A 57,671-nucleotide genomic window follows, 5' to 3' on the forward strand; every position below is an offset into this window, starting at 1 on the left:
GTGGCGTATTGTGAGTCGTTTGGGTACATCCTATTTGAGGTTTTTTGTCAACCTCTTTTACTGGACTGGCGCTCTAGAGTAGCCATGCGAGCAATAAAGACAACTTCGATTAGGAAATGGCTCATTGCCTCTAAAGTGACGATTGCCCAAGGTTATCCCACTGGAGTTTGAATGCCATAGCCAATTCGGAAAAATGTTTCGACACTGAAATACAAGAAGGGCAGAAATCCAGCAACACGTTCCCCATTCCGCTCCTGAAGTCCTTCCAAATCCAGTGCATCCAGACTGCAATAAGCAAGAGCAAAAATGAGAACCACGCTGAGGGAAACGATCGTTAATTGCAAAAGGGTGAAAAGCCAGCGAGATTTTGTGGTGCGATCGGTTGTCGTAACTCTTTCCCAAAAGTGAATAAACTGATTACTGTGTGACAGTCAATCTATTATAGTAGGAAACTAGCTTCTAGAGCAGTGTGAGGTTTTACGCTCAGTATCAAATTGTTGCTTTTGTAAGGCAGTTTGGGCTCAACAGGAGGTAATGACGATCGCAGCGATATCAGATTGTTGTCTTTGTGAGGTAGTTTGGGATCGAGCAAGAGCTCAGAACGATCGCCCCGATCGCCCAACCCACCCAGAAATCCTGTTTCAGCTTCATCGGCATTCATCCAAATACACCACATAAATTGCAGTTACGCCTACAACAGAGTGAACCGTCTCCTGTAGACTAAAACCGTAGTTAATCTGTCAATTTCTTTGAGGAAAACGAGTTTATGAGAGGAGTATCGGTGATGGAATCGATTGTAGCGCAACCACCTCCCTTGGGCAGCAATCCTGCTACAAATAGCCAAACGGCAGGAGTTATTCCTGAATTGGTCATCATCTTGATCATTCTGCTGCTGATTGCAACTGTTGTGGCACTCGTAACCCAACGGTTGCGAATTCCCTATGTGACGGGCTTAGTGTTGGCAGGTCTGCCCATTACGGAGCTCTTGTCGCGTCGAATTGGTTTAGACCCCTCTTTAGTATTAAATCTTTTCCTACCAATTCTGATTTTTGAAGCCTCGATCAATACTGATATCAGCCGTCTCCGCAGCACCTTTAAGCCGATCGCCCTGCTGGCGGGTCCAGGCTCTATCTTTTCCTCAGCAATTATCGCTGTTCTGGTTAAATTTGGGCTGGGGCTAGACTGGATTCCAGCGTTGCTGATCGGAGTCATTCTGGCAAACACTGATACAGTCTCAATGATCGCGGTTTTTAAGGAGATCCGTGTGCCTTCTCGATTGTCCACCATTGTTGAGGGAGAAACTCTGTTCAATGATGCGGCTGCTCTAATTTCATTTAATTTGGTTTTGGTCATTTATGCCACAGGCTCTCTCACCCCTATACAAGGCGTGAAGGAACTGCTCGTGGTTGCCTTAGGTGGGGCAGTGGTCGGGGGTGTTTTAGGTTATTTGAGCGTGCCGATATTTGTTCGCTTAAACGATCGGTTGAGTAGCCTTTTGCTAACCGTCGCTCTCGCATTGGGAACCTTCCAAATCGGACAATTTTTAGGCGTATCGGGCGCGGTGGCGGTGGTCATCGCCGGACTTGTTTTTGGCAACCTTGGGCTGCCTCGCAGTTCGTCTGCCTCGGATCGGATTACCTTGCTGAGTTTCTGGGAATACGCTGGTTTTGGCGTCAATACGTTTATTTTCCTGCTGATTGGAATTGAAATTAACCCGCTGACGCTGTGGAGAATTTTGCCATCCATTTTATTCGTCATTCTGGCCTATCAACTGGGACGGATTCTCTCGGTCTATTTGTTATTAGCGGGGCTGCGCTGGTTCGATCGTCCCATTCCGCTACGCTGGCAGCACGTTTTGGTTTTAGGGAATATTAAAGGGTCTCTATCAATGGCCTTAGCTGTTACGATTCCCTTGACCCTACCAGGACGGGATAACATCATTGCCCTAGTTTTCGGTGCAGTTTTATTCTCCTTGGTCGGACAGGGATTAAGTTTACCCTGGCTGGTAAAACGACTAAAAATTAGCCGTGTTTCTGATGTAATGCAGGAAGCTGGACAGTTACAGATTCAGTTGATCGCTTCCAAAGCGGCTCAAGATGAGCTAGATAGTTTGCTGAAATCTGGCGTGTTGCCGAAGGCAGTTTACGAGGAGTTATGGGCATCGTATCAAGCACGAGTAGCACACTCTGAGCGAGTGCTGCGCGATCTCTACAATAAACATCGGGCAGGTCAAATAGAGGGCGATCGCAGCGGGCTAGATACGATTCGACGGCGATTGCTCCTAGCAGAAAAAGGAGCCGTTAGCGATGCCCTCCGCAAGCGAATTGTTCCAGAGGATCTGGTTGAGCCTTACATCAAAGATTTGGATGAGAAACTTCTAACGTTGGCAGATGACTAGCGCGAATGCCGAGGTAATCAATCATCTGGTGAACTAGCTCTGGACGGGTGACGACCAAGATGGTAGAACCTGCTTCTAGAACAGTATTGCCGTTCGGAATCTCCAGATTGGCGCAGGCATGGCATTGATAACCAATAATCAGCGAACCTGTTGGAAAACGAGGGTCTTGAGCAATTTGAGCAACGGTGCGACCTGCCACATTGCAATCGCCTGGAACGGGCAGCTTTAGCACCTCAACTTGTCCTTGTTCAAAGTGCATCATCGATTCGATTTGAGGGTATTCAATCGCATTGGCCATTGTTGCGACTGCCAAATCAATCGTGCTGATGATGTGACTGGCTCCGGCAAGTCGATACGCTTCCATGAATTCGCGATCGCGCATTCGCACCACAATATGGGAAATGCCATAGCTCCTGGATAGGGTGATCAGCGCTAAATTCAGTGCATCGTCCCTGAGTGCTGTAATGACTGCGCTTGCTTGTTTAATTCCGGCTTCCAGAAGAACCGTTGTGCTCACCGCACTGCCTTCAAATGCCATCACTCCGATTTTTTCACGAGCAAAGCGACAGGCAAGCGGGTCGAGATCGATGATTGCAACCGTATGACCGAGTTTTAATAGCTGCTGGGCTAAACCCAGCCCCATCATTCCTGCTCCACCAATTAATACGTACATGACTGACTGTCATCCCAAGAATGAACATTACAGATTTATAACTATAAAGCTACATAATCTTAGGAACTTTAAAAAACTCCCCATCGCGATCGGGTGCTCCCTCCAAAATACTTTCTCCGTTAGCAAAAGGTTGCAAATCGTCCGATCGCATCACATTACTAACATCGATCGCCCGCGTTGTCGGCTGTACCTTGCTCGTATCCAGTTCGCTCAACTGCTCGAAATAATCCAAAATACCGTTGAGTTGACCAGTAAACTGCTCTTCTTCTTCCGGCGTTAATTCCAATCTCGCTAAATTCGCTACTTTCCGAATTTCTTCTCTGTCAATCATAAAAATCTGTAGTTGGGAATTGGTGATTAGTTTTTAGTTGTGATTTGTGAGTTTTAAGTGAAAGAGTTTTCAATTTACCACTCAACACTTAAAACCACAACTTTCTGTTTACCCAATCAGGCTTGTTCTCGCTAACAACCGAGGTTAAAAATACACATCAATCTGCGATCTGCCTGTCGTCTTCAGCCAATTTTGCACCTCAATGTAATTGTTCGGCGCCAAGCGAATAGCCTCTTTCCAATAATCCGCAGCTTTATCAAACAGCCCTTCCGCCCCTTCAATATTGCCCGCTTCCTTTTCCTTTTCGCCTTGATAGTGGTAAATCACAGCAATATTATTCAGCGCTTGTGGCATTCTCGGATTGAGCTCCAGGGCTTCGCTGTAATACTCCAAAGCTTTATCGTGTTCGCCGTTGCTAGTATGGATCAGCCCCATATTGTACAAGACATAACTGCGATCGTAAGGATCTTCCTCCAGCTTCAGCGCCTCATGATAATTGTCCAGCGCTTCAGCATATTCGCCATCTGCTTGAGCTGACATACCATCCCGGTAATAAGCAAAAGCTTCCTTCGCCTGCTTTTTTGCCGGCATAATCTTCAGGATGATATCAGCCATTACCGTGAAACTTTTGTCAATAAAGTTATCGTTGCGTTGAGTTCTTGGCATATGCGATTCTTTGGTTAGCGACTAATCAGAAAAATTAGCCTGTAAAGTTTTCCTATTAATAATTGCGCAACTGTTTTAGTTGGCAGTTGTGTTGAGAGCGCTAAAAAGCCTACTCGATCGCAAGTGCGAACCTTAAAACACGCCCTTGGGTTTAACACTCGCGCAAGCTCTATCCATTTTATAGAACTCTTGCAAGACTTGCAAAAAAACTAGATTTCTTTAACATATCTCTGGCACTCTACACAAAACTTACAAAAACCCGCGCAGAAGCGAAAAGTTCTGCTGTAGGGTGCAGGGGCGATCCTCTTCGAGGGCTTTCCTTCGGCTCGCTTCGCTAACGCCAACGGGCGATCGCACACCGCACCCTACTAACTTTACTCACAATCCCCCGCTGTTATCCTTTTGGCAAAAAAGCAAATAGCCTGCTGAGGAGAAATTCGATCGCAAAGTTTTATTAAGCTATCCGGGTTTAGCCAACACTTAAAAGTTATTCGGCAAAACACTAGCAATATTTTGCCCCAAAGTCAAGGGCAGCCTCAAAAAAAATCAGAAACCAGGATGCCAAAACCAGCTCGAATTCCCGCAATATATAATAAAAATAACCGGGTAATTTTCACAGAGAGAAACCTATGGCTCCGAATCCCACCATTATGCAAGCCGTCGAACAACTTGGCTACCGCGTTACGGTTGGAGACGTGGCGGCAAAAGCTGGATTAGATGTCAATTTTGCGCAGCGAGAACTGTTAACCCTCGCCTCCGAAGCAGGCGGCAACCTGCAAGTAGCAGAATCCGGCGACATTGCCTACCTATTTCCCAAAAACTTTCGAGATATTTTGCGAAACAAATTCTTGCGCTTGCAGTTGCAGGAATGGTGGCAAAAAATCTGGCGCATTCTATTTTATCTGATTCGGATATCTTTCGGTGTTGTGCTGGTAGCTTCTATCCTCTTAATTTTTGTTGCTATCACGCTTTTACTCTCCAGCAGCAGCGACAATAACGGGGGAGGAGGAGGAGGAGATGGTGGGGGCGGCAACAGAGGCGGTGGCTTTTTCTTTTTTCCCTACTTCTGGAACGACTTACTCTGGATATTTTACTGGAACCATGACGAACCTTACTACCAGCAGCGATCGCGCTTAACTGGCCAAAAACCCCAGATGAGTTTTCTGGAAGCAGTTTTCTCCTTTATATTTGGAGACGGCAATCCCAATCACAATCTAGAAGAGCGCAAGTGGAGCGATATTGCCACGGCAATTCGCAACAACCGAGGCGCCGTCGCCGCCGAACAAATTGCCCCGTATCTCGACAATCTCGGACAGGGATACGCCCGAGAATACGAAGAATATATGTTACCTGCTCTCGCCCGTTTTGACGGCAGACCCGAAGTCAGTCCCGAAGGGCAAATAGTCTACCATTTCCCGCAATTGCAAACCACAGCCGTCCAGAAAAATCCTCAACCCGTAGCAGCTTATTTGCGAGAAATGCTGTGGCGTTTCAGTCACGCCAGTTCAGGACAAATCATGCTCGCAGCAGGCTTAGGAGCCGTCAATCTGGTTGGTGCATTAGTTTTAGGAAATTTATTAGCTAAAAGTGCGATCGCAGGTGGATTTATCGGTTTCGTCAGCGCTGTTTATCCAATGCTCCTGATTTACGGCGTCGGATTTCTCACAATTCCTTTAATTCGCTACTTCTGGATTCAGTGGAAAAATAGCCGGATAGAAGCCCGCAATCAAGAGCGTCAGCAGCGAGCGAGGTTATTAAACGAACCCGATGCCAATTTGCTCCAAAAACTGGCTTACGCTCGGGAATTTGCAGGAGAAAACCTTCTGACTGAAGAAGACTTAGCTTATACAACAGAAACCGAATTAACCCAACAAGAACTAGAACAGTCAGCAAAAATAGATGCCGAATGGCAGCGCAGAATCGAACGCTCGGAAAACTTGTAATACTAATGACAAAAAACTGTTGTTTGTTGTTAAGTTAGGTTTAACTCAAATCTTGCACATTTTTCAAGAATAGGCAGGAAGCCTGTTCCACAATAAAATATATTGGTTGCGGAACGGGCTTTTAGCTCGTTGCTAAGAAGGGTGGAAAATGTCAATCTTTATTGATGTCATAATTTTTTAGACTCAGATTTTTTTTAAATAACCTTAGGGCGTTTAAAAATTAAACAATTTTGGTCATACTTCGAGTCGTGATACAAAGTCACAAGTTCCCACCCCTCCTCCCCCAACTGGTTGACAAATAGATGCAGCGAGCCTTGTTTCCAATCTCGCTGTTCTTCACCGTTTACATATAAACTAATAAGCTTGTTTCCAAAAGGATACATATTCGCATCCACAAATAAATACTCCCACTTTTGCATAGCAATCCTTAATGTAGTTAGCCATCAGTCATTAGTCATCAGTCAGTCGATTTGAGATTTGAGATTTTAGACTTCGGTGCGATCGCTCAGTCGAACGATTTAAGATTTACTCCACAGATGAATCTGGGAGCTTGAACAAGAGTCTAAAATTTTCATCTATCCAGGACCGGAGTCGTTGGCAAGTATCGGTTTTTGGGCGGGGTCACGAGTCGTTAGTCATGCCCAATTCCCCATGCCCAATTCCCAATTCCCAATTCCCAATTCCCTGTATTCATGACACGGAAGTGACGGATACAGGAATAGCTGTTTTTCTCTTCTGCCTTCTGCCTTCTTCCTTGCCCATTCCCAGCAGTTACTGCACTGCAATTCTAGCCAAAGTAGTACCCCGGTAATAGTGCAACAAAATCTGCTGGTAGCCGTATCCCTGCCGGGCCAAATTGTACGCCCCCCACTGACTCATTCCTACAGCGTGACCGAAACCTTTGCCAGCAACTTGAAAACCGGTAGGAGCTTGGCTGCTGTTTCTTGGGTTCCCACCGCCCGCGTACTGAGGAATCACGGTAAAGCGGGTACTCCTCAAACTTAGAACCCGGCGTAAATCGGCGCCGGTCATGACCCTAGAACCGCCATCTCCGACTACTTTCATCTTCAAAACGCTGCCGTAAGCCGTAGTCCGTTCTGGCTTCATCGAGATCACATTGCCCACGCCAGAAATCTTGCTGCTGATTTGGGCGCGAGAAAAATTTTCTTTCCACTGGTAAACCGGCGCCCCTTGGTCGAAGTCAGGAACAGCACGCAGGTAAGGCAGGGGTTCCGTCCAAACATCCTCGACATTTTCAGTATGTCCCCCAGAGGCAGAGTGGAAAACGGCTAAAATAATCTGACCGTTGTAAGCCAGAACTTGACCGGCGGTTGCATCGACTGCGGAATAAGTGCCAGAAGATTCTGTTTGCAGTCCTTTGTAAACCTGCGAAGACTGAGTATTGTCCACGTCGTAAAGCTCGGTTTCGCTTTTGAGGCGCTGGTGGATAGCGTAGGAGCGGGCGGCGACTGCTTGGGCTTTCAAAGCTTCAATAGGCCAATTGGCACTCATTTCGGCGCCGAGAACGCTGTAGAGATACTGTTCGATATCGACGTAGTTGACGGCAGTCAAGCCTCCTTTTTCGGGAACTAGAAGCGTGCGTCCCCGATACCAGCGATCGCCAATCCAGACATAACCGTTTCCCGTCGGCTCGATCCAAACTTGGTTGGCCGCCCAGCGACCGATCGCCACTGTTCCCGATCGAAATTGAGCTGACTGAGAACTGTTTGCCGGCAGTTCGCCCAAATTGCGCCCGCTACCGTCGCGGATTGCAGCCTTAGTAGAACTGCCGACTTTTACCTGACTTGCCCCGTCTTGTACCGCCACTCGCAAGATCAGCGCGGCCTGGGCTGGGGCTACCATTACCAGCCAAAACAACAACGAAATCCAAAAGTAGCGTTTTTTTAATGTCGAAAGAACGGAAGCAAAAAATACTCCTGACTGCATTTGAAAATTTTCCTTTTATGCTGTATATGTTTGACAAGTTTTCAGGGGAAGCTGCGGTTCGGGAAAAAGAAAGAGGAACGAAACAAAGAAAACGTTAGAATTGGGTTTGGCACTCTGTGCCCTTGTCGAAAATGATTTTAGCAACTAGATGTTGGCAGGAACAGCGATTTATCCCGGTTCCTGGGTGCGATTATTTCCTGTATGTCGGATTTGCCGCACTCTGGATATATGTAACATATTTTTTAAGACTTAATTGAGGTGATTTGACTCTTGCAGATTACATTTCTCGGAACTAGCTCCGGCGTCCCCACGCGATCGCGCAACGTTTCCAGCATCGCCCTCCGCTTGCCCCAGCGAGCCGAACTTTGGCTGTTTGACTGCGGCGAAGGAACTCAGCACCAGTTTCTCCGCAGCGACCTAAAAGTCAGCCAACTGAGCCGCATTTTCATCACTCACCTGCACGGCGACCACATTTTCGGCTTAATGGGTTTGCTGGCTAGCTGCGGTTTGGCGGGGAATGTCAAGCGCATCGATCTTTACGGGCCTCCGGGACTTGAAGAATATTTGCAAGCTGGCGTTCGCTATTCTCAAACTCACTTTTCTTACCCGGTGAAGGTGCACAAAAGTCACGAGGGTGTCATCTATGAAGATGACGAATATATTGTTAGCTGCGGTCTTTTGAAACACCGAGTTACTGCTTTTGGTTATCGAGTAACTGAGAAAGACCGTCCGGGACATTTTGATGTAGAAAAAGCTCAGGCTGTGGGTATTCCTTCGGGGCCGCTTTACGGTCAATTAAAACAAGGAAAGACGGTAAAGTTATCGGACGGGCGACTGTTTAAAGGTACGGATTTTTGCGGCCCGGATCAAGTCGGGCGCAAGTTTGTGTATTGTACTGACACGGTTTTTTGTGACGGGGCGGTGGAATTGGCGAAGGATGCTGATTTGTTGGTGCATGAAGCTACTTTTGCTCATCAAGATGCTCAAATGGCCTTCGATCGCCTGCATTCAACTTCGACTATGGCGGCTCAAGTGGCTTCGATCGCTGGGGCGAAACAGCTAATTATGACGCATTTTAGCCCGCGTTACGCTCCGGGGAATGCGATCGTCCTGGATGATTTGCTCAAGGAAGCGCAGGCTATTTTTCCGAATACGAAAATGGCCTATGACTTTTTGACTTACGAAGTGCCCAGACCTGTTTAAAACTAGGGTTTATCTTACCTGAGATGTGACAGCTTTTTCAATAAGGGCGATCGGGGCGGGCTCTTCGGCCCGTTCAAAATTTACGCATTGGCTGTGCTGTTTTGGAGTGGTTGAAATCTCAAGGTCATGGTAAAATGTAAAAACTAATTCTATGGCGTTTTATGTCAAATCTTGAATTGTTAGCCCAACTTCGGCAATTGTCTCGTGCTGAAAAGTTTCAAATGATGCTGTTTTTAATAGCAGAATTGGCGAAAGAAGAAGGAATTGTAATGGGTAATGAATCTGCTGAAATTATATATTCAGTGCATACTTCTAATAGTGCAGCAGAGCAATTGACGCAGTTACTAGAAATAGAGCAGAAACAAACTCAAAATGTTTAATAGTAGACGATATCCTTTTCAACATAAACGAGATGGAATTGGTGTTTTAGCTGATGTTCCGTATTTGCCTTTAACACTAACTTATCAAAATCGTTCTGTTGAGGTTATGGGTTTACTGGATACAGGAGCTAGTGTAAATGTTTTGCCCTATAATGTTGGGGTGCAGTTAGGGGCAATTTGGGAAGAGCAAAGATTTTCAGTTACTTTAGCGGGAAATTTAGCGAGTGCTGAAACGAAAGGGTTATTAGTCTTGGCAAAAGTAGGGGACTTTGATCCAGTTCAGTTAGTTTTTGCCTGGACTAGGGTGAATAATATTCCGATTCTTTTAGGGCGAACTAATTTTTTTACTGAGTTTGATGTTGGTTTTTATGGGTCACAATTAGCGTTTGAAGTGTGTCCTAAATTTAGAGATAGTTGAGATTATCAATGTTGGTGGACATAAACGCAATTATGTCCACCCACTTAAACACAAATATTTAAAATTACCATGATAAGTGAATTTGGAGCAGCCGCCTTAAAAATAGCACCAGGAATTGGCGCAAAACTTGCAGAAATAGGATTCAAAGAAGCTATGAAAAAATTTAATCCTAGCGATTTTGAAAAAGCTTGTACTTGGGGCATCAAAGCTGCCCAGAAAACTCATGAATTATTCTATGCTTGCGAACAGGGTGTAGTCGAAGATTTTCTTAAAAGTTTTTTGACGGGTGCTGCACTTCCAGAACTCATGAAACCTTTCAACGACCAAGAAAAGCCTCAAGTTGAGTTTTTAGTTGAAGCCTTTAATGCGACAGTCCCAGAACACAAGAAGATTCAAGACCGATTCGCTCCCGAAAGACTGCATGATTGGTTGGAGGTTTTTGCTGAAACCTATTTCCATAAAACAAGTAGTTATTTAAGGTTTAAAGTTGCCAAAGCAGACTATTTGAAGCAACTGGCTAACTGGTTTGATGATGTTAAGTTTGCTGGCATTGCAGTCGAAGGTCAGGAAATAGAAAAATCGGAAAAGTTGGCTCAGATTTTTGTAATGCCCGATGTCTTGGAAGAGGAAAAGGTAAATATTTATAGTCTCGTTCAAGAATTGGTAGAAGGCAAAAACCTGCAACAGATGCAGATAGAAACTCGCTCTGCTAGAAAGTTTTTAGCATCACAATTATTGAATCAAAATCAATCAAATAAATTTGTATTGCTGGGCGCTCCTGGTTCTGGAAAAACAACTTTACTGAGCTTTTTTGCTGTGATGTTGGCTCAGAATTATCCAGAAAAAATCGGCTGGGATTCTGGGATAGATTGCTTGCCTATTTTGATTAATATCCGTGACTTTGCTAGGCTTTCAGATATCAATATCCTCGACTATGCCCGCCAGTTTGCGGAGAAAACTATGTCCGTGAAACCGCTGCCCGAAGGCTTTTTTGAGTATTGGCTGGCAGACGGTAGGGCGATGATTTTGTTGGATGGATTGGATGAGGTTGTTGAAGAATCCAAGCGCTATGCGGTGGTGCAGCAAATTGAGAATTTTTTGGGGCAGTATCATCAAAATTTGGCAATTATTACTTCTCGCCCTGCTGGTTACAAACGCGATTTTTTTAATACTTCGGAGTTTGAACACTATCAGTTACAACTGTTTGATGATGCTAAGGTTGATGAGTTTATTAATCGCTGGTACGACAGCCGCGTTCCAGATGCGGCGGAAGCTCAACGCCGCAAAGATAGCATTAAAAAAGCTCTGGATGAAAACGATCGAATTAAATTGTTGGCGAGAAATCCGCTATTGCTGACAATCATTGCTTTGATTCACCGCTATCAAGCGGAACTGCCGAGGGCACGCCACAAGCTTTATGAAAAAGCTGTGGAGACACTGTTAAAGAATTGGGATGCTCACAAAAACATTACAGAGAAGTCAATATTCAAATATTTAGATGCAGAGGATTTACGGCGGCAGATGGAAATTCTCGCCTATTGGATTCACACTCAGGGTAGTACGGATAAGCCTGAAGGCGGGACGCTGATTGCTAAGGAGGATTTGTTATATCAGTTAACTCAGAATATTAAAACCAAAAAACAGATTGAACGGTTCCAGGCAAAAGAGGAAGCTAAACGATTTGTTGATTTTATTAAACAGCGGACGGGATTGCTCAACGAACAAGGACAAGATTTGTACGCTTTTGTACACAAGACTTTTCAAGAATATTTGTGCGCTCAGGAAATCGGCTATCAGGCAGATGATGACAATGATTTTGAGATTGTTATCAAGCATATTCGAGAGCATTTGCATGACCCCCACTGGCGGGAAGTGTTGCTGCTGTTAATTGCTCAACAAAAACCGAAGAAAGCGGCGAAAGCGATGCGGGCAATTTTGGCAGCGAATAGCGAGCATGAGAAATGGTTGCACCGCGATTTGTTTTTTGCTGGCAGTTGCCTTGCTGAAAATATTAAAGAGTTAAAGGTGGCAGATTCCAGTCTAACTGTGAAGATTTTGGAGAAGTTGGTTGAGTTGGAGGTAAGGGATGAGCAACAGGTTGGTCGCAGAGTTCGCTCTCAGGTTTTTCAAATCCTTTGCAGTATGAATGAGACTGAGTTTGAGGCGCAAACTTTGCAACTTTTGAAAGCAAGGGGTGTTGATGGAAATCGCTTGCAGGAATATCAAGCAGCATTAGGGGAAAAAGAAGCTGTCATCAGTGTCATCCTACTACGCCTCGAAGATGGGAATGAGGATATGCGTTATAAGACAGCACAAGCCTTGGGATCGTTGGGAAATGTTTCAGAAACCGTCATCCATGCTCTGCTGTTATGTCTCAAAGATAAGAATCCTAGCCTGCGTTGTGAGGCAGCATCTGTCTTGGGCCAGTTGGGAAATGCTTCAGAAGCCGTCATCCATGCTCTGCTACGAAGTCTGGAAGATGAGGATAACTCAGTGCGTGCCTTGGCAGCATCTGTCTTGGGCCAGTTGGGAAATGCTTCAGAAGCCGTCATCAATGCTCTGCTACGAGGTCTAGAAAATGGGCCTAAATCAGTGCGTAGTGAGGCAGCATCTGCCTTGGGCAGCTTGGGAAATGCTTCAGAAGCCGCCATCAATGCTCTGCTACGAGGTTTGGAAAATGGGCCTAACTCAGTGCGTGGCTCGGCAGCATATGCCTTGGGCAGCTTGGGAAATGCTTCAGAAGCCGTCATCAATGCTCTGCTACGAGGTCTGGAAGATGAGGATAACTCAGTGCGTCGTGCAGCAGCATCTGCCTTGGGCAAGTTGGGAAATGCTTCAGAAGCCGCCATCAATGCTCTGCTACGAGGTCTGGAAAATGGGCCTAACTCAGTGCGTGGCTCGGCAGCATATGCCTTGGGCAGCTTGGAAAATGCTTCAGAAGCCGTCATCAATGCTCTGCTACGAGGTCTGGAAAATGGGCCTAACTCAGTGCATCGTGAGGCAGCATATGCCTTGGCCAACTTGGGAAATGCTTCAGAAGCTGTCATCAATGCTCTGCTACGAGGTCTGGAAGATGAGGATAACTCAGTGCGTTGTGCAGCAGCATCTGCCCTGGCCAACTTGGGAAATGCTTCAGAAGCCGTCATCAATGCTCTGCTACGAAGTCTGGAAAATGGGCCTAACTCAGTGCGTCGTGAGGCAGCATCTGCCTTGGGCAGGTTAGGAAATGCTTCAGAAGCCGTCATCAATGCTCTGCTAGGAGGTCTGGAAGATGAGGGTGACTTCGTGCGTTGCTCGGCAGCATCTGCCTTGGGCAACTTGGGAAATGCTTCACAAGCCGTGATCGGTGCCCTGCTGTTACGTCTCGAAGATGGAAGTTCCTTACTGCGTTACTGTGCAGCATTAGCCTTGGGTAAGTTGGGTCTGAAATCAAGCGAGGTTTTGCCTGCTGTCGTGCAATGGATCGATCGCCATCAGGATGCAAAATATGTCGGCTCAGGTATTGATGTGTTGTGGGATTTGGTGGCGGGTGAGGGAAATCGATCGCCCGTGGGTTTTTAGAAGTATGTAGCTTTTGGGCGAGTAAAACCCGATCGCACTTCCGGACTTTTCACCAAAAATGCGATCGGTCTGCTGTTTGACGATTAGGCCCCTCCATCCCCTTAATAACCCGGAACAGAGGTCAACTATTCAATCGAAAATCCAAAGTCGATCGATTATTCAATCTAAAATCGAAAATCGAAAATCCAAAATCGGTCGCTCGCCCCCAGCGACGGCCCAGGAGAGCCAATGGTTGCTACAATCGGGGAGGGTATATGTTGTGGCTAACACTACAGCCCGTAACCCTGAAAGCTAATAGCTAAATTATTAAAAATCTGCCTCTCCTGCCATGTTTAAAAATCTGCTAGGCGATCCCAACGCGCGCAAACTTAGAAAATTTCAGCCTTGGGTAGCTGATATCAATATCCTGGAAGAAGACTTCCGCGCACTCTCAGACGACGGCCTCAGAGGGAAAACGGCGGAGTTTCAAGAACGTCTGGCAAAAGCTAAATCTCTCAACGAGGAGAAAGAGATACTAGACGAAATTTTGCCAGAAGCTTTTGCAGTGGTGCGGGAAGCGGGACAGCGGGTTTTGGGACTGCGCCACTTTGATGTCCAACTCCTCGGCGGCATCATTCTGCACAAAGGCCAAATTGCCGAAATGAAAACTGGTGAGGGCAAAACTCTGGTGGCGACGCTGCCGGCATACCTCAACGCCCTCAACGGTAAAGGCGTACACATCATCACCGTCAACGATTATCTCGCAAGGCGGGATGCGGAATGGATGGGACAGGTGCACCGCTTCCTGGGACTGACTGTGGGACTGATTCAGCAGGGCATGGATCAGGTGGAACGAAAGAAAAATTATAACTGCGATATTACCTACGCGACTAACAGCGAAGTCGGCTTTGACTATTTGCGCGACAACATGGCTACTGTCATGGAAGATGTAGTGCAGCGTCCTTTTAATTTCTGCGTGATTGACGAGGTTGACTCGGTGCTGATCGATGAAGCACGGACGCCTCTAATTATTTCCGGCCAGGTGGAACGCCCCAGTGAGAAGTATATGCGGGCGGCTGAGGTAGCTGCTGCTCTGAGAAAGGAAAATGAAGAACATTACGAGGTTGACGAAAAGGCTCGAAATGTGCTACTGACCGATGAAGGGTTTGGTGAAGCTGAGCGGTTGTTGGGTGTTACGGATTTGTACGACCCGGCTGACCCTTGGGCGCATTACATTTTTAATGCGATTAAGGCGAAGGAATTGTTTATTAAGGATATTAACTACATCGTCACTCCCGATCGCGAAGTCGTGATTGTGGATGAGTTTACCGGCCGGGTGATGCCGGGACGCCGCTGGAGTGACGGTTTGCACCAGGCGATCGAAGCCAAGGAACACGCGGAAATTCAGCCGGAAACTCAGACGCTGGCGACTATTACTTATCAGAATTTCTTTTTGCTTTATCCGAAGCTGTCGGGGATGACTGGGACGGCGAAGACTGAGGAGACGGAGTTTGAGAAGATTTACAATCTGGAAGTGACCCTGATTCCCACTAACCGGATTACGAGCCGCACTGACCTTTCGGATATGGTTTACAAGGCAGAGGCCGGCAAGTGGAATGCGATCGCCCAAGACTGCGCGGAAATGCACGAAATCGGTCGGCCGGTGCTGGTGGGTACTACGAGCGTGGAAAAGTCGGAGTTGCTGTCGCGGCTGCTGCTGGAACGCAAAATTCCTCACAATTTGCTCAATGCTAAACCGGAAAATGTGGAGCGGGAATCGGAAATTATCGCTCAAGCCGGACGCAAAGGCGCTGTGACGATCGCCACGAACATGGCCGGACGCGGTACGGATATTATTTTGGGCGGTAATTCTGAGTACATGGGCCGCCTGAAGTTGCGGGAATATCTGATGCCCCGGATCGTGCAGCCCGAGGATGAAGACGGGTTTTCGCTGGTGCAAGTACCCGGTATTGGCGGCCGCCCCGCACCTCAAGGTTTTGCTCCGACTGGGAAAAAGGTCAAGTCTTGGAAAGCTTCGGCGCAGATTTTCCCGACGCAGCTATCGAAAAATGCCGAGCAACTGCTCAAAGCCGCCGTGGAATTGGCGGTGAAGGAGTACGGGGAGCGATCGCTCTCGGAATTGCAAGCCGATGATATTGTGGCTATAGCTTCGGAAAAAGCGCCGACAAAAGACCCGGTAATTCAAAAATTGCGGGAAGCTTACAATTTAACTCGCAGCGAATACGATGCTTTTACCAGCACTGAACACGATGAAGTCGTGCAGTTGGGAGGCTTGCACGTCATCGGTACAGAACGCCACGAATCGCGCCGGATCGACAATCAGTTGCGCGGCCGGGCGGGACGCCAAGGAGACCCGGGTTCTACGCGGTTTTTCTTGAGTTTGGAAGACAATTTGCTCAGGATTTTCGGCGGCGAACGGGTGGCCGGTTTGATGAAGGCTTTCGGTGTAGAGGAAGATATGCCGATCGAATCTGGAATGCTGACTCGTTCCCTCGAAGGCGCTCAGAAAAAAGTCGAAACCTACTATTACGATATCCGCAAGCAGGTATTTGAATACGACGAAGTGATGAACAATCAGCGTCGAGCAATCTATGCGGAACGTCGCCGAGTATTAGAAGGTTTGGACTCCAAAGAACAGGTAATTAGATATGCCGAACAGACGATGGATGACATCGTGGGAGCATACATCAATCCCGATTTACCTTCGGAAGAATGGGAACTCGACAAACTTGTGAGCAAGGTGAAAGAATTTGTTTATCTGCTGGCTGACATGACACCGGATCAGCTAGAAGATTTGTCCGTTGAGGAAATTAAAACATTCCTGCACGAACAAGTCCGCAATGCTTACGACATGAAAGAAGCGGAAGTTAATGCAATCCGAGCTGAATTGATGCGAGATGCGGAACGGTTCTTTATTTTGCAGCAAATTGATACTTTGTGGCGTGAACACTTGCAACAAATGGATGCTTTGCGCGAGTCTGTAGGGCTGCGCGGTTACGGGCAGAAAGACCCGTTAATCGAGTACAAAACTGAAGGTTACGAGCTGTTTTTGGACATGATGACGGATATCCGCCGCAATGTGGTTTATTCGCTGTTCCAGTTCCAGCCGCAGCCGGCAATGCAAGTTTCGCCAGAGATGGTTTGAGGATAGTTACCGGAAATCAGGACACGGCAGTGCCGTGTCCCTACAATTAATCGCGGTAGGGACACGGCACTGCCGTGTCCTCTATATCATTACCAATGCAAACGGAATTAAGAAAAATAATTTAAAAAAATACAGATATTCGCATTGAAATATTGTATAACCTGGAATTATGCCAACTATTTTACGAATAGGCCCTTACCGACTTTACTTTTACAGCCATGAACCAAATGAACCACCTCATGTTCATATTGACAGAGACAAATCATCGGTTAAATTTTGGTTGGAGCCAGTCAGTTTAGGAAACAACCTTGGTTTTAGTGCTAAAGAACTTCGTAAAATACAGTCGGTAGTACAAGAAAATCAACAAACGCTATTGGAGGCTTGGTATGGGTATTTTGGCGATTCGAGCGGACGAGAGAGTTAAGCACATTCATTTTACAGAAGAAACCATTAGTGTTGATTTGATGGACGGACGAATCATTACCGTGCCTTTAATTTGGTATCCAAGATTGTTTGATGCAACGCCCGATCAAAGGGAAAAATGGGAAGTATGTGGAGGAGGCTATGGCATTCACTGGGAAGAAATTGATGAAGACCTCAGTACAGAAGGAATGCTGCGAGGTGCACCAGCTCCGAGGCCTAAAATTACTCATTAATTTCGATCGCTAGTTCACTTCTAAGCTTTCGTAATATACCCTTTCTCACGTAAGAGATAAAAGAGGTATTTAAGCTAGATTTGAGATTAAAGCCAATCTTCTTGATCGCTTTTTTGTTTCCTGTAAACCTCACCTTTGGCGTGAATTTTACGGGTTTGTTCGTAAAGACTTTCTTCGCTATGATTCCATTGTTGCAGGACTTTTTTTAAGTCTGATTGAATATCTCTAGCGCCCGGAAAGCCTCGGTAGCGAATTATTAATCTTGCTAATTCCGATAAATTGTAGTCGGTTGCTTCTGCTGCTAATAAAGTATCGACACTGGCTCGATCGCGCTTGTATTGCGGATGCTGCTGATCTTGAGTTTTTTGTACTGAATCCATACTATTTATGTTTTCCAATCATTTAGAATACCGAGATACCGGACTTCTTGAAGAAGTCCGGTATCTAATTAGACGTAGGGACAGGGCATTGCCGTGTCTAAAGCTGCACTTCTTCAGTCATCCCCAGAAATTTTTGTGTTTGTTCCGTAATACCAAATAGTCGATCGCCGTGACAAAAGATTTCCCAGGCGCGAATTCCCATAAAACCAATACCTGCAACCGCCAAGGGCATCGCTGCGGCACCTAAAAGCGCGGCAATGGGGGGAAATATCATGCACAGCGTTAACAGAATGCCAGTAATAACACCACCAGCAATGCCAGCTTTGGCGGTGGCGGTGGCGACTTGTTCGACTAACTCTGACTGGGTAATTTTGCCTTCAACGCACAATAGCGAGTTTTCTAAGATAGAAAATACTAACTCAATTACTGCTGCTGCGATCGCCCCTTTCATGGCAGCCCCAACGATTTCCGCAACTGCTGCTTTAAACGCTGCATCCGCTAAAACTTGCTTAGCGACTGCTAATTCTGCGGCAGTCATGTCTGCACCACCGCGTGCACGATTCACCCAAAAATATTCAAAAATCCCGTTAGCAGCTTCGCTTCCGCCTCCATTGACGTGTGCTTGGATGTGACTCCAATCTTTATCTTGACAGAAGTTGCGAATTGCTTCCGGGCCTTGGGCACGAATTTGGGCGGGTATGGATTCAAAGACTTTTGCTGCTTCTTGAACATTTCGCATTCCGTCACGCACCCCAGCCCTAGCAAATTTGGATTGCAGATTTGTTGGCAGGTTCTCAAAACGGATGTTATGTGCTATTTTAAAAGCTTCTTGAGTGGCGATCGCCCCAGCACTAACCATTGAACTTGGCGCTGATTGTACCCACGCCGTTAATACAGTTGCACTTTCCTCAAATTTAGCTGAGATTTCGTTGGCTAAGTTTTGGGTATCGGCAACAGTTTCTCGTACTTTAGCCGTTAGCAATTCCAGCGGATTCTGGTTAATTTCCATTTCGATCCAGCTTGCATCGTTAATGATTGAATTATTCCGACTATAACATTCCTCTTCAGTAAGTGTTATTTTTTACTAAATTGCTTCTACCTTCTAAGTCCGGCTGTAAATTTAGAGCTTTTTTTTGATAAAATAAACCTTCATTAATTCGACCTTGAACTTCCAAACTTTTGCCTAAATTCCAATAAGCGACGGCTAAATCTGGTTGAAGAGCAATAGATTTTTGGTAGTAACTTATGGCGTCATCGAGCCGACCTTGTTTGTAAAACATACTGCCTAAATTAACATATGCTTCGACAAAATTAGGCTCGAATTCGATCGCCTTGGAGTATGCACGAATCGCCGCGTCAATTTTGCCTTGGGCTTGCAGGATATTCCCTATAGTTTTGTAGGCGGCGGCGAAATTGGGTTGGTGGCGAAGTGCTTGGTAACAGGAGGCGATCGCCTCTACATATTTCTGTTGCGCGTAATAAATTTCTGCTATCTTGTTGAGTGCAGCAGCCTCATCCGTTTTGAGCGCTAGTAATTTTTGATATTGAGCGATCGCCTCCTCAAGTTTTCCTGATTTTTGGAGAGTCTCGCCCGCTGACAAATACTGCTCTGCTAACTCGGAATTTACGGTCATAGATTTTACTTTAACAGCCGATACTACTTTACCACAAGTGTTAGTTAGCAACCGCGATTTCGAGGGATATTCTGATTATTTGAGATTTTAAATTTGTTTCTGTACCGGAATGCGGAAAAAAATAGTATGATTATTTTGAACCAGTATCAACGCTAATTGCAGAGGAAATCTCATGGCATCACTAGCAGGAAAAGTGGCAATTGTGACTGGTGCATCGCGGGGAATTGGACGCGCGATCGCCCTCCGATTATCCGAAGAAGGCGCATCAGTGGTCGTCAACTACGCCAGAGGATCTGAGCAAGCAAAAGAAGTTGTGTCAGCGATTGAAGCAGCAGGCGGCAAAGCATTAGCCGTGCAAGCCGATGTCAGCAAAACCGCTGAAATTCGCGATTTGTTCGATCGCACTCTGGAAACCTATTCACAAGTCGATATTTTAGTCAATAATGCAGGAGTAATTCTTTACAAACCTGTAGCGGAAGTTACCGAAGCAGAGTTTGATAATCTTTTTGCAATTAACGTTAAAGGCACGTTTTTTGCTTGTCAAGAAGCTGCTAAACGGATGGCAGACGGAGGAAGAATTGTCAATTTTTCCAGTTCGACAACGGCGATGCTACTGCCAACTTACGGGGCTTACGTGGCGACAAAAGGCGCGGTGGAACAGCTAACTCGATCGCTGGCGAAGGAATTGGGCGATCGCCAAATTACAGTTAATGTGATTTCTCCGGGCCCAACGGATACAGAACTCTTTACAGTCGGCAAAACCGCCGAACAAATACAAAGATTTACTCAAATGGCTGCTTTGGGAAGACTCGGAAAAGTTGAAGATATTGCCGATGTGACGGCTTTTTTGTGCAGCGAACAAGCCCGGTGGATTACCGGACAAAATATCCGCGTTAACGGCGGGACTGCCTAAATATGTACTTGAGTCAGCTTGGAGCGGATAAAAGTTTGTATAGCAGCGATTTCAATCGCCGATTATCAGAATCCCCAACCAGAATCTTTGATTTTGGTTGGGGATTCTGATAATTTTATAGCGCGGACAATCGAACAAATTAAGGAGACAGCCGCCACACCTTAATCGTGTCGTCAAAACTGCCGCTGATCAGAGTTTTGTCCTGAGGATTAAAAGCCAATTCCACCCAAGTAGAATGACCCTTCAGCGTGCCCGTCATTTCGCCGGAACCCATCCGCCACAGCTTGATAGTCCCGCTCAAATCGGCGCTGGCCAGCTTGTCTCCGTCGGGACTGAAAGCCAAGGACTTAACCTTGTCGGAATGGCCGATCAAAGTCCGCAGCAGAGAACCGTTGGGCTGCCCGGACTGATTATTGGGGCTGATATCCCACAACTTCACCGTCTTGTCCCAACTGCCGCTGGCGAGAGTTTGACCGTCCGGGCTGATGGCCAGAGACCAAACCCCCTCGGAATGACCCCAAAGAGTTTCTTTCAATTCCCCAGTCTGCCAGTTCCACAGGCTGATCTTACCGTCGCTGCTGCCGATCGCCAAAGTTTCTCGATCGGGACTGAAAGCCACCGACTGCACCTCGTCAAAAACCCGCTTGAGAGTTTCCAACTCAGTCCCGCCTTCGACTTGCCACAGCTTCAAAGTTTTGTCCTTACCGACACTGGCTACGGTTTGGCTGTCGGGACTGAAAACCACCGAGAACACGCCGTCTTGGTGTCCGTCCAAAGTCTGAATTAACCTGCCAGAATAGAAATTCCACAATTTAATCGTACCGTCAACGCCGCCGCTGGCGATCGTCCTGCCGTCGGGACTGACTGCCACCGACCAGACGGGGCCCAAATGTCCTGTTAAAACCTTGAGCAGCTTGCCGCGACGCTTGTGCAGCAGGTGAACTGTGCCGTCGTTGTTGCCGCTGACTATCACGCGGCCGTTGGGAGCGACTGCTACCGCCCAAACCGGGTTTTTGTCTCGATCCGCCAGAGTGCGCACAGCAGGCCCTGACTGCGATGCCTCACCGCGAAAATTTTGCATCGGGGGCGGATTGAACCGAATTTCGGGAATGCTAGAAGCAGGCTCAGAAGAAGTGAAAGCCTGCGGTACTGGAGATGGCAAGCGAGAACCCAGCACTACGGACAGCAGGGCAACCGTCGCTCCTCCCCACATGGCTAAAGTCCACTTGGGTTTGCTGAGAATCACGTCTACCGGTGCCGGGCCGTATTTCATGTCTTTGAGAATTGCCTCGGTCGATCGATAGCGTTTTGATGGTTCTCGCTGCACCATTTTATCCAGAATGCGGCCGAGTCGCGCCGAAACCGGTACTTTCAAATAATGCCTCCAGGCCCAACTGTCGGCTTTGATGTCAAACAAATCAAAGGGCGACATTCCCGTTAACAAGTGAATGCAAGTGACGCCCAAACTGTAGATGTCGCTGCTTGGAATTGCTTGACCTTTAATTTGTTCCGGGGCCGCGTATTCGGCAGAACCTATCACCGTTTCTGTTTTGAGCGGCCCGCTGTTTGCTGGAATTGCCGCGCCGAAATCGACTAAAACTAGCCCTAAACCACCTTCCCCGGACAGGGAATGCAGATGCTCTTTCCCTACCAAAGCTGGGGATGCTTGGGGAGATTTGCGGTGAATAATATTGGAGGGTTTGATATCTCGGTGAATCAGTTGATTGTCGTGAACAAATTGCAGGACTGGCAACAATTCGCTCAGCAGATACCAAATGTGAATTTCTTTAACAACACCTTTTTCTGAAAGCCGATCGGCTAAATTGCGGCCTTCGATGTATTCTTGCACTAAATACTGGCAGCCTTCGACTTCAAAAGATGCCAGTAGTTTCGGTATTTGGGGATGTTTGCCCAACTCGTCGAGAACTGAGGCTGAGCCGAGAAATGTCCGGTTTAGCTGGTTTTGACCGTCCGCGGCTGCTGATCCGCAGAACTGTTGAATGACGCAGCGGGGTTGCGAAGGTTGGTCTTCATCGACTGCTAAGAAGGTGCGGCAAGTGAGACTTTGACCGAGGGTGTGAAAGACTCGGTAGCGGCCTTTTAGCAGCAAATTCGATTCGCAACTTTTACAGACTGTCGCGCGATCGAGATTTTGGGGGTTCTGGCAATGGGGATTGGTGCAGTAACTCATTTGTCTTTCCGCTGGAGACCCCCCGTCCGACATACTTGCTGGTGGGGGAGGAAAGCGGGGCGGTGCGTGCCGCTTCCTGTGGACAAATTAAATAATTGGAATCTTTGCTTGATCATAATTGTTTCCCAGATTTTCGCCACACTTGCTGCGGTCGATCGCGCGTAAATAATTGCTGACTTTCCTGCGAGCGAGGTTTAATAGGTCGATCGAGCGATCGGCGGGATTCGCTGTGACCGAATTACGTTATACTGTCATTGCGAATACTTTCATTGCGATCGCCAGGCCTTGCCAAATATCATTGTTCCTTTGTTCTATCGAGTCAATCTAAAATCTAAAATCGATTGATTGACTGATTAAAACTCAGGCAAAATTTGCCAAACTAACTACTAACTTTTAACTATTACTTATGCCGTTAATTCGCGTCCCCAAATCTTGGGAAATTCTCGATCCCCAAATTACCCCAGAAACAGCCTTTCTCAACCGCCGCCGCTTCATGACCAATTTAATTGGCGCCGGCGTGACTGCTTCGCTGCTACCGCTGACAGGCTGCCAAAGCAATGCTAGCTCAAAAACTGCTCTGGATCAAAGCTCAACCCAAGCATATTCGGGATTGAGCCGGAATCCCACCTTTGCAAAAGTCGATCGAGCGATTACCGACGAAGCCTTAGCTACCAAATACAACAATTTTTACGAATACGGCGGCACAAAATCTATTTGGCAAGCCGCTCAAGCTTTGCCAACAGAAAACTGGAAAGTAGAAGTAGGCGGTTTAGTAAAAAATCCCCGCACTTATGATATCGACGACCTCTACAAAAAATTTCCTATCGAAGAACGAGTTTATCGATTTCGCTGCGTAGAAGCCTGGGCAATGGTAGTTCCTTGGGTCGGATTTCCCATGAAATTGCTGATGGCTGATGTCGAACCTAAATCAAACGCTAAATTCGTTCGCTTTACCTCATTTTACGACCCCAAAATTACCAAAGGTGCCAGTGTATTTTCGCAATTTTATCCTTGGCCTTATACCGAAGGTCTGCGAATTGAGGAAATGGCAAACGATTTAGCATTTTTTGCCACAGGCTTGTACGGCAGAAAACTACCTAAGCAAAATGGTGCGCCGCTGCGGCAAGTGATTCCTTGGAAGTACGGTTTTAAGGGCGCAAAGTCGATCGTCAAAATTGAATTTGTCGAAAAACAGCCAGCCACTTTTTGGAATACAATCGGGCCCAACGAATACGCCTTTGAAGCAAATGTCGAACCCGACAAGCCACACCCCAGATGGTCGCAGGCCAGCGAACGGATAGTCGGCCCCGGTAACAGTTGGTCGTGGGAAACTAGCCCGACTTTGCCCTATAACGGTTACGGCGAATATGTAGCTAGTTTGTACAGTTAATTAAGTACGCGAGATGTAATTTTAGGAACAGGCTTTTCGGCTTGTTCCTCAAATTATTAATTTCTCTCTTTTCTCTTTCTCTGCGCCCTCTGCGTTCTCTGCGGTTAATTAAGAAAAATCTTTTTTGTTCGCTTTAGCAAAATGAAATACAGGACACGGCAGTGCCGTGTCCCTACCCGATACCTGCACTATGTTTGTAAATTTTACCTTAAATTTGCAGTCGATCGACTACAATAAAAATTGATGAAGCTACCAAGGAATTGCTAAATGGTAACAACAACATCAACTCCCGTCGAGCAGCAAACTACCCCAGTAGAAAACCGAGTTATTTTAAAAGGTGTCAGTTGGTCAACTTTTAAAGCATTGCTAGCAGATGTTGGGGACGATAGAGCTTGGAGAATTGCTTACGAGGGAGGAGTATTAGAAATCAGAATGCCGCATCTAGAACATGAAGTTCCCAAAGGACTTATAGAAAGCTTTATTGAAGCTACAGCAGACGAGCTAGAAATCGAAGTGATGAAAGGTGGTTCTCTGACTCTCGAACGGGAAGATTTAACTCGTGCTGTCGAACCTGATACTTGTTTCTACATTCAAAATGAAGCCAGCATCAGAGGTAAAAGAGACATCAACCTCCCAGAGGATTTGCCGCCTGATTTAGCAATAGAGTCGGATTACACGAATTCTTCAGTTAATAAAGATTCCATATATGCTGCTCTTGGTGTTCCCGAACTTTGGAGGTATCGGCGGGAATCTCTGCAAGTTTATCAGCTTGTGGAGGGAAAATATGAAATGTGCGATCGCAGTTTAGCTTTTCCCTTTTTACCTGTTGCAGAAATTCCAGGTTTTATCGAACAAAGCAGAACAGCCGGACAGCGTGCGGCTGTGCGTTTGTTTCGGCAAAGAATTAGAGAAATTTTGCCGAGTCAAAGTTAACGCAAAAATTCGACTTACTGTAGTTTAAAAACTAGCAAATCAATTTAAATTACATCAGCATTCATCTGCGGTTAAAAATATCTTTAAGTTCGATATAAAATCATTTCATAAATTCCTGCACTCTCTGCCAAACTCGCTCCAACAAATCCGGTGCGCTAACATCAAACCATTCAATTTCAGGATAAGCGCGAAACCATGTGCGCTGACGTTTAGCAAATTGCCGCGTGTGCAAAATTGTTAATTCTTTGGCTTCTTCCAGCTTAATGTCGCCAGCCAAATATTGTTTCATTTCCTGATAGCCCAGCGTGTTCAATAATGGCAAGTCACAGCCGTATTTTTTAGACAAATATTCTACTTCAGCGATCCAACCCCGTTCTAGCATTTGTTCGGTGCGCTGTTTGATACGATCGACCAAAACATCGATCGCGCAATCCAAGCCAATTTGTAAAATAGGATAATTGGGAGGATTTTCGCCCTGCTGTTCGGAAATAGGGCGACCGGTGACATAAAATACTTCCAGTGCTCTTAAAGTTCTTACTGGGTCATTGAGGTGAATTTTCTCGGCGGCAGACCGATCGACCTGCTGCAACATCGCGTAACATTGAGATTGTCCGAGTTCTGCAAGTTGCGATCGCAATTCGGGCATCGGTGCTACCCTCGGAATTTTCAAACCGCGCACGATCGATTTAATATATAAGCCCGTCCCTCCCACCAACAACAGGGGGGGAGAAACAGGAAAATCGACAGCAGCAATTAATTTTTGAGCTTGTTGCTGGTAATCTGCTAGTGTCAGAGTTTCTGTCGGATCGCAGATGTCAATTAAGTGATGCGGTACACAAGTGCGATCGACCGCCGTCGGTTTTGCCGTTCCTATGTCAAACTCGCGGTACACTTGACGGGAGTCCGCACTCAGAATCGAAGATTGCAGTCGCCCCGCCAAAGCCAAAGCCACTCCAGACTTCCCAGTCGCCGTCGCCCCGCAAATCGTAATTAATCTAGGCATAAGCTGTCGCACATTTCCCTATAAAAACTCTCAAATCCTCTCCTATCAATGCTTTCCCCTCTCTCCCTTCACTGATTGACGGCCCTACCCCTCGGAAATCCCGAAGTAATCTCAAAACTATTCGCCTCCGTCCCCCCGATAAATTTCCATTCAGAAAGCCCTAGCATCGCCTTTAACGGTTTTGTGCTATAATTTTAGAAGTTTTCTCATTTTAGAAGCTTTTGGGGCTTTAAGCCTCATTATTGGAGGTATTGTTGTATGACCAGCAGCTACAGCGCCGACCAAATTCAAGTTCTCGAAGATCGCGAAGCAGTCCGTAAACGACCGGGGATGTACATCGGTAGCACGGGCCCGCGAGGCCTGCACCATTTAGTTTACGAGGTTGTTGACAATTCGATCGACGAAGCGCTGGCCGGTTACTGCACTCGCATCGAAGTTGACCTCAACGCCGACGGTTCCGTTACCGTGACAGATAACGGTCGGGGAATTCCCACCGAGATTCATTCCAAAACTGGCAAATCATTTTTGGAAACAGTTTTCACAGTTGTCCACTTTGCCGGCAGGCGCGACAGCCACGACGGCTACAAGGTTTCAGGAGGTCTCCACGGAGTTGGGCTAGGCATTGTCAATCCTTTGTCTGAATGGTTGCAGGTGACTGTTTGGCGGGGCGAGCAAATTTACAGCCAGCGTTTTGAGAAAGGCATCCCCGTTACGCAACTGACAGTTAAACCCAGTTCCGAAAACCGCACGGGTACGTCGATTTGTTTCAAACCAGATGTGGAGATTTTTAAGAATGGCATTGAGTTCGATCGCCCGACTCTCGCCCTTCACCTGCGGCAGCTTGCTTATCTCAATCCCGGTTTGAAAATTATATTGACTGACAACCGCTTGGAAATGCCAGGCAGTAGTTCTCCCTCAATTGAAACTTATTGTTACCCCGACGGCATCCGGGAATATGTCGCCTACCTGAACTCTGATGTCGAACCGCTGCACGAAGATATTATTTACATTCAGGGCGATCGAGACGACGTACAAGTAGAAATAGCCTGTCAGTGGCACCTTCTGAATCAAGATAATTCCTACAGCCGACTGTTTGGTTTTACTAACTGCGTTCGGAATATCGATGGTGGCACTTACATTAACACCTTTCAATTGGCCGTGAGGCCGGTGGTAAGCGCGATCGGCCACCAACTGGGCAAACTCAAAAAGACAGACCCAGTTTTAATGGGGAATGAGGTTTTAGAGTGTGGCTTCACCGCCGTCATTGCCGTTAAATTACCGAATCCCGAGTTTGAAGGCCCGACGAAAAGTCGGCTGGTTAACCCGGAAGTACAAGAAATTGTTAAATCTTTGGTAGAAAAAGAGTTGATGGAATATTTGACAGCCCGCCCGGAAGTTGCAGGGGCGATCGTCCAACGGGCGATCGAGGCCCGCGACGCAGAAGCAGAAGCACGCAAAGCGCGGGCATTGCGCCGAAAGCAAGAATTACAAAAATATTAATGATTTGCAGTAGACTGCCGCGGGCGATCGCACTTCTTAACCTTCCAGCTAACAGCCCCGCAACCAAATGTCAATAGATACCCAAGTCAAACTATAAAGGGTACGTCCCCCCGATAAATTTCCCTTCAGAAAGCCCTAGCATCGCCTTTAACGGTTTTGTGCTATAATTTTAGGAGTTTTCCCATTTTAGAAGCTTTCGGGGCTTTAGGCCTCATTATTGGAGCTATTTTTGTATGACCAGCAGCTACAGCGCCGACCAGATTCAAGTTCTCGAAGGTCTCGAAGCAGTCCGTAAACGACCGGGGATGTACATCGGTACCACCGGCCCGCGAGGACTCCACCATCTAGTTTACGAGGTTGTGGACAATTCCATAGATGAGGCGCTGGCTGGCCACTGCACTCACATCGAGATTGACATCAACGCCGACGGTTCCGTTACCGTGACAGACGACGGCCGGGGTATTCCGACCGGCATCGTTGCCAAGACTGGCAAATCGGGAATAGAAACAGTAATGACTGTACTTCACGCCGGCGGTAAATTTGGCGGTGGTGGCTACAAGGTTTCTGGAGGATTGCACGGTGTAGGTATTTCTGTTGTTAACGCGCTGTCCGAGTGGGTAGAAGTGACAGTTTGGCGCGACCAAAAAGAACATTTACAGCGCTACGAAAGAGGCAATCCCGTTACCGAACTTAATGCCAAGCCCAACAAAGGCACTCGCACCGGCACTTCTGTTTCTTTCTTGCCAGATACTCAAATATTTAGCACTGGCATTGAATTTGATTACACTACACTCGCGGGACGTTTGCGAGAATTGGGTTACTTGAATGCGGGCGTGAAAATTACGTTTAGCGACCACCGTTTGGAACTGCTCAAAAGTAGCGAACCTCGTATCGAAACTTACTGTTATGAGGGTGGAATCAAGGAATACATCGCCTACATGAACCGCGAAAAGCAGCCTCTGCACGAAGAAGTGATCTACGTGCAAGGAGAACGCAACAACGTGCAGATAGAAGTGGCTTTGCAGTGGTGCGTCGATGCTTTTAGCGACAACGTTTTAGGTTTTGCTAACAACATTCGGACGATCGACGGTGGCACGCACTTAGAAGGTTTGAAGGCTGTTTTGACGCGGACGATGAATTCGATCGCCCGCAAGCGCAACAAAATCAAAGAAAACGAGCCCAACCTCGCCGGCGAAAACGTGCGCGAAGGTTTGACAGCAGTGATTTCGGTCAAAGTCCCAGACCCGGAATTTGAAGGCCAAACTAAAACCAAGCTAGGCAATACAGAAGTTCGGGGAATTGTCGATTCCTTGGTAGGCGAAGTATTGACAGAATATTTGGAGTTTCGCCCCCAAGTAGCCGACGCTATTTTGGAAAAAGCAATTCAGGCATTTAAGGCTGCTGAAGCCGCCCGTCGCGCCCGCGATTTAGTCCGTCGCAAATCAGTCTTAGAATCGTCTCCTTTGCCGGGAAAACTGGCAGATTGCAGTTCCAGAGACCCGTCAAAATCAGAGATATATCTCGTCGAAGGGGATTCTGCGGGCGGATCGGCAAAACAAGGGCGCGATCGCCAATTCCAAGCAATCCTGCCTCTGCGCGGTAAAATTCTCAACATTGAGAAAACCGACGACGCCAAAATCTACAAAAATAACGAAATTCAGTCGTTAATTACAGCCCTGGGTTTGGGCATCAAAGGCGAAGAATTCGATCCGGGTCAATTGCGGTATCACCACATCGTAATTATGACTGACGCTGACGTAGATGGTGCTCACATCCGCACGCTGTTGCTGACTTTCTTCTACCGCTATCAGCGCGCACTTGTAGAACAAGGTTACATCTATATTGCTTGTCCTCCTCTCTATAAAGTGGAACGGGGACGCAATCATTACTACTGTTACAGCGAACGCGAAAGGAATGCTCTCATCCGCAATGAATTTCCGGCGAATGCTAACTATACCGTCCAGCGGTTCAAAGGTTTGGGCGAAATGATGCCGACACAGTTGTGGGATACCACGATGAACCCTGAAACTCGGACGCTGAAACGGGTGGAAATTGAAGACGCTGCTGAGGCCGATCGCATCTTTACGATCTTAATGGGCGATCGTGTCGCCCCCCGCCGCGAATTCATTGAAACCTACGGCCCCAAACTCAACCTCCTCGACTTGGACATCTAAATTAGCCAGTAGTCAGTAGTCATTAGTCATTAGTCAGTAGTCATTCGCTAACAACCAATGACTGAGGACTAATGACTAAACTGTTTGTGCCTTCTACCTTCGGATGCCTTCTGCTGAGTCTAGGTTTTGTTATAAAAATTAATACAATCTCTCATCAAATCGATCTAAGGTAAACACTTAGGTAAATTTTAGATTTTTGGCGCATCCATCAACTACCACAAAAATAGAAGGTTGGACAATATAGCATGAGCATCAATTTAGCGATCAAATTGCGTGAGGGAACGAAAAAGTCCCACACAATGGCAGAAAACGTCGGTTTTGTCAAGTGTTTTTTAAAAGGCGTTGTAGAAAAAACTTCTTACCGGAAGTTAGTAGGAAACCTCTACTTTGTCTACTCGGCAATGGAAGAGGAAATGGAACGCCAAAAGCAGCACCCGGTTGTTTCAAAAATTTACTTTTCTGAGTTGAATCGGAAACAAAGTTTAGAGCAAGATTTATTTTACTACTACGGTGCGAATTGGCGCGAACAAGTAGCTCCGTCAGCCGCAGCTAAAGCTTATGTGCAGCGGATTCACGAGATTTCGGCGACCGCACCAGAACTGTTAGTAGCTCACTCTTACACTCGCTACCTTGGCGATTTATCCGGCGGACAAATCCTAAAGGGAATTGCCCAGCGGGGGATGAATCTTTCTGAGGGAGAAGGCACTGCTTTCTATGAATTCCAGGATATTCCTGATGAAAAAGAGTTCAAAGCTAACTACCGTCAGGCAATGAATGAATTGCCGATTGACGAAGCAACAGCAGAGCGAATTGTTGACGAAGCTAATGCAGCTTTTGGCATGAACATGAAGATGTTCATGGAGTTAGAAGGCAATTTGATTAAAGCTGTCGGTCAGATGCTTTTCAATACCCTGACGCGGAAGCGCGGCGGCGGCAGTACCGAATTGGCTACTGCTGATTGAGTTAAAGCTCACTGGGGATAATTTGAGCCTCGTTTAAGAGGAAAAACTTAAATCCTGGGGGTTTGATGGCTGCTTTTACAGTCACCAAATCTCCGGGATTTTGCATGGCGGGCGATCGACTTTTTAACTCACAACTCAACACAATCACCGCCCCATGCCGCGATTAGGAGGCTCCTCGTCCGGGACAGGCAAAGAAGTTGGCCTTACTTGGCGCTCCAAATACTTGCTCAAAGCGTAAGCGATATCTCCGCGATTCATCGGCTTCAAAGGATTAATCTTATTAGTTCCGAGTTCAACATTAACAAACCCTTCATAAAGTGCAGTAGCCATAGACTTTCTAGCCCAATTAGGGATTTCCCCTGCATCTGGATACTTAGCTAAAATCTCCGAAATGCTGGCATCGGGAAACTGAAAAACCCCGTAAGCTTGAGCAAAAATCGCCAAAGCTTCAGCGCGACTCACCCTTTGATTTGGGAAAAACATTCCGTCGCGATATCCACTCATCGTTCCCGTTTTCAAAGCAGTTTGAATCGCACTGTAAGCCCAGTAACTCTTCGGTACGTCCGGCAATTCAATATCCGGTTTCTGAGCTGTTTTCCGCCGTTCCAAACCAAAAGTTTTTACTAAAATCATCGCCAAATCCGCGCGACTGACAAGGCCCTCAGCATTAAAATTGCCAGTGGCATCTTTCTTCATCAATCCTGCACTCACAACCCGATCTATCGGGTCAATTATTTGTTGAGATTGAACAGCCATTGGGACTCCTTGCACTAGCGCGATCGCCAAAAAAATACTCACTAACTTTTTCACGATTTTAATCCTTTCTGTCGCTAAAACAATCATGAAAACAGCAGTAATATTTTTTCTGGTTCCATCGGTATTATTCTGTGGTTTAGGCGGTGCGCGAGATTTGGGGATTATATATTAAAATCCAACATTTGCTTCCGGCAAAGCGCCCTGCATTTTACCCAACCAATCAATCAAATTATCCAATTGCTTTTGGGCCGTCAAAACCGCCATACCTCGAATAGTAACCTTCCCCTTGCTGTAGACAAAACGAGAGCGCAAATGTTCCGGCAAATTAGCTTTGAGCAAATTCCAAGCAGGCTCTTCCATAGCTGTTTCCAAAACTATGTGCTGCTTATTCTCCGGTTTGATCCGAGAAAAACCGATTTTTTTAGCGATTTGTTTGAGCTCGACAACACGGATAAGTTGCTGGGCTGGAAGAGGAATTGGCCCATAACGATCGCACCAATCAGCCTGAATCTGCAGTAACTCTTCTGAGGTATTAGCAGAAGCCACAGACCGGTAAGCGCTCATTTTTTGATCCAAATCTGCGATGTAATCGGCAGGAATAAATGCCGTCAAAGTGAGGTCGATTTGCGCGTCCTCCACTTTCGGAATTTCCTGACCCTTAATTTCCCGAATAGCCTCCTCTAACATTTCAGCATACAAATCAAAACCGATCGCCTCCATTTGACCCGACTGTTCAGTACCCAAAACATCACCCGAACCGCGAATTTCCATATCTCGGACGGCCAACTGATAGCCCGATCCCAACTGTGCGAACTCTTGAATTGCCCGCAGCCTCTGCCTTGCAGGATCGGACAGCTTGTTCTGCTTCGGATAAAACAGCCAAGCGTGAGCTTGAATCCCCGCGCGTCCCACCCGTCCCCGCAACTGGTAAAGCTGACCCAAACCAAACCGCTGCGCGTCTTCAATTAAAATGGTATTGACACGCGGAATATCCAAACCCGACTCAATAATCGTCGTGCATACCAAAATATCGAAATCCGCCGCACTAAAGGTCAGCATAATCGATTCTAATTCCGAAGCATCCATTTGACCGTGGGCGATCGCAATTCTGGCAGACGGTACCATCTCCTGCAACTGAGCGGCCAACTCATCAATCCCCTCAATCCGCGGCACCACGTAAAAAACCTGACCGCCCCTGTCTAATTCTTGACGAATTGCCGATCGCACTGCTTCCAAATTGTAGGGGGATAAATGCGTCTGAATCGGGCGGCGGCTGGGTGGCGGAGTCGCAATCAAACTCATCTCGCGAATTCCCGACAGCGACATATACAAAGTGCGGGGAATCGGCGTTGCGGTGAGAGTGAGCACATCTACTTCAGTTTTCAGAGCTTTAATCGCTTCCTTTTGCTTGACCCCAAACCGCTGTTCTTCATCCACCACCAACAAGCCCAAATCCCGAAATTTAATCGCTTTGCTCAAAACAGCTTGAGTACCGACAATCACATCTAATTCCCCAGTCGCCAAACGCTTGTGAATCTCCCGGCGCTCGGTTTCAGTGCGAAAGCGATTGAGCAAACCAACTTCGATCGGATAAGGGGAAAAACGCTCCGAGAGCGTGTGATAGTGCTGTTGGGTCAAAATCGTCGTCGGCGCGAGCAAAGCCACCTGCTTGCCCGCCGTAACCGCCTTAAAAATTGCTCTCAGAGCAACTTCTGTCTTGCCAAAACCGACATCGCCGCAGACCAAGCGATCCATCGGTCGATCGCCCTCCATGTCGCGTTTCACATCCTGAGTTGCCTTCAACTGATCCGGGGTTGGTTGGTAAGGAAAAGAATCCTCTAATTCTTGTTGCCAAGGCATATCGGGAGGAAAAGCGTAACCTGTTTGTTTAGCTCTTTTAGCATAAAGATTCAGCAAATCCACTGCCAATTTTTTAACAGCTTTGCGAACCTTTGTTTTAGTTTTTTCCCAAGTTTGACCTGTCAGCTTGTTTAGATCCGGTACTTTCTCGCCTACAGTCCGAAACCTCGACAAAGCCCCCAACTGATCTGCCGCAACTCTCAGGGTACCGTCAGCGTATTGAATCAGCAAATATTCGCGAGTTTCGCGATCGATAGTCAAGCGTTCCAACTTGAGAAATTTACCCACTCCATGCTGGCGGTGAACCACATAATCACCAGGGCTTAATTTATTCGGGTCTACTTGCTTAGAGGCAGCGCGGCGGCGCTTGCGGACGTAGCTAAAAGTAGCGAGAGAATGCTGACCGTAAAATTCCCGATCCGTAATTAAAACAATCCGAAAAGTCGGCAGAATAAAACCTTCCAATTCTGCCAGCCCGCTGTATTTCAAAGCAACCGGAACGTGCTGCAATTGCAACTTGTCGATCGCCAAATAATCGCGCGGATTCACCACAAACTGAGCCGGACAGTCGTGTTCCGAAAGCAGAGAAACCGATCGACTCGGTTGAGCAGAAACCAGAAAAATGGTAAAACCCCGATCGCGCTCTTCCCTGAGCATTTGAGACAACTTAGCAAATTGGTGAGGCATCACCGGCACAGGCCGAGAAGCCAAATTAATCGCAGACGGTAGCTGGTCGCCCTCCGCAGAGCTTTGAATTTTTTTAGCAGTCGAATCTTCTGCCAATTCTGAAAGTTCTAGCCTGTCGAAACCTGCGACATCTGCCATAGATTCAGCAAAAGTGCGGTGAATTTTCGGAACTTGCAAATGAGAAATTGGCAACTTTTCTGTTCCCGCATCCGCAACAACAGATTCCCGCTCGCAATTTTTCCACTGTTGCTCTGCATTCTCAAACCAGCGGTCGCTGTGAGCTTCGCAGCCTTGCGGTTCGTCAACAACAACTAAAGTATTTTCTGGCAAATAATCCAACAAAGATGCAGGTTTTTCAAACGCTAAACCCAACAGCCTGCGGACAAATTTTTCGGTTTCATTGTCTGTGTCAACAGAGTCTAGACTGTTGATTTCGTCAAGCTTCTTTTCAACTAAAACTGCTTTAATAATTGCGTTAAAATTAGTAGGAGTTAACACCAACCGATCGACCTTATCGAGCGATCGCTGCGAAGACGGGTCAAACTCCCGAATTTGCTCCAAATCATCCCCAAACCACTCCAGCCGCACTGGCAACTCAGCCGCCACCGGAAATACATCGACAATATCACCCCGACGGCTCCACTGGCCCTCCATTTCCACCAGAGCCACCCGATCGTAGCCCATTGAAGCAAGTTGGCGGTCTAAAATCTTCGAGTCTTGAACCATACCTCGCTTCAGCGTCAGACAGTAGGGTTCAAAAGCAGCAGGCGGCGGCAAGTGAGACTGGAGAGCTCTTTCGGTAGATACAATCGCGATCGGCTTAGAATTACCGTTTGTTTCTCGTTTCTCGACCAAATCCGCCAGCACCTGCATTTGACCCCAAGTCATTTCGCTTTCATCCGAGTAAGATAGCTCGTAGGGCGAAGCCTCCGAAGTCGGGTAAAAATGCACAGTCTGCCACCCCATAGCCTCCAGCCCGGCCACCCAGCGACCCGCTTCTTCTAGAGTTGCCGTCACTACCAGTAAACTCCGCCCTTCTTGCTGTGCGAGGGCGGAAGCTACCAAACCTTTGGGCAAGCGGGCTAAGCCGTTGAGTTGCACGTAGCGATGGCGCTTGAGCTTGTTGAGGAGTTCTGTTGCTAGGGGCGATCGCCCCAGGGTACGAATTATTGAAGAGAAAGTCATGCGCTTTTAATTTTAATCCCCGATCGGCGAAGGCTCTTTCCCTTTGCCTGTTAAGGAGATTGTACGACAAACATCCATGATTGTGCCGATCTGCTGTTGACGCTTTGGAACTTAACTGCGGATATATTTATGCTTTAATATCTCGATCCTGCGATCGCGATCGAGCCAGTTCCGTTAATCTAGTGACAGGTTTAGAAAAATTTCGATTTTGCGATCGAGATTCGCAGCTTCCAGACCTCTCCTGTGACTGCACCCAAAGACGGATACAAGCCCCCGACTCAAGTTGTGAAGATCGAAAAATTTTAGACATTAGGGAAATCCCCCAGATACTGGCTGCGGAGTCAATCTAAAATCTAAAATCTAAAATCTAAAATCGACTAACCGGGCAGAGCGCTTCTCCGTTACTACCGAAAATTTTAGAAATGTCCCCAAGTACCGATATTCTGATTGTTCTCCTGCTAATTTTCCTCAATGGCTTGTTTGTGATGTCAGAGATGGCCATCATCTCTGTACGGAAGGTGAGACTGCAACAGATGGCCAACCAAGGTTCAACAAATGCCCGCGTAGCTTTGGATCTGGCTAATGCCCCCAATCAGTTCTTGCCGACAGTTCAAATCGGGATTACGATGCTGGCCATTCTGTCGGGCGCTTTCGGAGAAACGACAATTGCTAAAAGGGTAGAGCCTTTGTTGCGGCTGATTCCTGCCCTCGCGCCCTATGCTCAGACGATCGCCTCAGTAGTAGCAATTTTAACCATCACTTATCTGACCCTAATTATCGGCGAACTGGTGCCAAAGCGGCTAGCCCTCAACAACCCGGAGCCGATCGCTTCTAGCGTAGCAATTCCCATGCGAATGCTCTCAAAAATTGGCGCTCCTGCGGTTTATCTGTTAAGTTATTCCACTGACTTAGTGATGCGGCTGATGAGGATATCGCCCTCGACAGAACCGCAAGTTACAGAAGAGGAAATAAAAGTTTTAATCGAGCAAGGAACCGAAGCCGGAACCTTTGAAGAAGCCGAACAAGACATGGTAGAAAGAGTCTTTCGTTTGGGCGATCGGCGAGTCAGCGCCTTAATGACGCCGCGTCCCGATCTTACCTGGCTCGACCTCGACGACTCAGTAGAAGAAAACCGCCAAAAAATGCTCGGCAGCGGTCATTCTCGGTTTCCAGTGTGTCAAGGAGGCCTCGACAACGTGCTCGGTTTAGTACACGTTACAGATATGCTGTCGAGGACTTTAACTGGTCAACCCCTCGATTTAAGCGCTTCTTTACGACGGCCTTTATTTGTACCGGAAAGCACGCGGGGGTTAAAAGTATTAGAGCTTTTCAAGCAATCTAGCAATCAAATTGCCTTGGTGGTAGACGAATACGGCGTGATTCAAGGATTGGTTACAGTCAACGACATTTTAGTCGAACTTGTTGGCGACTTTCCCTCGATTGAAGATGCTGATGAGCCGGAAGCCGTGCAGCGCGAAGACGGTTCTTGGCTGTTAGACGGAATGCTACCAGTCGAAGATTTTTTTGAGCTGTTTGGCCTGGAAGAAGTATCAGCAGAAAACAAAGGAAGTTACCACACAATGGGCGGTTTTGTGATTACACATTTGGGCAAAATTCCCGCAGCAGCCGAGCATTTTGAGTGGAACGGTTTGCGCGTGGAAGTAGTCGATATGGACGGCAACCGAGTTGATAAGATATTGGTAATGCCGATCGACTCAGCGGGCGATCGACCTAGAACCGAACCAAAAACCTAAAAACCATTCACCACAGTCAATTGTTTTCATCAGCCCAGATAAAAAGTACATTTCCTTTATATGGGCGGGTTTGACCAACAATCTCCGCAAGAATTCAAAATATAAATAAACGCGCCCCCATCCCACGGTAAATCGAAATGTACATTCAAATTTAGCATGGGGCGGGGGCGGGTTTTTGAGACTGTTTGTTTGAGTCGCTGATGGTTAGTGGAAGCCACCCCTACTTCTTCTTTTGTATTTCATCCTTCCGCAAAGCTTCCAGAATAGAACGGCCCACATAATTGCTGAAAACCACCTCTCCAGCTTGATTGTAGTGGCAGCAGCTATCTACATAAACAGCCTCTTTAGTCTTGTCAAAAACATTGACAGCATTCACTATATTGATATTATTTTTTTCCAAATTAGGAAACTTTTTGAAAAGAGCCGGATATCCAATTTGCACAGCTTTAGCATAAGGAGTATCCTTGTTAAAAGCAATCTGCTTTTCCGCTTCACCAAACACCCTTTTCGTCTGATAATATTGATTGGGTTGGAGAACCTGAAAATACTGCACATTACTAGCCGATAGCACTTTGTGCATAAAAATTGAACTTTTCACCCAATTCTGAGCCATTTGTTCAAAAGCAGCATCATCTTTCATAACAGAATTGTTAAGATTGATATAAACCACGCTGCCCCCGTCATCTTTCTGCGGTTGATTGCTCTCTTTTTCAAACCTGATGACATCTTTTCGGTAGTTGTTTACCAAGTTTTGAACGTAAACAGAAGTTAAAGCATCGCACGCAGCTAACTTGCATTCCTGCAAACTTCTCAAACCCTGATTAATTCTAACTTTACTTTCTTTAATTGCGATCGTAGCTTTCATCGCTTTTGTAGAAAGGCTATTATTGGCTAGGGTTGTCAGTGGCAAAATGTGCTGAATGCTTGGCATCGCTAAATCGACTTTATTTTTATTGTTTAAATTGGAAAGTGCTACTTCGTTAAAGCCGTCGATATTGACCACCATATCGAGTTCTTGACCTAAGGCCAAGAAATAGTTTAAAACTAATAATTGCTGCGGCTGTTTGTAGCCTCCCGTGGCAAAAGATAAAACAATGAATTCTTTATCTTTCAAACCTGGCAACTGTTTGAGGTATTTAGGGAGAACTTGATTTTGGACTTCAAATATTCCATAGTTCGAAGCAACTGAACCGCCAAATACTCCGATAATAAATTGATTTGGTTTAGTCTTTTTGAAAGGGTAATCGTAAGGTGAGATAAAGCCGTAGTTGTTATTTTTAAAACCGGGGCGAAAGTCTTGACCTGGTTTTTGAATAAATCCAAAAAAAGGATGAAATCTTTCGACAATCGACTCTCTGAGCCGCACTCCTTCTAAATTAATTCCCACAGCAAACTTATCTTTTGGCTTTTCCCTAGTATAGAAAAATTGCTTGTGTTTGACAAAATACCATCCCAGGGAGCCGAGTTCGAGGAAAATGACTAAAAGCACTAAGTTAACTAGAGCGAGCTTTAAAGCTTCTTGCCCTGTTTTGAAAAACTTTAAATCTTTCATAAATATCTATTTCGACTTTCTTACTACTTTAATAATGGAACTGGAAACATAGTTGGCTAATACGTCTTCTCCCACTGAATTATAGTGGCAGCAGGCATCTTTGTAAACCGTCTCTTTTGTATTGTCCAAAATATTCACGGCGCTAAAAACATTAACCCCAGCTTTTTGCAAATCATCGACTTTGGACAAAAGCACCGGATAACCTTTTTTCACCCCTTCAATGTAAGGACTCTTCTGGTCAATCGCGATTTCGTTTTCCTTAGCGGTAAACGCTCGCTTGGTTGGATAATACTGGTTGGGCTGGATAAAGTGAAAATAGTTAATCTTTCTACTTGATAAGATTTGATTCATCCCGATCGACGATTGGTACCACATCGATGCCATTTTGTCAAAAGCAGCGGCATCCTGCAAAACAAAGTCAGCTTTGGGAATGTATACTATACCGCTATTTGCCGTATCTGGGTTGGATTGTGTGACTTGCCGATCGTACTTGACAACGGCTTGTTGGTAATTGTTGACTAATTGTTTCACCTGTAGCGAGGTAACAGCGTGACACAAAGCAAGCTGACAAGTTTGCAATTTGTCAATACCTGCTTTCAATTGTTTTTTGTTTTCGTTAATTTGTACGATCGAGCTCATCGCTTCCGGTGACAAGTTGTTGTTGGCTAAACCAGTCAGAGGCTGTATGTGCTGAACGCTGGGCATTCCTATTTCTACTTGGGCTTTGTTGTTTAAATTTGACAGTGCTACTTCGTTAAAACCGTCAATATTGATGACTAAATCGAACTCTTGACCCAAAGCCAGAAAATAATTTAAAATTAATAACTGTTGGGGCTGTTTATAGCCACCGTTGCCAAAATTTAAAACCACAATTTCGCGACCGGCAAATTCTGGATAACTCTGCAATTTTTTAGACAATCTTTGACTGACATATTCATCTACTGCAAAGTTGTTGGCAACTGAACCGCCAAAAACTCCGATTATAAATTGATTCTTATTGGTTTTAATAAAGGGATATTCGTACAGGGAAAAAAAGCCGTGTTTGTTGACTTTTAACTTTAGTTTTTCATTAGTGAAAGCACCTTGTTTGAGCACGTAGCCAAAAAACGGGTGCAGTCTTTCTACGATAGATTCATCAAGTCTAATTCCGACCCTTTCAATATCTTCTACTACTTTTTCTTTAGCTTTGGTTCGGGTATAAAAAAACTGTTTTTGATTAATAAAATAAAAAGCGAGCGACAAAGCTTCCAGACAGATAAAGGCGATCGCCAAATTAACCGCGATTATAATTAATATATTTTTGCCTTTTTCGAGTGGCGTTGAATCTTTCATGAAATTTGACTGATTACGGTTGTTTTTTGGGGACTTGAGACTGCTTCAAATTTTGGCACAAATTTCTGTTAATCAGGATACTAGCCAGCCGGTGTCCGAGTTCATTCCAGTGACCCCCACAGGGTACAGAATTCTCAAAACCGTGGGCGCAGACTTGATATTTTTCAGTGTAGCCTTGGATCTGTTCGGATAAATTCAGTACCCGAAAACCCTCGCGCGCGCCCAATTTTTCCAGCCGCCTATCGGGATAAAACAAATCCTGAATGTTGTTCTTTCTCATAAAATTTTTTCGCCTCTGGGCCTCCGGTCTAACTTGCATCGGATCGCCGATCGTCACAACCAAAAAATCAGCCTTTTTCTGCACGACTTCATTCCGCATTGTCACAATCAAACCCTCTGTCACCCTCCAAGCCTCTTGCCAAGCTGCATTCTGAGGTTCCTTAAGGTTTAGGGTACTTAAAGTGGTAAAATCCCCGGATAACTCCCGTTTTTTCCTATCTAAGTCTACCTTTTTAATAACCTGCAAAATTCGCGAATTGTTGACGAGAAAACTGGGCATCCGGTCTACAAAGGAAACTGCTCTTTCGTTGCGGTCGATCGGCGCCAGATTGCGAAAAGACATATCTGCTACTAACTTGCCGCTAGCATCATAAGCAAAAAATGGTCGGTAGCGATCGTATTCCAGTTTTGGAGAATTATTTATCACATCATTGCCAATAAAAAAAGCAAGAATTACAATATCAGGACTGTAATCCCACACTTTTTTTCGCAGCATTATCAATTCTTGAGCAGTACCGTAACCCTGCACGCCAAAATTGATTACCTCAACATTTTTGCGTCCCTTAACGGCCTCGCAATTTCCTAATTTTCGTTCCAATTTCGACCAGAAAGTTTGTTCGACAGGTACGTGAATTGCCTCGGTGAAAGAATCGCCCAAAACCGCCACACGCAAAGTATTTGGAGGTTTTGCTTTTGTGTGTTCGCGATCGCGCAAGCCCTCGCTATTCACCTGCACAAAACTCGCACCTTCCCCATTCCATTCCCCCGACGCACCCGGTTTCAGCTTCCAGCCCACATTCGGATCGGAAGTGTGAAAACGAGTTGGCGCCGAGTCTACGAAATCTCCTATTTTTGGATAGCCTTCAATTCCCGCCGTCCGCAATCCAATTTCACCAATTATCACCCCCATCAATAAACCGCCGAGTGTCAAACCTAAATTGACACCCAAATTTTTCAACTTGCTCATTCTTTCAAAACAGGGTGTAAATAAACGGAGCAATCACAGAACCGTGACTCAATACAATCAAAGCTCCCAAAAATACTAAAGTCACAATTAACGGCAACAGCCAATACTTTTGGCGTTCTCTCATAAACGCCCACAAATCTTTGATAAAGTCTAATGTTGATTCAAACACTTAGAAAGGACGCTCCATACTAACTTTTGTTCTTGCTTTACTTGGAATGCGGTAAGTATCCATTTTCGGATTGAGTTTTCGCCGCATCGCATCTTCGCCGAAAATGTTTTTGATCACTCCCATCGGCCAAATTATCAGGTAAAAAACTATCCCTAGGACGATCGGCGTTTGGATTTTGTGGAGGATCAGTCCAAACCGCATCCACCCGTGATAAATGGGATTCAGCGATTTCGGCGCAACCAATGCTAGCACGATTAGGACTGCGCCGATTGCCCAGGGCCACCAAGGTAGAGAATGCCGCCGCAGTAAAGGTACTGCTAAACCGAAGATCACTGCAATCAAGCCGCCAATTAGCAGCCCGAAATCGCGCAAGCCTTTTTTGTCGAGTTTTTTAATTTCGTCGCTCATTAGAAATGGAGAATGGGGAATTGGGAATTGGGAATTAGTTATTAGTTATTCGTACCAACTAATAACTAATAACTAATAACTAATGACTAATCTAGTTCAAATTCATTTTTCCAAGCATCATCTTGTTTCCAAGGAATTTGTTCGGACTTGGGAAGCAAGTAATTTTCCAAAACCAGATAGTCCATTTCGGTTCGCATGAAACAGCGGTAAGCATCTTCTGGAGTGCAAACAATGGGTTCGCCTCGGACGTTGAAAGACGTATTTACCACAATCGAACAGCCCGATCGCTCTTCAAAATGGCTGATTAAGTCATAGTAGCGAGGATTGGTTTCTTTGTGAACAGTTTGGATGCGAGCCGAGTAATCGACGTGGGTGACAGCCGGAATTTCCGATCGCGGAATGTTGAGCTTTTCAATGCCAAACAACTGCTCTTGTTCGGGAGTCATCGGAATGCGGAGACTGGCTTTGACAGGTGCTACTAATAGCATATAAGGGCTAGAATGGTCAATCTCGAAATAATCCGCAACTCGTTCGGCTAAGATTGACGGTGCAAAAGGTCGAAATGATTCCCGATATTTAATTTTCAGGTTCATCACGGACTGCATTTTAGCACTGCGGGGATCGCCAACGATCGATCGACCGCCCAGAGCCCGCGGCCCAAATTCCATCCGCCCCTGGAACCATCCCACCACATTTCCCTGTTCCAAAATCTCAGCCAACTGCGGCATTAATTCGGCATCGTCCAATCGGTGATAGCTGGCTTTTACAGCATCCAAATATTCGAGAATTTCTGCGTCAGTAAACCTCGGGCCCAAATAAGAGCCGCGCATTTGATCGTGACAAGTTAAATGAGCAACAGACTTTGCCACAGTTGCCACCGCTTGGTTTGCAGTGAGAACTTCAGTCCTCTCCTCAACCGCTGCGTTTGTAGTGACAAGTTCAGTTTTGAGGGATTCTATACTATTTGCTGTCGAGTTCGCGCTCACAGTGCGATTTTGTTCGCAATACTGATACCAAATCGCCAAAGCCGCGCCCAAAGCACCGCCAGCATCTCCCGCCGCCGGCTGAATCCAAATATCTTTGAAAATACCTTCCCGCAAGAGTCTGCCGTTAGCAACGCAGTTGAGAGCAACGCCGCCCGCAAGACAAAGATAATCGACATTCAATTCTTTTTTAACTGTTCTGCAAAGCCGCAAAACAACTTCTTCGGTAACAACTTGAATGGAAGCTGCAATGTCCATTTCTCGCGGAGTCAATTTTCCTTCAGCTTGACGCGGCGGCCCTTCAAACAGTTCGTCAAACTTCTTGTTTGTCATGGTTAAGCCAACTGTATAGTTGAAATAATCCATGTTCAAACGGAAAGTTCCGTCATCTTTGAGGTCGATTAAATAGTTGAGAATTTTGTCTACATACTTGGGTTCGCCGTAAGGAGCTAGACCCATGAGTTTGTATTCGCCAGAGTTGACTTTGAAGCCGGTGTAATAGGTGAAAGCTGAATAAAGCAAACCCAAGGAGTGGGGAAAATCGATTTCCCACTGAGGTGTAAGTTCGTTGCCGTCTCCCAACCAAACCGATGTTGTGGCCCACTCGCCCACGCCGTCGAGGCACAAAACGGCTGCTTTTTGAAACGGGCTGGGAAAAAATGCCGATGCTGCGTGCGATTGGTGGTGTTCGGTAAATAGCAGAGATGGCAGTTTATTCGTTTTACAGTTTGCCATTTCTGCGAGCTCTCTTTTGAGCATGGTTTTGAGATAAAGCTTTTCTTTGAGCCATATCGGCATGGCTGTTAGGAAAGAGCGAAAACCTTGGGGTGCGTAGGCTAAATAAGTTTCGAGAAGGCGCTCGAATTTGACTAAAGGCTTGTCGTAAAATACTATGCGATCGAGTTCCCGCAAATCTATGTTCGCTTCTTTCAGGCAATAAGCGATCGCATTCTTGGGAAATCTGGCGTCGTGCTTTTTGCGGGAAAATCTTTCTTCCTGCGCTGCGGCTATAATTTCTCCGTCGCGAATTAAGGCTGCGGCGCTGTCGTGATAGTACGCCGAGATTCCAAGTATGTTCATTCGTCTCCTCACAAATCGCAATGCGTTTGTATCTGACTATTTAGAATAGCTATCGATTATAGCTGCTTAAGTGCTGATTGGGAATTGAGTTTTGCGATCGCCTCTAATTTTACCTGGATCGATGTCGGTGCGCGCCCTGGGACGATCGGCTTTTTGAGAGCATTTAAGCTAGCGCCGGCTAATCCTGCGCCCCCAAGCTCTGAAGTAAGTTGCCAGCGGGAATTGATAAAATTCACCGATCAACCACAGCACAATGCCTAAATGCGACAAAAAAGCTAAGCCTGTCCAAGCTGCGGGCAGCCACGACAACCGGCTGCCGGGAACCGGGGGAAAATAGTAAGCTGAAAGTCCCAGCAAGGTAGTGGGAAGGGAAATTAGACCGATCGCTGCTGCAAAATAGGGCCATCCGAATTCTACGCCTTCGAGGTGGGCTCCTATCCACCGTTTGCCGTTCCAGTGCCAAGTTACGGGCGGTTGGCGATCGGCCATTTGGAGCGATTGTCTTTCAACGCTTGCGGTATAAATGTGCTGGCAGAAGTTGCAAGCTAGGGCGTCCATCATCGGCATGGTGGAAATTTGACCGGTGCGGCACACGGGACAGGGATATGTATCTTGAGGGTTGAAAGGTCGGGTTGATTTTTTGAAAATCTGCATGGATCAGGCTGTTTGTCAAGATATTGAGCGATCTTAACAAAGTACAGAGATTATGCGTTGGCTGAGGGCGGTTTTTGTATCTAGATTGTTGGTGATTTCAGAGGTTTTTTGACGCTTACGGGCCCCACGGGTTAATGCAGTTTCACGGTGGATGATGCGGATTAATTGCGGTGATTGTTGCTGTACCGAATTCTGGCTCCTGCCCAGTGAAGTTTTTCCCTCAAAGTGCCGTAATAAGAATAGTTTTCCCGCAAAATGATAAACTTGGCTTCGCAGTCTGCCCTCCGCACGTCTACGCGCTGTCCCGGCCAAATTGCAGTACCCAAAATGCCGTCTGTCCAGAGTTTGGTACTGAGTTCGTAATCTGCTAAAGGCCAAATGCTGACGACTGAACCGGGCGGGAGTACGATCGCCCGACTGGATAAACTCAAAGGGCAAATCGGAGTAACTGCGATCCCCTCCATTCCCGAGTGCATAATCGGCCCGTTGGCAGATGCGGTGTAGCAAGTCGAACCGGTGGGAGTTGCCACAATTAAACCGTCGCCTTGATATTGATCGACTACTTCGCCGTCAACTTCCATTTCTAGAATACAGCTCGGCATTCGATCGGCTGAAGCAGGTTTGACACACATTTCATTGAGTGCCAAAAATCGCTCGCTTTCCGGTTCGAGATTAGTTCTGTTTCCTTCAAAAACTGCCGCCTGCAACATCATCCGCTTCTGCACGGCATACTTGTCTTCCGAAAGTCTGTCCCAAATCTCCTCAGTATTTTGGAAATCCTCAAAAGACTCGGTTAAAAACCCCAGATGTCCCCCCACATTCGCTGCCAAAATCGGAATGCCGTCAGCAGCCAAATTCCGCGCGGCAGCTAGGGCCGTACCGTCGCCGCCCAGCACCACAGCTAAATCAATTGGGCTGTTACTAGAAGCTAAAAACACCGGATACGGGTTATCTTTCGGGCCGCTCGGACCCATTAAAACGTCGCACCCGCGGCTTTCTAATTGGCGGGCACACTGTTCTGCCCACCGCTGGCTGAGGGTATCTCTGGCTTTGTGGGCAATAATTACTTGTTTTAGTTGCACAACCTATCGATTTTAGATTTTAGATTTTGGATTTTGGATTGTTAGATTTTAGAGTGAGCTCACAATCTATCGATTTTGGATTTTGGATTGTTAGATTTTAGAGTGAGTTCACAATCTATCGATTTTGGATTTTTGATTCTTAGATTTTAGGCTCAGTGAAAGATCTTAAAATGTTCGATCGCACAAATTGGTTTTGGACATCAGGTTAGATTTTAAACTATTTTTGAGCATTGCGAGGCAGAGGCTGCGGATCTGCGTTACCAGGATCTGCCTGGTAAGGAGAAAGCCGGGAATAAGAAATATGATTGTGATTGCATTTCCACATCTTCCTTCTTCGTTCTTTTTACCCTGACCGAAGCCGAAGGGCTATCTTTCATTTTCGTTCAACCCTCAGTGCGCCTGGATTTGGGCTGCGGCCAGATAATGCTGGAATCTGCTGCGAGTAGGCGAGAAACTGCGATCGCCCCAAAGCGGTTGAGGTGGCTGGGGTCAAAAAAATAGTCGTTGCGGCCAGGCCAGCGCTGCGACAAGTCGCGGAAAGCGAAGCCTTTTTGCCGCGAGAGTTGGTCCATTCGCTGCCGGAACTGCTGTTCTGCCCACAGGCGAGTTCCGTCTAAGTAGTCGTCGGTGAGGGGCAAATTGACGAAAATCAGAGGAATTTTGCGAGCTTTGGTAAATGCTACAACTGAATTAAAGGCTGTTGCTTGTTTGCCTCCGAGGTTGAAGTTTTCGTAGTCGCGATCGTACTGGCCTGAAACGTAAGCGCGTTCTCGATAATAAGTGTTGGGATTGTAACGGCTAGATATAGGCATGAATCCGTTGGAGTCGATCGAATCTGCCAATTCGCTGACTTGTCTGAGGGCTACTGTTGTGCGTCGCGAGACTCGAATCAATTGTGCTTTTTGAGTTGCTGCATCGGCTGCGATCGGTTTTAAATCATATCTTGCAGCATTCTCAGCAACGGGCAAGATGCCCGTTCCACTAGACAGGAATTTGATCGTGGGGTGGGCATCTTGCCCGCCCCTGAAAGGTCGATCCACAGATGCCCGTGCTCTGCGGAAAGTGTTGTTAGGGCAGGGCTGCGGGAATTTGTAACACTGGGGAATCACATTCGGTTCATCCGACGGCAGTTCGGGGCGAACGCCTGCTGCTAAAAGTTGGCTGCCTTCAGAATCGACGATCGAATTAAAAGTGCGATCGTCCCGGCCGCTGTTAAATCCCCGCACACCATCCGCCCAGACAATCATTTGAGGCAAATGATCCGGCTTCAAAAGCCGCCGCAGTTGAAAGTCAACTACTTGTGCAGTTGCGCCGTTGACTGAAAAGTTAAATACTTTTAAGCCCGGACGGCCATTTTGGGCCAAAGATTGTTTTAGCTGTTTGGGATCGACGCCCTGCAATGCCCGGGAACTACCGACAATCAAAACGTCTGGGGGCCCGACAGCAGCAACGTAAGATAAGTACAGTTCTAGCTTTTCGTCGAGCAAATCGCTGCTGAAGCTGACTGTACTGGCTTGCGATCCGTTTGCGCCCGCTTGCTGTTGGGAATAAACGAGGTTTTTCATGTACTCGATTACTTTTTTCTCCGCAAACGCCCGTTTGGGACTGCCTGGGGGAACGGCTTGCATCCAGGCGACGGCCTGCACCCACAGGGTGGCTACTTCGTCCCAGTCTTGTTTTGAATTGGCTGATTGAGCTAAATTAGAAGCTTGGGTGGCAAAGTTAACTGACTCCGTGAAGGCATCGTTTTGAGGGCATGAAGCAGCGCTGAGGGATTTTTGGGTTAGGTTGGCGTTTTTAGCTAACAGAGACGTTGGTGACTGCGCTAGGACTGGCGATTCGATCGAACCCGATGTCGCTGCGGTGTTGGGCGGCTTCGTTGACGAACATCCCAAAGTTAAGGCTAGAAAGGCGGTTGCGGCGCAGGTACGTTTGAGGATGCTAGCAATGTAGCGGCGAATCATAAAGCTTTCAGCGATCGCGAAACATTACTAGATATTACTAATGATCCGGCGGATCGAGCAATTAGCTAAAACAGATGTTTTAACCATTCAATAAAAATTAAGGCTATCGGGCCATCACAGCTCAGCACCTGCGCTGTTATTGCTTGTCCCATCGGCATTGCAGGCGTTTTCTGCCATGCCAGCCAAGTGTGGATTAGTGCTTTGGGATGATGAATTAAAGTGTAGCGGTTAAGTCCGGCTTGTTCGAGCTCTTGTAAAATTGCTTCGGCTTTCGGATGCAGCGTGTCGCCAGGGGGGATGAGATAGGCGACAAAATCTTCTAACATTCCAGGAAGTTGATTGTTTGGCATCAACCAAACTCCGACGCGAGGCAAGTATGGATCTGAAGGTGCGCAAACCCAGCCTTCGGGAGGGGGAGATTGCGGGATGTCTCGATAGCCGATCGAACTCAGTTTATCTTTAATAGATTGCCACCGCGCGCTTAAATTGCGATCGGCATCAACCACAATTCCCAACGTGCGTAAATTCTCTGCTTTCAATCTTTCTGGCAAGCCATTTAGCAGCGCTTCAACTCCTTCTGTACCTTCTTCTTGCGGTACTTCGACGGAAAATGTTTCTGGCAGTTGATATTGCTGACACAAAGCCCAGATTACGTGTCGGTCATTCTTACCTTCTACCAATAACTGTTGAGGTTTTGGTTGAGGAGGTTTTCGTGCTTTTGGCATCAGCGCACCTCGATACTTTGGCGCACTGCAACGGACAATTCATCGGGAGTGTATTCAACTGCACGAATATCCTCGCCGCGCCGGCTCAAGCGAAATAATTTGCCAACAGAACTATCTTCTGACTGTTCTAAGGCTTCTTGAAATGCGGCTATGCAGTCCCAACTGTGGGTAGTTGCAAAGACTTGAACGTTCAATCGCTGTGCTGTTTCAAATATCAATCGCCACATATCAGTTTGGGTTTGATAGTAAAGACCTGTATCAATTTCATCTACTAGCAAAAACCCATTCTCTGATGAGACGGCTGCCATTGCTATACTAAGAATTCGTTGCATACCATCTCCCATACTGCCTAGAGGAATTGGGTGATTCTGTCCTCTAATTTTAATCAAAATACCACTGTTATTAGTGGGATTACTGGTAAAACTAATACGTTCTACATCGGGTTCTAAGATTTGCAGTGCTGCTACTACGCTTTCTTCTTTTGGTGTCAGTGTAATAGCATCCCAAAACACAGCCATTTCGTTAAAAGTTATTGCCGTAGTTTTGATTAAATTAAAATTATCTTTGCTGGCTCCAACAAGCGACAAAGAGTTATCATTTATCTCTGTTGGTTGAACAGAAAGTAAACTACTAATATTAGCAATAGTCGCATCGCGCAGCAGTGAAATTTTGACTCGGGAATTTTGATTGTAGTAAGCAATTAATTCCCATGCTAAAAATCTTGTTTCTAGTTCTTCAGCTACCGGAATTACCACTTGTTGGTTTGTAGGGTTTGCTTGGATTTTGAGTGAGAGTTGTTCTTCTTTCTGGGATTGAATGTAAATACTTCGATCGGGGGTTAGTTGATGTCCGTAAAAAATATGTTCAAATTGATACTTGCTGCGGTTTACTGCTTGACCCGATGCAAGTTGAGTTTTTATGTTGCTCATTTCGCCACGGCCATTTAGTACATCAAACAAAGCTTGAATACTCTGTTGTTGGACTAATAAATAAATGGCTTCCAAAAAAGTAGTTTTACCACTATTGTTCTGACCGACTATCAGATTAACCCTAGCTAGCTCGTCGATATGAAAATCTTTAAAACAGCGATAATTTTGGATGGTGAGATCGCGCAACATGGATGCCTCGCATATTAACTATATTCTATCATTTCTCCGTTCAGACTAGAAACCAGTATGGGATTCGATGACTGCTTCGGCTTGCAGGGCGATCGACCTCAATTTATCCAATGTATCCTGGTTCGCACTCTGCCACAACCCCCGCTGACGAGCTTCTAGCAATCTTTCCGCCATATCTCGCAGCGCCCAAGGGTTGTTTTCTTGAATAAATGCCTGCACTTTCTCATCAAAAATGTAAGCCTCTGCGATTCCTTCATACATAAAATCCTCTACACAATTTGCCGTAGCATCGTAAGCAAACAAAAAATCAACAGTTGCCGCAATTTCAAAAGCACCTTTATAACCGTGGCGCATCGCACCTTCTATCCATTTGGGATTCACAGCCCTGCTGCGATAAACCCGCGCAATTTCTTCTCTCAGTTGCCGCACTTTCGGATTTTCGGGAATCGAATTGTCGCCGAAATAGGTTTCAGGATTTTTGCCTTGCAAATTGCGAATTGCGGCCGTCATTCCGCCTTGGAATTGATAATAATCGTCGGAATCGAGGATGTCGTGTTCGCGGTTGTCTTGGTTTTGCAGAACTATTTGCATTTGGCCGAGGCGTTTTTCAAATGCTTCGGGTGCAGAACATCCCCATTCACCCCCCCTAACCCCCCCTTGTAAAGGGGGGGGACAAGAGTTGGAATTAGCCCCCCCTTGTAAAGGAGGGGTTGGGGGGGTATCCCCTGGTTGTAAAGGAGAGGAATTAGATTTAGCCCCCCCTTGATAAGGGGGGGTTGGGGGGGTACTTGTATAGGCGTAACTGCTCCAATTAATGTAAGCTTTTGCTAAATCGCTGTCGTCTGTCCAGTTTTGAGCTTCAATTATGCCTTGAAGTCCTGCGCCGTAAGCACCCGGTTTGGAGCCAAATACTCGAAATTGCGATCGCCTTTGCGCCTCTTCCTGACTCAAACCTGTAGATTCCCAATACAGAATCTCTGCTTGAACTTGTGCCGCTAAAGGGTTGTTTTCTGCCGATTCGTCTAAATCTGCCACAGCTTTTACCGCACTGTCAAACAAATCAATTAAATTAAAAAAAGCATCGCGGAAAAAGCCAGAAATTCGCAAAGTAACATCAACGCGCGGCCGCCCCAAAACAGAAACTGGCAAGATTTCAAAATCTACAACTCGGCGCGAAGGGCCATCCCAAACTGGTTGAACTCCTATCAGCGCCAAGGCTTCCGCTATGTCGTCTCCCCCCGTCCGCATGGTGGATGTTCCCCACACTGACAAACCCAAAGTTTTCGGATATTCGCCGTTTTCTTGGGTGTATCTTTCGATTAAAGTTTCAGCAGCAACTCTGCCAACTCTCCAGGCGGTTTCTGTGGGAATGGCGCGGATATCTACTGAGTAAAAATTGCGGCCGGTGGGCAATACATCTGGTCTGCCGCGAGTGGGCGCGCCGGATGCGCCGCTTGGTATGTGCCGCCCATCTAGTCCGCGCAAAAGGTTGGTAATTTCTTGGTCTGTTTGGAGGAGGGAAGGTAAAAGATAGTTATTTATCCAGTCTAATTCTTGTTGGGTGGATTCTCCTATTTGGATTTTTTTGACCGCAGATGAACGCGGATGAACGCGGATATTTTCGATTAAGTTATCTACTAATTCAGCGGCTTTTTCTTCGAGTTCTGCTGTTAAATCGCCTGCTGTGCGGCGCTGAATTATCGAGGTTGGATCGCAGGTTAAGGGGTCGAAATCGTAGCCTGAGTCTTCTGCTAGGGCGCGGGTTATGCCCGATCGCCCGTTGGTGGGATGGCGGGCGATCGCAATTATCAAATCTCTCAACTGTCTACCTTCGGGACACTGACCGAAAATGTGCAATCCGTCGCGGATTTGGGATTCTTTTAGTTCGCAAAGATAGCCGTCTGTGCGGGTAATAAATTCTGTAAATTCCGATTTATTTAGTTGTATTCCTAAGTCTTTATCTAAGTTTTCTTTGTTGGTGAGGGCAAGAATGCGATCGCGAATCATGGGTAATCTAGATGGATCTAAACTTTGGGCTTCGCAATACTCATCAATTAAGGTTTCCAACTGCTGCAAAGGCCCGTAGAGTTCGGCGCGAGTCATCGGCGGTGTCAGGTGGTCGATAATCACGGCTTGCGATCGTCTTTTTGCTTGGGAACCTTCCCCCGGATCGTTGACAATGAAGGGATAAAAATTCGGGATCGCGCCTAATGCCACTTCTGGATAACATTTGTTAGACAATGCTATACTTTTACCGGGAAGCCATTCTAAATTGCCGTGTTTTCCAGCATGAATTATAGCGTCAATTCCCAATTTTTCTCGTAGCCAATAATAGTAAGCTAGATAATTGTGAGTTGGTTCTAAGTCTGGGGCATGATAGTTCAAACTAGGGTCAATTTCATATCCCCGCGATGGTTGAATTCCCACAAACACATTCCCAAACTGAATCCCCGGAATGGGAAAGTAGGGACACGGGATTGCCGTTTCCTTCCCCTGGACGTAGGGAGATGGCATTGCCGTGTCCCTAGATTGTGTATAACCTTCGGCCAACCCCCATCTTTTACAAATCCCATCTTGCACTTGCTGCGGCAAACTAGCAAAATATTCTTCATATTCTGCCAAATCCAAAGATTGATGAACAGACCGCAATTCGCGTCCTTCCGGGTCATTTGTTACGCCAGAAGTTAACAGTTCAATTAACTCGTTGCCGCTAGCGGGGATATTTTCAATTTGATAGCCAGCTTGCTGCATAGCTTTGAGGATTTCGACACAGCTAGCGGGCGTATCTAAGCCGACACCGTTGGCTAAGCGGGCGTTGCGAGTGGGGTAATTTGCCAGAATTATGGCGATGCGTCTGTTAGCGGCTGGGGTTTGTTTCATCTTCACCCAATTCGCGGTTAAATCTGCTACAAATTGAATGCGATCGCCCGCTGCTACATAGCCTACTACATCTGTTTCTAATTCGCTGTTCCAAGTCTGTACCGCTTTAAAAGAAACAGCCCTAGTAATGATTTTTCCGTCTACTTCCGGCAATGCTACATTCATCGCCACATCCCGGGGCGAAAGTCCCTGAAGTTCGGTTTCCCACTGTTCCAAACCGCCACCGCTGAAGATTGCTTGCAATACGGGAACGTCTAAGGATTTTAAGCTGTTTTGTTCCGGTTCTTGACTGCTGAAACCCGAGACTGCAAAACTTGTGGTGTTGAGCAATAATTGAATTGGTTCGGATTCTTTAGGTTGAAAATACTCTAGCAATTCTCCTTGCAAATCAGGTTCGCGCAGAGAAGACACAAAGACGGGAACGGGGACTAAGTTTCGCTCTGATAGAGCTTGACAAAGTGCATCAATTGGTGCTAAGTTTCCTGATAAGTAATGAGCGCGATAAAATAAAATTCCCACTTTAGCTATAGTTGGTAAACTCGGATATCCCCCCCTGCCCCCCTTAATAAGGGGGGAGCAAGAAGTGGTCAAAGTCCCCCTTAATAAGGGGGATTTAGGGGAATCTGAATCTGATTGAAAAGTTTCAAAACACGCCTCCCCGCGCCCGATCCAATCATAAATTCCGACGCGGGAAACTGTTTGAGGGACGGGCGGATTATAAGCAGTTTTCAAGCAAGTATCGGCGGCAAATTTTAGTGCATTAACAAAGTTTTGGACTCCCCCTTCTGTAAAGTAGCGCCACAGTTGATTGACTGCTGATAGCGATACATTGGAATGGCTAATTAAATCGGGATCGGGACTGTCTTCTCCCGGCATTACAATCAGTGATGCGTTAGTTTTCTGCACAGTTTCCCGCAGAATTTCTAACCCGTAAGACCAATAAGAACGCCCTCCTAACAGTCTTAAAATTATCACTTCTGCGCGTTCTAAAACTTCCTCGGCATAAGTATCAATTGTTAGTTGTTGCTGCAACTGAAGCAGGTTTACTGCGCGCACTTTGGGAAATTTTGCCGGCATTTTGGATGCGGCGGCTGCGAGAGTTTGAATGTCGGTGTCAGCAGCACTAATAAATACTATTGGTGCTGGGGTTTGCTGAATAAAAATTACTCCTTCTGATTGAGGGTTCCAACCTCCGGGTGTGGCTGCTATTTTGTGCATTAATTTTTTTTATTTTAATAAATAGTGAGAGAAAGTGCGATCGCCTTGAGTATAACATGACTTATACATCAATAGACCTCTTGCAAAAAAAATCTATGCTATAATAGAAGGTTTTCAATTTAATCCCCCTAGAGCTAACTCATAATTATAAATTGCTGATAACAAATTACAACGCAGACCATAACGGCGACGACGATTCCGATAACGACTCGACAAGATTTTAAAAATTTTCAGACTCCGGTTAACGTGTTCAATGACAATTCGTTCTTGTGCTAGAGTTCGATTATACTCTTTTTCTAAGAGAGAAAGTTTCCCATTTTTAGGTTTCTTTCTAGGAATATAACTATTGAAATGATAATCTTTTATGCCTTGATATCCACTATCTTGTAAGCTATCTGTTTCGGGATGATGCAGGAATTTTACTTTTTTTAAACAAGCTAAAATCGTGGCAATGTCCTTGCCCAAAAGCAGTGCAAATAATTGCTCTTGTCTCTTGATTAATGACCAATTGAGTTTTGAGGGTATGACATTTATTCTTGCCTGAATAATATCCTTTCTGTTTTTTTTGGGGTCGTTCAATAGCTGTTTCTGTGACATCAATCGCCACGACTGCTGGATAATCAGAGTTTTTGAGTAATGCTTTTTTCCCAGGAAGACGGAATTTTCCCGTTTTCATTAAAGTTGATTCGATGTCAATTACAATTCGGCTTCGGGTTGATTCAGATACTCCCCAATTTGTCGCAATATGAAAATATGTTCGATATTCTCGCCAATATTCCAATGCGACTAAGACCTGTTCTTCAAGAGTTAGGATAGTCCCACGCCCTCTGCTGTATGAGAGGATTTTCTGACCGGAATTCTTCCAAGGCTTTAACCATTACTTTTAAGGTGGAAATTTTGACACCAAATCTACGTTTAAATTGATGAGATGTCAAATTTAAATAAGATTGATTTTTCATGATTTACTGATTGTGTAACAACCAATATAAGTTTCTAGTATTTTATCCTGTTTCTAGCAAGGCAAGAGTAAAAATAAGTTAATAGTTGGGATTAAATCCAGTAAAGCAAAACTTTCCATTATATCATAAAATTATTTTGCAAGAGGTCTAATAATTATTCTGTAATTTGGGCATTCTTATTTTCTCGAATTTATTTAAGTAATTTTTATTTTTGCTTTTTAGAGAGGTGATTTTTAGCTTGCATCTATGGCTGTGTTTCTTAAAATACTTAATCTTATATTATACAATTAAGCTGCGTAGGAGCTCATCTATTGGCTATCCAGTATGCTCGAAAAACAAGAAGAAGATTACAGCTTAGTAGGAACCAATCCTCTCCCTCTTCAGGAAATCCAAGAGGATATAGCCTTACCAGAGACGGTACTTCTGACCAATCCGCCTCTAAAACTTTCCAAACCGGAAACTCGGTTAAGCCTCAGATCACTAACTTTGGAGAGTGTCTTCGCTACGCTTTTTTACAGCATCATCAGCGGCGCGTTGCTCAGTAATTTCTTGCTGGATTTGGGGGCTGGTCCAGTCGAAATTGGTATGCTCGCCTCCATTCCTCAACTGATAAATCTGCTCCAACCGTTCGGAGCTTATATAGGAGACCGAATGCAGAGCCGCCACTGGTATTCCCTCTGCATTTTCGGACTGTCGCGACTGCTGTGGCTGATTCTCGTGCCAGCCATGTGGTTGGGAGGCTCATTTGATCTCGCTGGACATCAGGTAGTGCAGTTGACATTGGCAATCATCTGGGTAACTCAAGTCTTAGAATCTTTAGGTCGTGCTTCCTTCTTGAGCTGGTTGGCTGTTTTAGTACCTCAGCGGTTGCGCGGGCGGTATTTTGGCTTTCGCAATAGTGCTGTCAGCTTGACGAATCTCATTGGTGTGCCGTTGCTGGCTCTAGTGGTATCGAACTGGCCCGGTGGAAGGCTCCAAGGTTACAGTGCCATCTTGGTATTAGGAATTGTGCTTGGCCTCATCAGTCTAGGTTGTCAGTTCTTTATGACCGATGTGAACCCAAAGCTTGTACACGTCACGCATTCAGATAGAGGCGAAAAATCATCCATAGGGACAATTTTTAGCTTTCTCAAGGAAGCCAATTTTTTAAAGTTTTTGCTTTACTCTGGTCTATGGAGCTTTGCCGTTAACGTCAGCGCGCCCTTTTTTAACCTTTACTTGCTGGATGACCTAAATATAGATGTCAGCGTGGTAACGCTCTATAGCAGCTTAGGTGCTGGTGCTAACTTGCTGATGCTGGTTTTTTGGGGAAAGCTGGCTGACCGGGTTGGGAATCGCCCGATTCTTCTAGTAGTGGGAATTTTGGTGGCTCTGACCCCTCTACTCTGGCTAGAAGGTGGAACTGCTCCAATTTTCCTATGGGTCTGGTTCCCGCTGTTGCACATAATCGGCGGTGGGACGTGGGCGGCGATCGACCTGTGCAGTGGTAATCTGATGATGTCGGTGGCACCGCTGTTGAATCAGTCGATATACTTTGCGATCGCCGCGGCGGTTCCTGGTGTCACTGGGGCAATGGGAATCACCCTTGGTGGGTTTATCGCCACTTTGACCAATCTCGGTGGCTTGCCAGGGGTGTTTGCCCTCTCAGCCGTCTTACGACTGGCGGCTCTCCTGCCCTTGGTTTTTGTTCGCGAGCAGCGTTCTGTGTCTTTGGGTAAGTTTTGGCTGCTCTTGTTGCCAGCTTGGTGGAGAAGAGTGGCAATTGAACCTGGAGACATCAGGTTTCAACCATTAATAATTGAACAGTTGGACTCTGGGCCTGAAAGCTCATGCGATCGATCTTCAACTGTTGATTGATTTTACGGCACAAAAGGCGCGCCTTAGCTCAGACAACTGCATAGTCTGTAAATTTTCGCATAAAAGGCGAGTTAAACCCCAGTACGATGTCGTTTTTGGCTACGCATAACTGCACCAATTTTTCTGCAAAATCAATTTCCGTCCCGTTGTACTGAAGTTAAATTTTGCCCTCTTTTATATCAAAGTTAGGAATTACGCCGGCACACTACATATAGTGTGCCGAAAAAGCGATCTCGCGTTTGCTCTCATGAGCCATTTTTTGTCACTTCGGGGAGAGTATAAGACGCCGGCCGCCACCAAATCTGTAACTACTCGCTCATTAAAAAGAGTCCGACAATAATTCATAAAAGAGTTGATTAACCATTTTTAAAGTGTTAAAATAGTCATCATATCATCTAAGATGTGACGGTTGTTGGGTCGCTTTTTTTCAGAAATATAAAGTCTGGCCACTCGGGATAAGTTTTGAATGGTATCTAATTATTTTTGGGTGCGTTCAACATTTTTTAGGAGGCCGATCGAGCTTTGAGGAACGATCGCCAATTCTCCCGCTCGTCGATCGCTCCTGGAACGACGATGCTCAATTGCATCAGTTGACCAGCGACTGTTAATGGTTCTTCACATTCTGCCGTTGTAAAATAGCGAGAGTTTTATTCAGCTTTTTGAGGATACATCTCAGGGTCACACTACCACGTATAGCCTCACCCGGGCGTCAAATTCATCAATGAATATCCCAAGATAATGCCTGCATCTAGTTTAAGGCGTGGCAGGCGAGATTTGCTTTTTTCCAGGTTTTGCGATCGGCAGCGTTACTGTAAATGTACTGCCGACGCCTTCTTCACTGATCAAAGTAATTTCGCCACCGTGCAAGTCAACGCATTTTTTAACAATGCTCAGCCCCAGTCCAGTACCGGGAATTCGACCGACATTTTTAGCCCGGTAAAATGAATCAAACAGGCGTCCTTGGTCTGCTACAGGTATGCCAATTCCTGCATCCTGGAGCGAAAAAATAGCCTCGGTTTCCGTAAGTTTTAATTCAAAAATTACTTCGGTATTTGGGGGAGAATACTTAATAGCATTGGACAGCAAATTGCCCAGAATTCGCCGGAGCAAGCTTACCTCCAAACACGCCATAGCGGATTGACTGTGATTGACAAAAATCAGCGTCACCCGATCATTTTCAGGTTTCAACTTCAGGCTGCTCTGAAATTCCTCTACCAACTCATTACAAAACTTTGCTAAGTCTAGCGGTACCAAGCAAAACCCGGCTTGTCCTGACTCAACACGCCCCAGCAGCAGAACATCGTCTAATAACTGATCGATACCTTTGGCGGCTGCTTGAGTTTTGTCTAAAAGTTCTTGTGTTTTCTCATCTGTTAATGTCAACTTGTACTTGGTAAGAAGTTGTGTAGTGCCGATGATGAAATTCAAAGGATTGCGAACGTCATGGGCAATCATGTACAGCAAAGATGTTTTCATCTCGTTGAGTTCTTGGGCTGTTTGCAGAGTGCGATCGAGTTGGTCGTGAGACAATTTGAGAGTTAAAGACAACTGGCGCGATCGCAGCAAAATCTCCACCCGCGCTTGCAATTCTATCTTCTCGATCGGAGCGATAATCAAATCGTCAATACTTTGCCAAATAAATTGCGTTGCCATCCCTACATCCGAGCGGGATGTAATCAAAAGAAAAGGCAAGCATACCGGGTGTTCTGCCTGTTTTTGGGCGGCCACCCATTGCCAGTGGCGTTTCAGCGAAATACCGTCAATTATCGCCAGGTCAAAAGATTGATTAAATGGTAAAAAC

At 46.2% G+C, this 57,671-nt stretch carries 45 protein-coding genes and 2 pseudogenes (1 of these 47 running past the window's edge); 17 read left to right on the forward strand and 30 right to left on the reverse strand.

The annotated features are described in order from the left end of the window. Positions 1–152: 152 nt before the first annotated feature. Together QUA78_RS16710 and QUA78_RS16715 are read right to left on the reverse strand one after the other, a co-directional pair. Positions 153–344, reverse strand: coding sequence for a hypothetical protein (locus QUA78_RS16710; protein WP_333303353.1), 192 nt, complete (start codon positions 342–344; stop codon positions 153–155). 95 nt (positions 345–439) lie between these two features. Next, positions 440–676, reverse strand: a complete 237-nt coding sequence (locus QUA78_RS16715) for a hypothetical protein (protein WP_333303354.1) — start codon at positions 674–676, stop codon at positions 440–442. Positions 677–766: 90 nt separating this feature from the next. On the opposite strand from QUA78_RS16715, the gene QUA78_RS16720 reads away from it, so the two are divergent. Then, positions 767–2,398 (forward strand): sodium:proton antiporter, encoded by a 1,632-nt coding sequence (locus tag QUA78_RS16720; RefSeq protein WP_333398916.1) that lies wholly within the window; start codon positions 767–769, stop codon positions 2,396–2,398. Here QUA78_RS16720 and QUA78_RS16725 read toward each other — a convergent pair. From QUA78_RS16725 to QUA78_RS16735, 3 genes are all read right to left on the reverse strand, one after another. After that, positions 2,355–3,071 carry a TrkA family potassium uptake protein gene (locus QUA78_RS16725; protein WP_333303356.1) on the reverse strand — a complete coding sequence of 239 codons (717 nt, stop codon included), beginning with the start codon at positions 3,069–3,071 and terminating at the stop codon, positions 2,355–2,357. The genes QUA78_RS16720 and QUA78_RS16725 overlap by 44 nt on opposite strands. A gap of 49 nt (positions 3,072–3,120) precedes the next feature. After that, positions 3,121–3,402 (reverse strand): Asp-tRNA(Asn)/Glu-tRNA(Gln) amidotransferase subunit GatC, encoded by a 282-nt coding sequence (gene gatC / locus QUA78_RS16730; protein ID WP_333303357.1) that lies wholly within the window; start codon positions 3,400–3,402, stop codon positions 3,121–3,123. 144 nt (positions 3,403–3,546) lie between these two features. Continuing rightward, positions 3,547–4,068, reverse strand: a complete 522-nt coding sequence (locus QUA78_RS16735; protein ID WP_333303358.1) for a photosystem I assembly protein Ycf3 — start codon at positions 4,066–4,068, stop codon at positions 3,547–3,549. Between the two features lie 629 nt (positions 4,069–4,697). On the opposite strand from QUA78_RS16735, the gene QUA78_RS16740 reads away from it, so the two are divergent. Next, complete coding sequence (locus tag QUA78_RS16740) at positions 4,698–6,011, forward strand: hypothetical protein (protein WP_333303359.1); 1,314 nt, start codon at positions 4,698–4,700, stop codon at positions 6,009–6,011. Positions 6,012–6,205: 194 nt separating this feature from the next. Here QUA78_RS16740 and QUA78_RS16745 read toward each other — a convergent pair whose 3' ends face one another. After that, on the reverse strand, positions 6,206–6,430 hold the full coding sequence (locus QUA78_RS16745; protein WP_333303360.1) for a hypothetical protein: 225 nt from the start codon (positions 6,428–6,430) through the stop codon (positions 6,206–6,208). Positions 6,431–6,782: 352 nt separating this feature from the next. After that, positions 6,783–7,958 (reverse strand): SpoIID/LytB domain-containing protein, encoded by a 1,176-nt coding sequence (locus tag QUA78_RS16750; RefSeq protein WP_333303361.1) that lies wholly within the window; start codon positions 7,956–7,958, stop codon positions 6,783–6,785. 270 nt (positions 7,959–8,228) lie between these two features. Here QUA78_RS16750 and QUA78_RS16755 point away from each other — a divergent pair, with 270 nt between their 5' ends. The 7 genes from QUA78_RS16755 (at position 8,229) to QUA78_RS16785 (ending at position 17,321) form a co-directional block, all read left to right on the forward strand. Then, positions 8,229–9,161, forward strand: a complete 933-nt coding sequence (locus QUA78_RS16755; protein WP_333303362.1) for a ribonuclease Z — start codon at positions 8,229–8,231, stop codon at positions 9,159–9,161. Between the two features lie 161 nt (positions 9,162–9,322). Beyond that, positions 9,323–9,541: a hypothetical protein gene (locus tag QUA78_RS16760; RefSeq protein ID WP_333303363.1), complete on the forward strand. Its 219-nt coding sequence runs from the start codon at positions 9,323–9,325 to the stop codon at positions 9,539–9,541. After that, the gene (locus QUA78_RS16765) at positions 9,534–9,959 is read left to right on the forward strand and encodes a retroviral-like aspartic protease (protein ID WP_333303364.1); all 426 of its coding nucleotides are present in this window, start codon (positions 9,534–9,536) and stop codon (positions 9,957–9,959) included. Before QUA78_RS16760 ends, QUA78_RS16765 begins: the two co-directional genes overlap by 8 nt. 69 nt (positions 9,960–10,028) lie before the next feature. After that, the gene (locus tag QUA78_RS16770; protein WP_333303365.1) at positions 10,029–13,520 is read left to right on the forward strand and encodes a HEAT repeat domain-containing protein; all 3,492 of its coding nucleotides are present in this window, start codon (positions 10,029–10,031) and stop codon (positions 13,518–13,520) included. 328 nt (positions 13,521–13,848) lie between these two features. Then, positions 13,849–16,665 carry a preprotein translocase subunit SecA gene (secA, locus tag QUA78_RS16775; RefSeq protein WP_333303366.1) on the forward strand — a complete coding sequence of 939 codons (2,817 nt, stop codon included), beginning with the start codon at positions 13,849–13,851 and terminating at the stop codon, positions 16,663–16,665. Between the two features lie 169 nt (positions 16,666–16,834). Further along, complete coding sequence (locus QUA78_RS16780) at positions 16,835–17,089, forward strand: DUF4160 domain-containing protein (RefSeq protein ID WP_106334228.1); 255 nt, start codon at positions 16,835–16,837, stop codon at positions 17,087–17,089. Further along, the gene (locus QUA78_RS16785; RefSeq protein ID WP_333303367.1) at positions 17,052–17,321 is read left to right on the forward strand and encodes a DUF2442 domain-containing protein; all 270 of its coding nucleotides are present in this window, start codon (positions 17,052–17,054) and stop codon (positions 17,319–17,321) included. The genes QUA78_RS16780 and QUA78_RS16785 overlap by 38 nt, the downstream gene beginning before the upstream one ends. An 86-nt stretch (positions 17,322–17,407) precedes the next feature. Here QUA78_RS16785 and QUA78_RS16790 read toward each other — a convergent pair whose 3' ends face one another. The 3 genes from QUA78_RS16790 to QUA78_RS16800 all read right to left on the reverse strand — a co-directional run bounded on the left by QUA78_RS16790 (position 17,408) and on the right by QUA78_RS16800 (position 19,335). After that, complete coding sequence (locus QUA78_RS16790; protein WP_333303368.1) at positions 17,408–17,701, reverse strand: DUF3288 family protein; 294 nt, start codon at positions 17,699–17,701, stop codon at positions 17,408–17,410. Between the two features lie 97 nt (positions 17,702–17,798). Then, positions 17,799–18,710, reverse strand: a complete 912-nt coding sequence (locus QUA78_RS16795) for a hypothetical protein (protein WP_333303369.1) — start codon at positions 18,708–18,710, stop codon at positions 17,799–17,801. Between the two features lie 55 nt (positions 18,711–18,765). Continuing rightward, complete coding sequence (locus QUA78_RS16800; protein ID WP_333303370.1) at positions 18,766–19,335, reverse strand: tetratricopeptide repeat protein; 570 nt, start codon at positions 19,333–19,335, stop codon at positions 18,766–18,768. 172 nt (positions 19,336–19,507) lie between these two features. Between QUA78_RS16800 and QUA78_RS16805 the strand changes: the two genes are divergently transcribed. Further along, positions 19,508–20,248 (forward strand): SDR family oxidoreductase, encoded by a 741-nt coding sequence (locus QUA78_RS16805; protein WP_333303371.1) that lies wholly within the window; start codon positions 19,508–19,510, stop codon positions 20,246–20,248. A 139-nt stretch (positions 20,249–20,387) separates the two neighbouring features. Here the strand turns inward: QUA78_RS16805 and QUA78_RS16810 are convergent, their stop codons facing one another. After that, on the reverse strand, positions 20,388–22,439 hold the full coding sequence (locus QUA78_RS16810; protein ID WP_333303372.1) for a serine/threonine-protein kinase: 2,052 nt from the start codon (positions 22,437–22,439) through the stop codon (positions 20,388–20,390). A gap of 406 nt (positions 22,440–22,845) precedes the next feature. Here QUA78_RS16810 and msrP point away from each other — a divergent pair, with 406 nt between their 5' ends. Further along, positions 22,846–23,829, forward strand: coding sequence for a protein-methionine-sulfoxide reductase catalytic subunit MsrP (gene msrP / locus QUA78_RS16815; protein ID WP_333303373.1), 984 nt, complete (start codon positions 22,846–22,848; stop codon positions 23,827–23,829). A gap of 267 nt (positions 23,830–24,096) precedes the next feature. After that, positions 24,097–24,762: a Uma2 family endonuclease gene (locus QUA78_RS16820; RefSeq protein ID WP_333303374.1), complete on the forward strand. Its 666-nt coding sequence runs from the start codon at positions 24,097–24,099 to the stop codon at positions 24,760–24,762. A gap of 100 nt (positions 24,763–24,862) precedes the next feature. Here the strand turns inward: QUA78_RS16820 and miaA are convergent, their stop codons facing one another. Continuing rightward, the gene (gene miaA, locus QUA78_RS16825; RefSeq protein ID WP_333303375.1) at positions 24,863–25,765 is read right to left on the reverse strand and encodes a tRNA (adenosine(37)-N6)-dimethylallyltransferase MiaA; all 903 of its coding nucleotides are present in this window, start codon (positions 25,763–25,765) and stop codon (positions 24,863–24,865) included. Positions 25,766–26,023: 258 nt separating this feature from the next. Here miaA and QUA78_RS16830 point away from each other — a divergent pair, with 258 nt between their 5' ends. The 3 genes from QUA78_RS16830 (at position 26,024) to QUA78_RS16840 (ending at position 30,401) form a co-directional block, all read left to right on the forward strand. After that, entirely contained in the window at positions 26,024–27,265 is a 1,242-nt protein-coding gene (locus tag QUA78_RS16830) for an ATP-binding protein (RefSeq protein ID WP_333303377.1), read from the forward strand. 233 nt (positions 27,266–27,498) lie between these two features. Beyond that, entirely contained in the window at positions 27,499–29,439 is a 1,941-nt protein-coding gene (gene gyrB, locus QUA78_RS16835) for a DNA topoisomerase (ATP-hydrolyzing) subunit B (RefSeq protein WP_333398917.1), read from the forward strand. A 245-nt stretch (positions 29,440–29,684) separates the two neighbouring features. Further along, on the forward strand, positions 29,685–30,401 hold the full coding sequence (locus tag QUA78_RS16840) for a heme oxygenase (biliverdin-producing) (RefSeq protein WP_333303582.1): 717 nt from the start codon (positions 29,685–29,687) through the stop codon (positions 30,399–30,401). A 144-nt stretch (positions 30,402–30,545) separates the two neighbouring features. Here QUA78_RS16840 and QUA78_RS16845 read toward each other — a convergent pair whose 3' ends face one another. The 3 genes from QUA78_RS16845 to QUA78_RS16855 all read right to left on the reverse strand — a co-directional run bounded on the left by QUA78_RS16845 (position 30,546) and on the right by QUA78_RS16855 (position 35,199). Further along, a complete protein-coding gene (locus QUA78_RS16845) occupies positions 30,546–31,199 on the reverse strand; it encodes an S-layer homology domain-containing protein (RefSeq protein WP_333398918.1) in 654 nt (217 codons plus the stop codon). Between the two features lie 126 nt (positions 31,200–31,325). Then, positions 31,326–34,889 carry a transcription-repair coupling factor gene (gene mfd / locus QUA78_RS16850; protein WP_333303580.1) on the reverse strand — a complete coding sequence of 1,188 codons (3,564 nt, stop codon included), beginning with the start codon at positions 34,887–34,889 and terminating at the stop codon, positions 31,326–31,328. A gap of 127 nt (positions 34,890–35,016) precedes the next feature. Further along, positions 35,017–35,199 (reverse strand): hypothetical protein, encoded by a 183-nt coding sequence (locus QUA78_RS16855; protein ID WP_333303579.1) that lies wholly within the window; start codon positions 35,197–35,199, stop codon positions 35,017–35,019. A gap of 112 nt (positions 35,200–35,311) precedes the next feature. Here QUA78_RS16855 and QUA78_RS16860 point away from each other — a divergent pair, with 112 nt between their 5' ends. Beyond that, positions 35,312–36,643 carry a hemolysin family protein gene (locus QUA78_RS16860; protein WP_333303578.1) on the forward strand — a complete coding sequence of 444 codons (1,332 nt, stop codon included), beginning with the start codon at positions 35,312–35,314 and terminating at the stop codon, positions 36,641–36,643. Between the two features lie 220 nt (positions 36,644–36,863). Here the strand turns inward: QUA78_RS16860 and QUA78_RS16865 are convergent, their stop codons facing one another. The 13 genes and pseudogenes from QUA78_RS16865 to QUA78_RS16925 all read right to left on the reverse strand — a co-directional run bounded on the left by QUA78_RS16865 (position 36,864) and on the right by QUA78_RS16925 (position 54,013). Then, positions 36,864–38,195, reverse strand: a complete 1,332-nt coding sequence (locus QUA78_RS16865) for a hypothetical protein (protein ID WP_333303577.1) — start codon at positions 38,193–38,195, stop codon at positions 36,864–36,866. Between the two features lie 6 nt (positions 38,196–38,201). Further along, a complete protein-coding gene (locus QUA78_RS16870) occupies positions 38,202–39,527 on the reverse strand; it encodes a hypothetical protein (protein WP_333303576.1) in 1,326 nt (441 codons plus the stop codon). Positions 39,528–39,540: 13 nt separating this feature from the next. After that, a complete protein-coding gene (locus QUA78_RS16875; RefSeq protein ID WP_333303575.1) occupies positions 39,541–40,773 on the reverse strand; it encodes an SGNH/GDSL hydrolase family protein in 1,233 nt (410 codons plus the stop codon). A gap of 4 nt (positions 40,774–40,777) precedes the next feature. Further along, complete coding sequence (locus tag QUA78_RS16880) at positions 40,778–40,942, reverse strand: DUF5989 family protein (protein ID WP_333044816.1); 165 nt, start codon at positions 40,940–40,942, stop codon at positions 40,778–40,780. After that, on the reverse strand, positions 40,943–41,350 hold the full coding sequence (locus QUA78_RS16885) for an SxtJ family membrane protein (protein ID WP_333186579.1): 408 nt from the start codon (positions 41,348–41,350) through the stop codon (positions 40,943–40,945). An 86-nt stretch (positions 41,351–41,436) separates the two neighbouring features. Then, positions 41,437–43,413 (reverse strand): carbamoyltransferase, encoded by a 1,977-nt coding sequence (locus tag QUA78_RS16890; RefSeq protein WP_333303574.1) that lies wholly within the window; start codon positions 43,411–43,413, stop codon positions 41,437–41,439. A gap of 168 nt (positions 43,414–43,581) precedes the next feature. After that, positions 43,582–44,067 carry a hypothetical protein gene (locus QUA78_RS16895; protein WP_333303573.1) on the reverse strand — a complete coding sequence of 162 codons (486 nt, stop codon included), beginning with the start codon at positions 44,065–44,067 and terminating at the stop codon, positions 43,582–43,584. 161 nt (positions 44,068–44,228) lie between these two features. Continuing rightward, positions 44,229–45,149: an NAD(+) kinase gene (locus tag QUA78_RS16900; RefSeq protein WP_333303572.1), complete on the reverse strand. Its 921-nt coding sequence runs from the start codon at positions 45,147–45,149 to the stop codon at positions 44,229–44,231. 383 nt (positions 45,150–45,532) lie between these two features. Continuing rightward, positions 45,533–47,113 carry a hypothetical protein gene (locus QUA78_RS16905; protein ID WP_333303571.1) on the reverse strand — a complete coding sequence of 527 codons (1,581 nt, stop codon included), beginning with the start codon at positions 47,111–47,113 and terminating at the stop codon, positions 45,533–45,535. Positions 47,114–47,178: 65 nt separating this feature from the next. Beyond that, on the reverse strand, positions 47,179–47,838 hold the full coding sequence (locus QUA78_RS16910; RefSeq protein WP_333303570.1) for a DUF3226 domain-containing protein: 660 nt from the start codon (positions 47,836–47,838) through the stop codon (positions 47,179–47,181). Next, positions 47,838–48,956 (reverse strand): ATP-binding protein, encoded by a 1,119-nt coding sequence (locus QUA78_RS16915; RefSeq protein WP_333303569.1) that lies wholly within the window; start codon positions 48,954–48,956, stop codon positions 47,838–47,840. The genes QUA78_RS16910 and QUA78_RS16915 overlap by 1 nt, the downstream gene beginning before the upstream one ends. 45 nt (positions 48,957–49,001) lie before the next feature. After that, positions 49,002–53,054, reverse strand: coding sequence for a cobaltochelatase subunit CobN (cobN, locus tag QUA78_RS16920; protein WP_333303568.1), 4,053 nt, complete (start codon positions 53,052–53,054; stop codon positions 49,002–49,004). Between the two features lie 114 nt (positions 53,055–53,168). Beyond that, positions 53,169–54,013: pseudogene (locus QUA78_RS16925) on the reverse strand (IS5 family transposase). A gap of 324 nt (positions 54,014–54,337) precedes the next feature. On the opposite strand from QUA78_RS16925, the gene QUA78_RS16930 reads away from it, so the two are divergent. After that, positions 54,338–55,870, forward strand: a complete 1,533-nt coding sequence (locus QUA78_RS16930; protein WP_333307168.1) for an MFS transporter — start codon at positions 54,338–54,340, stop codon at positions 55,868–55,870. A 28-nt stretch (positions 55,871–55,898) separates the two neighbouring features. Here QUA78_RS16930 and QUA78_RS16935 read toward each other — a convergent pair. After that, positions 55,899–56,015 (reverse strand): annotated as a pseudogene (locus QUA78_RS16935) (element excision factor XisI family protein); the annotation flags it as partial. A gap of 608 nt (positions 56,016–56,623) precedes the next feature. Next, positions 56,624–57,671: the 3' portion of an ATP-binding protein gene (locus tag QUA78_RS16940; RefSeq protein WP_333398919.1), read on the reverse strand. 113 nt of this gene lie beyond the right edge of the window; only the last 1,048 of its 1,161 coding nucleotides appear in the window; the start codon falls outside the window, past its right edge — the gene reads right to left on this strand; it ends in the stop codon at positions 56,624–56,626.

Origin of the sequence: Microcoleus sp. K4-B3 (genome assembly GCF_036704615.1) — a bacterium.
Classification (GTDB): domain Bacteria; phylum Cyanobacteriota; class Cyanobacteriia; order Cyanobacteriales; family Microcoleaceae; genus Microcoleus.

Bases quoted from the DNA above. Each gene is read 5' to 3' on its own strand.
- QUA78_RS16715 (WP_333303354.1), bottom strand. From the start codon at position 676: ATGTGGTGTATTTGGATGAATGCCGATGAAGCTGAAACAGGATTTCTG.
- QUA78_RS16720 (WP_333398916.1), top strand. From the start codon at position 767: ATGAGAGGAGTATCGGTGATGGAATCGATTGTAGCGCAACCACCTCCC.
- QUA78_RS16725 (WP_333303356.1), bottom strand. From the start codon at position 3,071: ATGTACGTATTAATTGGTGGAGCAGGAATGATGGGGCTGGGTTTAGCC.
- gatC (WP_333303357.1), bottom strand. From the start codon at position 3,402: ATGATTGACAGAGAAGAAATTCGGAAAGTAGCGAATTTAGCGAGATTG.
- QUA78_RS16735 (WP_333303358.1), bottom strand. From the start codon at position 4,068: ATGCCAAGAACTCAACGCAACGATAACTTTATTGACAAAAGTTTCACG.
- QUA78_RS16740 (WP_333303359.1), top strand. From the start codon at position 4,698: ATGGCTCCGAATCCCACCATTATGCAAGCCGTCGAACAACTTGGCTAC.
- QUA78_RS16745 (WP_333303360.1), bottom strand. From the start codon at position 6,430: ATGCAAAAGTGGGAGTATTTATTTGTGGATGCGAATATGTATCCTTTT.
- QUA78_RS16750 (WP_333303361.1), bottom strand. From the start codon at position 7,958: ATGCAGTCAGGAGTATTTTTTGCTTCCGTTCTTTCGACATTAAAAAAA.
- QUA78_RS16760 (WP_333303363.1), top strand. From the start codon at position 9,323: ATGTCAAATCTTGAATTGTTAGCCCAACTTCGGCAATTGTCTCGTGCT.
- QUA78_RS16765 (WP_333303364.1), top strand. From the start codon at position 9,534: ATGTTTAATAGTAGACGATATCCTTTTCAACATAAACGAGATGGAATT.
- QUA78_RS16770 (WP_333303365.1), top strand. From the start codon at position 10,029: ATGATAAGTGAATTTGGAGCAGCCGCCTTAAAAATAGCACCAGGAATT.
- secA (WP_333303366.1), top strand. From the start codon at position 13,849: ATGTTTAAAAATCTGCTAGGCGATCCCAACGCGCGCAAACTTAGAAAA.
- QUA78_RS16780 (WP_106334228.1), top strand. From the start codon at position 16,835: ATGCCAACTATTTTACGAATAGGCCCTTACCGACTTTACTTTTACAGC.
- QUA78_RS16785 (WP_333303367.1), top strand. From the start codon at position 17,052: ATGGGTATTTTGGCGATTCGAGCGGACGAGAGAGTTAAGCACATTCAT.
- QUA78_RS16790 (WP_333303368.1), bottom strand. From the start codon at position 17,701: ATGGATTCAGTACAAAAAACTCAAGATCAGCAGCATCCGCAATACAAG.
- QUA78_RS16795 (WP_333303369.1), bottom strand. From the start codon at position 18,710: ATGGAAATTAACCAGAATCCGCTGGAATTGCTAACGGCTAAAGTACGA.
- QUA78_RS16800 (WP_333303370.1), bottom strand. From the start codon at position 19,335: ATGACCGTAAATTCCGAGTTAGCAGAGCAGTATTTGTCAGCGGGCGAG.
- QUA78_RS16805 (WP_333303371.1), top strand. From the start codon at position 19,508: ATGGCATCACTAGCAGGAAAAGTGGCAATTGTGACTGGTGCATCGCGG.
- QUA78_RS16810 (WP_333303372.1), bottom strand. From the start codon at position 22,439: ATGAGTTACTGCACCAATCCCCATTGCCAGAACCCCCAAAATCTCGAT.
- msrP (WP_333303373.1), top strand. From the start codon at position 22,846: ATGCCGTTAATTCGCGTCCCCAAATCTTGGGAAATTCTCGATCCCCAA.
- QUA78_RS16820 (WP_333303374.1), top strand. From the start codon at position 24,097: ATGGTAACAACAACATCAACTCCCGTCGAGCAGCAAACTACCCCAGTA.
- miaA (WP_333303375.1), bottom strand. From the start codon at position 25,765: ATGCCTAGATTAATTACGATTTGCGGGGCGACGGCGACTGGGAAGTCT.
- QUA78_RS16830 (WP_333303377.1), top strand. From the start codon at position 26,024: ATGACCAGCAGCTACAGCGCCGACCAAATTCAAGTTCTCGAAGATCGC.
- gyrB (WP_333398917.1), top strand. From the start codon at position 27,499: ATGACCAGCAGCTACAGCGCCGACCAGATTCAAGTTCTCGAAGGTCTC.
- QUA78_RS16840 (WP_333303582.1), top strand. From the start codon at position 29,685: ATGAGCATCAATTTAGCGATCAAATTGCGTGAGGGAACGAAAAAGTCC.
- mfd (WP_333303580.1), bottom strand. From the start codon at position 34,889: ATGACTTTCTCTTCAATAATTCGTACCCTGGGGCGATCGCCCCTAGCA.
- QUA78_RS16855 (WP_333303579.1), bottom strand. From the start codon at position 35,199: ATGTCTAAAATTTTTCGATCTTCACAACTTGAGTCGGGGGCTTGTATC.
- QUA78_RS16860 (WP_333303578.1), top strand. From the start codon at position 35,312: ATGTCCCCAAGTACCGATATTCTGATTGTTCTCCTGCTAATTTTCCTC.
- QUA78_RS16865 (WP_333303577.1), bottom strand. From the start codon at position 38,195: ATGAAAGATTTAAAGTTTTTCAAAACAGGGCAAGAAGCTTTAAAGCTC.
- QUA78_RS16870 (WP_333303576.1), bottom strand. From the start codon at position 39,527: ATGAAAGATTCAACGCCACTCGAAAAAGGCAAAAATATATTAATTATA.
- QUA78_RS16875 (WP_333303575.1), bottom strand. From the start codon at position 40,773: ATGAGCAAGTTGAAAAATTTGGGTGTCAATTTAGGTTTGACACTCGGC.
- QUA78_RS16885 (WP_333186579.1), bottom strand. From the start codon at position 41,350: ATGAGCGACGAAATTAAAAAACTCGACAAAAAAGGCTTGCGCGATTTC.
- QUA78_RS16890 (WP_333303574.1), bottom strand. From the start codon at position 43,413: ATGAACATACTTGGAATCTCGGCGTACTATCACGACAGCGCCGCAGCC.
- QUA78_RS16895 (WP_333303573.1), bottom strand. From the start codon at position 44,067: ATGCAGATTTTCAAAAAATCAACCCGACCTTTCAACCCTCAAGATACA.
- QUA78_RS16905 (WP_333303571.1), bottom strand. From the start codon at position 47,113: ATGATTCGCCGCTACATTGCTAGCATCCTCAAACGTACCTGCGCCGCA.
- QUA78_RS16910 (WP_333303570.1), bottom strand. From the start codon at position 47,838: ATGCCAAAAGCACGAAAACCTCCTCAACCAAAACCTCAACAGTTATTG.
- QUA78_RS16915 (WP_333303569.1), bottom strand. From the start codon at position 48,956: ATGTTGCGCGATCTCACCATCCAAAATTATCGCTGTTTTAAAGATTTT.
- cobN (WP_333303568.1), bottom strand. From the start codon at position 53,054: ATGCACAAAATAGCAGCCACACCCGGAGGTTGGAACCCTCAATCAGAA.
- QUA78_RS16930 (WP_333307168.1), top strand. From the start codon at position 54,338: ATGCTCGAAAAACAAGAAGAAGATTACAGCTTAGTAGGAACCAATCCT.